This is a genomic window from Paenibacillus gyeongsangnamensis, assembly GCF_027533625.1.
In the GTDB taxonomy this organism is placed as follows: domain Bacteria; phylum Bacillota; class Bacilli; order Paenibacillales; family NBRC-103111; genus Paenibacillus_G; species Paenibacillus_G gyeongsangnamensis.
In genome coordinates this window covers 57672-115342 of the sequence record NZ_JAQAGZ010000011.1, presented here as the reverse complement: position 1 = coordinate 115342, position 57671 = coordinate 57672, and the positions used below count along the sequence as shown (strand labels likewise).

Annotated in this window: 50 protein-coding genes and 2 pseudogenes (1 of these 52 only partly in view); 33 read left to right on the top strand and 19 right to left on the bottom strand. The window is 52.2% G+C overall.

What is annotated here, in order from left to right; genetic code table 11:
- The 4 genes from O9H85_RS17840 to O9H85_RS17825 form a co-directional block, all read left to right on the top strand.
- Positions 1-1113: the 3' end of a helix-turn-helix domain-containing protein gene (locus tag O9H85_RS17840; protein ID WP_269882779.1), read on the top strand. 1128 nt of this gene lie to the left of the window's left edge; 1113 of the gene's 2241 nt are visible here — the last part of the coding sequence; the start codon falls outside the window, past its left edge; the stop codon is at positions 1111-1113.
- Between the two features lie 220 nt (positions 1114-1333).
- Positions 1334-2314, top strand: a complete 981-nt coding sequence (locus O9H85_RS17835) for an ABC transporter permease (protein WP_269882778.1) — start codon at positions 1334-1336, stop codon at positions 2312-2314.
- Positions 2315-2326: 12 nt separating this feature from the next.
- Entirely contained in the window at positions 2327-3211 is an 885-nt protein-coding gene (locus tag O9H85_RS17830) for a carbohydrate ABC transporter permease (RefSeq protein WP_269882777.1), read from the top strand.
- A 95-nt stretch (positions 3212-3306) separates the two neighbouring features.
- The gene (locus O9H85_RS17825; RefSeq protein ID WP_269882776.1) at positions 3307-4899 is read left to right on the top strand and encodes a type 2 periplasmic-binding domain-containing protein; all 1593 of its coding nucleotides are present in this window, start codon (positions 3307-3309) and stop codon (positions 4897-4899) included.
- A gap of 86 nt (positions 4900-4985) precedes the next feature.
- Here the strand turns inward: O9H85_RS17825 and O9H85_RS17820 are convergent, their stop codons facing one another.
- The gene (locus O9H85_RS17820; protein WP_269882775.1) at positions 4986-5672 is read right to left on the bottom strand and encodes a response regulator transcription factor; all 687 of its coding nucleotides are present in this window, start codon (positions 5670-5672) and stop codon (positions 4986-4988) included.
- Positions 5673-5923: 251 nt separating this feature from the next.
- Here O9H85_RS17820 and O9H85_RS17815 point away from each other — a divergent pair, with 251 nt between their 5' ends.
- From O9H85_RS17815 to O9H85_RS17760, 12 genes are all read left to right on the top strand, one after another.
- Entirely contained in the window at positions 5924-6163 is a 240-nt protein-coding gene (locus O9H85_RS17815) for a hypothetical protein (RefSeq protein WP_269882774.1), read from the top strand.
- 94 nt (positions 6164-6257) lie between these two features.
- Positions 6258-7577: an ABC transporter substrate-binding protein gene (locus O9H85_RS17810; protein WP_269882773.1), complete on the top strand. Its 1320-nt coding sequence runs from the start codon at positions 6258-6260 to the stop codon at positions 7575-7577.
- A gap of 78 nt (positions 7578-7655) precedes the next feature.
- Positions 7656-8546, top strand: coding sequence for a carbohydrate ABC transporter permease (locus O9H85_RS17805; RefSeq protein WP_269882772.1), 891 nt, complete (start codon positions 7656-7658; stop codon positions 8544-8546).
- A 34-nt stretch (positions 8547-8580) separates the two neighbouring features.
- Complete coding sequence (locus tag O9H85_RS17800; protein WP_269882904.1) at positions 8581-9447, top strand: carbohydrate ABC transporter permease; 867 nt, start codon at positions 8581-8583, stop codon at positions 9445-9447.
- A gap of 31 nt (positions 9448-9478) precedes the next feature.
- On the top strand, positions 9479-10888 hold the full coding sequence (locus tag O9H85_RS17795) for a sulfatase family protein (RefSeq protein ID WP_269882771.1): 1410 nt from the start codon (positions 9479-9481) through the stop codon (positions 10886-10888).
- A gap of 41 nt (positions 10889-10929) precedes the next feature.
- Positions 10930-12057 carry a glycoside hydrolase family 88 protein gene (locus O9H85_RS17790; RefSeq protein WP_269882770.1) on the top strand — a complete coding sequence of 376 codons (1128 nt, stop codon included), beginning with the start codon at positions 10930-10932 and terminating at the stop codon, positions 12055-12057.
- A gap of 506 nt (positions 12058-12563) precedes the next feature.
- Positions 12564-13538 (top strand): formylglycine-generating enzyme family protein, encoded by a 975-nt coding sequence (locus tag O9H85_RS17785; protein WP_269882769.1) that lies wholly within the window; start codon positions 12564-12566, stop codon positions 13536-13538.
- 309 nt (positions 13539-13847) lie between these two features.
- Positions 13848-16082 carry a helix-turn-helix domain-containing protein gene (locus tag O9H85_RS17780; protein WP_269882768.1) on the top strand — a complete coding sequence of 745 codons (2235 nt, stop codon included), beginning with the start codon at positions 13848-13850 and terminating at the stop codon, positions 16080-16082.
- 478 nt (positions 16083-16560) lie between these two features.
- Positions 16561-17469: an ABC transporter permease gene (locus O9H85_RS17775; protein ID WP_409348157.1), complete on the top strand. Its 909-nt coding sequence runs from the start codon at positions 16561-16563 to the stop codon at positions 17467-17469.
- A gap of 46 nt (positions 17470-17515) precedes the next feature.
- Positions 17516-18448 carry a carbohydrate ABC transporter permease gene (locus O9H85_RS17770; protein WP_269882903.1) on the top strand — a complete coding sequence of 311 codons (933 nt, stop codon included), beginning with the start codon at positions 17516-17518 and terminating at the stop codon, positions 18446-18448.
- 32 nt (positions 18449-18480) lie between these two features.
- Positions 18481-20112, top strand: coding sequence for an ABC transporter substrate-binding protein (locus O9H85_RS17765; protein WP_269882766.1), 1632 nt, complete (start codon positions 18481-18483; stop codon positions 20110-20112).
- 24 nt (positions 20113-20136) lie between these two features.
- Positions 20137-21447 carry an alpha-L-fucosidase gene (locus O9H85_RS17760; RefSeq protein ID WP_269882765.1) on the top strand — a complete coding sequence of 437 codons (1311 nt, stop codon included), beginning with the start codon at positions 20137-20139 and terminating at the stop codon, positions 21445-21447.
- A 45-nt stretch (positions 21448-21492) separates the two neighbouring features.
- On the opposite strand, the gene O9H85_RS17755 is transcribed toward O9H85_RS17760, so the two are convergent.
- The 4 genes from O9H85_RS17755 to O9H85_RS17740 all read right to left on the bottom strand — a co-directional run bounded on the left by O9H85_RS17755 (position 21493) and on the right by O9H85_RS17740 (position 25118).
- Entirely contained in the window at positions 21493-22266 is a 774-nt protein-coding gene (locus O9H85_RS17755; protein ID WP_269882764.1) for an ABC transporter permease, read from the bottom strand.
- A 27-nt stretch (positions 22267-22293) separates the two neighbouring features.
- The gene (locus O9H85_RS17750) at positions 22294-23100 is read right to left on the bottom strand and encodes an ABC transporter permease (protein ID WP_269882763.1); all 807 of its coding nucleotides are present in this window, start codon (positions 23098-23100) and stop codon (positions 22294-22296) included.
- Entirely contained in the window at positions 23097-24122 is a 1026-nt protein-coding gene (locus O9H85_RS17745) for an ABC transporter ATP-binding protein (protein WP_269882762.1), read from the bottom strand. Before O9H85_RS17745 ends, O9H85_RS17750 begins: the two co-directional genes overlap by 4 nt.
- A 288-nt stretch (positions 24123-24410) precedes the next feature.
- Positions 24411-25118 (bottom strand): glycosyltransferase family 2 protein, encoded by a 708-nt coding sequence (locus O9H85_RS17740; RefSeq protein ID WP_269882761.1) that lies wholly within the window; start codon positions 25116-25118, stop codon positions 24411-24413.
- Positions 25119-25268: 150 nt separating this feature from the next.
- On the opposite strand from O9H85_RS17740, the gene O9H85_RS17735 reads away from it, so the two are divergent.
- From O9H85_RS17735 to O9H85_RS17725, 3 genes are all read left to right on the top strand, one after another.
- Positions 25269-25442 carry a hypothetical protein gene (locus tag O9H85_RS17735; RefSeq protein ID WP_269882760.1) on the top strand — a complete coding sequence of 58 codons (174 nt, stop codon included), beginning with the start codon at positions 25269-25271 and terminating at the stop codon, positions 25440-25442.
- 92 nt (positions 25443-25534) lie between these two features.
- The gene (gene spoVB / locus O9H85_RS17730; RefSeq protein ID WP_269882759.1) at positions 25535-27088 is read left to right on the top strand and encodes a stage V sporulation protein B; all 1554 of its coding nucleotides are present in this window, start codon (positions 25535-25537) and stop codon (positions 27086-27088) included.
- Positions 27089-27193: 105 nt separating this feature from the next.
- Positions 27194-28468 (top strand): ATP-binding protein, encoded by a 1275-nt coding sequence (locus O9H85_RS17725; protein ID WP_269882758.1) that lies wholly within the window; start codon positions 27194-27196, stop codon positions 28466-28468.
- Positions 28469-28482: 14 nt separating this feature from the next.
- On the opposite strand, the pseudogene O9H85_RS17720 reads toward O9H85_RS17725, so the two are convergent.
- Positions 28483-28716 (bottom strand): annotated as a pseudogene (locus O9H85_RS17720) (VOC family protein); the annotation flags it as partial.
- A gap of 205 nt (positions 28717-28921) precedes the next feature.
- On the opposite strand from O9H85_RS17720, the gene O9H85_RS17715 reads away from it, so the two are divergent.
- Entirely contained in the window at positions 28922-30232 is a 1311-nt protein-coding gene (locus tag O9H85_RS17715) for an ABC transporter substrate-binding protein (RefSeq protein WP_269882757.1), read from the top strand.
- A gap of 10 nt (positions 30233-30242) precedes the next feature.
- On the opposite strand, the gene O9H85_RS17710 is transcribed toward O9H85_RS17715, so the two are convergent.
- A complete protein-coding gene (locus tag O9H85_RS17710; protein WP_409348163.1) occupies positions 30243-30992 on the bottom strand; it encodes an AraC family transcriptional regulator in 750 nt (249 codons plus the stop codon).
- A gap of 45 nt (positions 30993-31037) precedes the next feature.
- Between O9H85_RS17710 and O9H85_RS17705 the strand changes: the two are divergent.
- The 3 genes and pseudogenes from O9H85_RS17705 to O9H85_RS17695 form a co-directional block, all read left to right on the top strand.
- Positions 31038-32505 (top strand): annotated as a pseudogene (locus O9H85_RS17705) (rhamnogalacturonan lyase); the annotation flags it as partial.
- A complete protein-coding gene (locus O9H85_RS17700; protein ID WP_269882902.1) occupies positions 32506-33174 on the top strand; it encodes a rhamnogalacturonan acetylesterase in 669 nt (222 codons plus the stop codon).
- A gap of 89 nt (positions 33175-33263) precedes the next feature.
- The gene (locus O9H85_RS17695; RefSeq protein WP_269882755.1) at positions 33264-33998 is read left to right on the top strand and encodes a M50 family metallopeptidase; all 735 of its coding nucleotides are present in this window, start codon (positions 33264-33266) and stop codon (positions 33996-33998) included.
- Positions 33999-34029: 31 nt separating this feature from the next.
- Here the strand turns inward: O9H85_RS17695 and O9H85_RS17690 are convergent, their stop codons facing one another.
- Both O9H85_RS17690 and O9H85_RS17685 read right to left on the bottom strand, forming a co-directional pair.
- The gene (locus O9H85_RS17690; protein ID WP_269882754.1) at positions 34030-34506 is read right to left on the bottom strand and encodes a GtrA family protein; all 477 of its coding nucleotides are present in this window, start codon (positions 34504-34506) and stop codon (positions 34030-34032) included.
- A 3-nt stretch (positions 34507-34509) separates the two neighbouring features.
- On the bottom strand, positions 34510-35523 hold the full coding sequence (locus tag O9H85_RS17685; protein ID WP_269882753.1) for a glycosyltransferase family 2 protein: 1014 nt from the start codon (positions 35521-35523) through the stop codon (positions 34510-34512).
- Positions 35524-35695: 172 nt separating this feature from the next.
- Between O9H85_RS17685 and O9H85_RS17680 the strand changes: the two genes are divergently transcribed.
- A complete protein-coding gene (locus O9H85_RS17680; protein WP_269882752.1) occupies positions 35696-36949 on the top strand; it encodes a mannosyltransferase family protein in 1254 nt (417 codons plus the stop codon).
- 81 nt (positions 36950-37030) lie between these two features.
- Here O9H85_RS17680 and O9H85_RS17675 read toward each other — a convergent pair whose 3' ends face one another.
- The 3 genes from O9H85_RS17675 to O9H85_RS17665 all read right to left on the bottom strand — a co-directional run bounded on the left by O9H85_RS17675 (position 37031) and on the right by O9H85_RS17665 (position 39036).
- Positions 37031-38227, bottom strand: a complete 1197-nt coding sequence (locus tag O9H85_RS17675; protein WP_269882751.1) for an MFS transporter — start codon at positions 38225-38227, stop codon at positions 37031-37033.
- 81 nt (positions 38228-38308) lie between these two features.
- Complete coding sequence (locus tag O9H85_RS17670) at positions 38309-38590, bottom strand: ArsR/SmtB family transcription factor (RefSeq protein WP_269882750.1); 282 nt, start codon at positions 38588-38590, stop codon at positions 38309-38311.
- Between the two features lie 185 nt (positions 38591-38775).
- Positions 38776-39036: a YkgJ family cysteine cluster protein gene (locus O9H85_RS17665; RefSeq protein ID WP_269882749.1), complete on the bottom strand. Its 261-nt coding sequence runs from the start codon at positions 39034-39036 to the stop codon at positions 38776-38778.
- A 149-nt stretch (positions 39037-39185) separates the two neighbouring features.
- Here O9H85_RS17665 and O9H85_RS17660 point away from each other — a divergent pair, with 149 nt between their 5' ends.
- On the top strand, positions 39186-41486 hold the full coding sequence (locus O9H85_RS17660) for an ATP-dependent DNA helicase (RefSeq protein ID WP_269882748.1): 2301 nt from the start codon (positions 39186-39188) through the stop codon (positions 41484-41486).
- A 55-nt stretch (positions 41487-41541) separates the two neighbouring features.
- On the opposite strand, the gene O9H85_RS17655 is transcribed toward O9H85_RS17660, so the two are convergent.
- On the bottom strand, positions 41542-42468 hold the full coding sequence (locus O9H85_RS17655) for a hypothetical protein (RefSeq protein ID WP_269882747.1): 927 nt from the start codon (positions 42466-42468) through the stop codon (positions 41542-41544).
- Between the two features lie 187 nt (positions 42469-42655).
- Here O9H85_RS17655 and O9H85_RS17650 point away from each other — a divergent pair, with 187 nt between their 5' ends.
- Complete coding sequence (locus tag O9H85_RS17650) at positions 42656-44683, top strand: hypothetical protein (protein ID WP_269882746.1); 2028 nt, start codon at positions 42656-42658, stop codon at positions 44681-44683.
- A 230-nt stretch (positions 44684-44913) separates the two neighbouring features.
- Positions 44914-45135, top strand: coding sequence for a hypothetical protein (locus O9H85_RS17645; protein ID WP_269882745.1), 222 nt, complete (start codon positions 44914-44916; stop codon positions 45133-45135).
- Between the two features lie 310 nt (positions 45136-45445).
- On the opposite strand, the gene O9H85_RS17640 is transcribed toward O9H85_RS17645, so the two are convergent.
- Both O9H85_RS17640 and O9H85_RS17635 read right to left on the bottom strand, forming a co-directional pair.
- Positions 45446-46042 (bottom strand): AAA family ATPase, encoded by a 597-nt coding sequence (locus O9H85_RS17640; RefSeq protein ID WP_269882744.1) that lies wholly within the window; start codon positions 46040-46042, stop codon positions 45446-45448.
- Positions 46043-46116: 74 nt separating this feature from the next.
- Positions 46117-47265, bottom strand: a complete 1149-nt coding sequence (locus tag O9H85_RS17635; protein WP_269882743.1) for a glycoside hydrolase family 36 protein — start codon at positions 47263-47265, stop codon at positions 46117-46119.
- A gap of 32 nt (positions 47266-47297) precedes the next feature.
- On the opposite strand from O9H85_RS17635, the gene O9H85_RS17630 reads away from it, so the two are divergent.
- The 3 genes from O9H85_RS17630 (at position 47298) to clpP (ending at position 49229) form a co-directional block, all read left to right on the top strand.
- Positions 47298-47492: a hypothetical protein gene (locus tag O9H85_RS17630; protein WP_269882742.1), complete on the top strand. Its 195-nt coding sequence runs from the start codon at positions 47298-47300 to the stop codon at positions 47490-47492.
- Positions 47493-47687: 195 nt separating this feature from the next.
- Complete coding sequence (locus tag O9H85_RS17625) at positions 47688-48596, top strand: RNA polymerase sigma factor (RefSeq protein WP_269882741.1); 909 nt, start codon at positions 47688-47690, stop codon at positions 48594-48596.
- A 36-nt stretch (positions 48597-48632) separates the two neighbouring features.
- The gene (gene clpP / locus O9H85_RS17620) at positions 48633-49229 is read left to right on the top strand and encodes an ATP-dependent Clp endopeptidase proteolytic subunit ClpP (protein WP_269882740.1); all 597 of its coding nucleotides are present in this window, start codon (positions 48633-48635) and stop codon (positions 49227-49229) included.
- Positions 49230-49371: 142 nt separating this feature from the next.
- On the opposite strand, the gene O9H85_RS17615 is transcribed toward clpP, so the two are convergent.
- Positions 49372-51198, bottom strand: a complete 1827-nt coding sequence (locus O9H85_RS17615; RefSeq protein WP_269882739.1) for an ABC transporter ATP-binding protein — start codon at positions 51196-51198, stop codon at positions 49372-49374.
- Positions 51182-52939 carry an ABC transporter ATP-binding protein gene (locus O9H85_RS17610; protein ID WP_269882738.1) on the bottom strand — a complete coding sequence of 586 codons (1758 nt, stop codon included), beginning with the start codon at positions 52937-52939 and terminating at the stop codon, positions 51182-51184. The genes O9H85_RS17615 and O9H85_RS17610 overlap by 17 nt, the downstream gene beginning before the upstream one ends.
- Before the next feature lie 311 nt (positions 52940-53250).
- Here O9H85_RS17610 and O9H85_RS17605 point away from each other — a divergent pair, with 311 nt between their 5' ends.
- Together O9H85_RS17605 and O9H85_RS17600 are read left to right on the top strand one after the other, a co-directional pair.
- Positions 53251-53520, top strand: a complete 270-nt coding sequence (locus O9H85_RS17605) for a pectinesterase family protein (protein WP_269882737.1) — start codon at positions 53251-53253, stop codon at positions 53518-53520.
- Positions 53521-53522: 2 nt separating this feature from the next.
- A complete protein-coding gene (locus O9H85_RS17600; protein WP_269882736.1) occupies positions 53523-54170 on the top strand; it encodes a pectinesterase family protein in 648 nt (215 codons plus the stop codon).
- Here O9H85_RS17600 and O9H85_RS17595 read toward each other — a convergent pair.
- Together O9H85_RS17595 and O9H85_RS17590 are read right to left on the bottom strand one after the other, a co-directional pair.
- Positions 54142-55860, bottom strand: a complete 1719-nt coding sequence (locus tag O9H85_RS17595; RefSeq protein ID WP_269882735.1) for an ATP-binding cassette domain-containing protein — start codon at positions 55858-55860, stop codon at positions 54142-54144. The two genes, O9H85_RS17600 and O9H85_RS17595, sit on opposite strands and share 29 nt — an antisense overlap.
- Positions 55857-56687, bottom strand: a complete 831-nt coding sequence (locus O9H85_RS17590) for an energy-coupling factor ABC transporter ATP-binding protein (protein ID WP_269882734.1) — start codon at positions 56685-56687, stop codon at positions 55857-55859. The genes O9H85_RS17595 and O9H85_RS17590 overlap by 4 nt, the downstream gene beginning before the upstream one ends.
- Positions 56688-56807: 120 nt before the next feature.
- On the opposite strand from O9H85_RS17590, the gene O9H85_RS17585 reads away from it, so the two are divergent.
- Positions 56808-57368, top strand: a complete 561-nt coding sequence (locus O9H85_RS17585) for a biotin transporter BioY (protein ID WP_269882733.1) — start codon at positions 56808-56810, stop codon at positions 57366-57368.
- The last annotated feature ends 303 nt before the right edge of the window (positions 57369-57671 follow it).

Sequence of the window (57671 nt, the reverse complement as noted above, 5' to 3'; positions counted from 1 at the left end):
CTCGGCAGCCTGCTGAAGGGCGAGTTTGAATCGATAGACGCTTTCAATGAACGGGGGAAAGAGGTAGGCCTCTTCCTGCCTTTTGAGGAAACCGCCGTGCTGATTCTGGAGTTTCCCGCTTCCCTCGCACAGCTTAAACATAATCTGATCGAGGAAACGGAGCGGCAGCTCGGGGATGACGTGTCCGGGTATTGCAAAGATAATCTGGAAGAGCGGGGGACGATATTCATCCTGTCGGTCGGTTGTTCGCCGGACGTTTGGAGATGTTGGCTGGATCGGCTGCACGAGCATTTGACCGCAGCCTTCCAGGCGCGAATCGCAATGGGCGTCGGCAACCGCTATGCGAAACTTGCGCAAGTGGGCCGTTCCTATCTGGAAGCGTCTACAGCGATTGATTACAAGCTGATCAAAGGCAATCAGCGGCCGATTTTTTTCGACGAACAGATGGCGCACGACCATGCGGATATTCTGAACCCGCGGAGGGTACTGGAGGATCTGGATATCGTGCTGCAGCACGGGAACGCCGGGCGCATCGCCGACACTGTCCATCAAATCGCGATGCGAATAAAGCAGAGCGGGCTAACGCTTTTTATCGCACGGGAGCTGAGCTACGACATGATCCGGAAGTTCACCGCTTTCATGGAGAAACGGAGCCCCGGCAGCGCAAACGGCAGCTTCCCCGACGTGCTCTCGCTCACCGAATCTACGACACTGGATGAAATCGCTGATCTGCTGACAACCGCCTGTGCAACGTTATGCGATTCACTGGGAGCGCGGAAGCCTGATTCGTCCTCCGCTTCGATCGAACTTATTATGCAATACATTTCGCAGCATTACGGCGAATACGATTTCTCCGTGCAGAAGATCGCCGATCATTTCTCGCTGTCTCTATCTTATTTGAGCCGGTATTTCAAGGAGCAGACAGGCCGAACGGTAATGGACTATATGAATGAGATCCGGATCGATCAAGCCAAGAGGCTGCTGCGAATGAACGATGGCTCAGTGAAAGACATCGTCCAGCAGATCGGCTACTATGACGTATCCAGCTTTATCCGCAAGTTCAAGCAGTCGGTCGGTGTCACGCCCGGCGAATACCGCAAGCAGCACCGGTAATATGCGCTCCTCCTCGGGGGGAGCGCATTATTGCGCAAAATCGGCATATCCGGCATGTCAATTTTGACCGATTCCTCGCCAGACGGAGGAGAATAATCATTTTCGCATATCCAGAGTGGCGATTTCGCTTATATACGCTGCAGTCCGCGAGGTGCTACAACATAATTATGAATGCGATTGCAACACGAGGCTGACATCTTACGGAGGTGAACAAAAGAACATGTCGCAACAAATCAATACGGCCGGAGCCGGACTTGCGGCGGGACAAGGCAGACGGCAAGCGGCTAAAACAGGATTTGCGAAACAGATCAAGCGAATCGTCCGCAACTACGATCTATACTTGCTATTTTTGCCGACGCTTGCCTACTTTATTATTTTCCACTACGTCCCGATGTACGGTTTGCAAATTGCGTTTAAAAATTTCAATCCGATCAAAGGCATTTCGGGAAGTCCGTGGGTCGGCTTCGCCAACTTCGAACGCTTTTTCGAATCGTATCAGCTCTTCACGATTATTCGAAACACGCTCGGCATCAGTCTGTATGAGCTTCTCGTGGCGTTCCCGGCGCCGATTATTCTTGCGCTCATGATCAACCAATTGACAAGCGAGCGTTTCAAGCGATTCGTGCAAACGGTTACGTATGCGCCGCACTTCATCTCGACCGTTGTCGTTGTCGGGATCGTCTACCTGCTGCTTTCTCCAAAAACGGGCGCGGTGAATAGCTTTCTCGGACTGTTCGGCATCAAGCCGATCTTCTTTATGGGAAGCGCAGATTGGTTCAAAACGGTGTTCGTTTTTTCCGGCGTCTGGCAGAGCATCGGCTGGGGAACGATCATTTATTTGGCCGCTCTGACCGCAGTCAATCCGGATCTGCACGAAGCGGCGACAGTCGACGGGGCATCGAAGCTGCAGCGCGTCATTCACATCGACATTCCGTCGATCATGCCTACCGTCATCATTATGCTGATCATGAACATGGGCCATATGATGAGCGTCGGCTTCGAGAAAGTGTACCTGATGCAAAACCAGCTGAATGTCGATTCGTCCGAAACGATTCAAACATACGTCTACAAAGCGGGACTTGTTCAGGCGCAGTACAGTTACGCTGCGGCGATCGGGCTGTTCAACACCATCATCAACTTCATTTTGTTAATCAGCGTAAACAAACTCGCGAAATCGTTAAAACAGACTAGCTTGTGGTAAAGGGGAGAGACGATGAAACTGGCGAAAACAAGGGCGGATCTCCTGTTCGACATTTGCAACTATACGCTCATTTCCATTTTGGTAATACTCGTGCTATATCCGCTTTATTTTGTCGTGACCGCTTCCATAACGGATCCGAACCTGGTCTATTCCGGAAAGCTGTTATTCTTTCCCGAGAAGATTACTTGGGACGGGTACAAAAGACTGTTCGCCGAACCATCCATTTGGCTTGGCTTCAAAAACTCCTTATGGTACACGGTGACGGGAACGACGATCAACGTCGCACTCACGATAACAGCAGGCTACGTGCTGTCTCGGTCGGATCTGGTCGGAAGAAACGTGTTCATGTTTTTGCTCGTGTTTACAATGTTTTTCGGCGGCGGGCTCATTCCTAGCTATTTGCTCATCAAAGACCTAGGCATGCTCAATACGACATGGGCGATGATCATTCCGAATGCGGTTTCTGTCTTTAACGTCATCATCGTGCGGACGTTTTTCCAGTCCAACGTGCCGGGCGAGCTGCTCGAATCGGCGCAAATGGACGGATGCTCGAACATGAAATTCTTTTTCAAAATCGCCATTCCGCTGGCGATGCCGATCGTGGCGGTTATGGTGCTGTTCTATGCGGTAGGCCACTGGAACTCCTATTTCCAGGCGCTCATTTATTTGAAAAGCAACAGCATGCAGCCGCTGCAGACCATTTTGCGGAATATCCTGATCATGAACGAAGGCTCTGACCTTCAGGACATGCTCGACGGCTCGCAGGAGCAGCAAAAAAAGATGGAGCTGATGAAATACGGCATCATTATCGTATCCAGCTTGCCGGTGCTCATCTTGTACCCGTTCCTGCAGCGCTTCTTCGTTAGAGGTGTGTTGGTCGGCTCGCTCAAAGGGTAAATGCGGCGGTCGCCGCTTGCCATAGGAAACAGGTTTTATAAACAAGCGTCGAACAGAGAGAGGGGAAAAGTGCAATGCACAAGAAGTGGCCAATAATGACAATGGGATTGACCCTTACGATGGCAATCGGACTTGCAGGCTGCGGCGGGGGAAAAGACGCTGCGACGGGGAACGGTAAACCAGCTTCGGCAGGGAAGGGGAATGTGAACGAGACCGGCTTCCCGATCGCCAAAGAAAAGCTGACCTTGAATTTTGCCGGGTTTAAGCCGCCCTCAGGCAAAGATTTGAACGACTATAAAATTTTTCAGGATATCGAAGCCAAAACGAACATCCATATCAACTGGGATCTGACGCCGGGAAGCAGCTGGCAGGAAAAGAAAAACCTGCTGTTCGCCGGCGGCGAGCTGCCCGACGCGTTCTATGCGCACGGCATACTGAACGAAGATACGGATATCGTGAAGTACGGCTCCCAAGGCATCCTCATTCCGCTAGAGGGCTTGATCGACAAATATGCACCCAACCTTAAGAAGCTGCTGCAGGACAATCCGACTTACAAAAAGCAGCTGACCGCGCCGGACGGGCACATTTATTCGCTTCCGACGATCGACGAAGGCTACTCGCGGACGAAATCCACGATGTTCATCAACAAAAAATGGCTCGACGAGCTGAAAATGCCGATGCCGACAACGACGGACGAGCTGTATAAAACGTTGAAAGCGTTTAAAGAAAACGATCTCGGCGGCAACAATAAGAAGGATCAAATCCCGCTTTCGTTCATGCAAAACTGGAACAGCGACGTCAATTCCCTGTTCGGCGCTTTCGGCCGTATGGACCGCGATGTGCACAAGGCAGCCAACAACCACCTTTCCGTCGAGAACGGCAAAGTGATCTACACGGCCGTACAGCCGGAGTACAAGGAAGCGATCCAATATTTCAACAAGCTGTTCGCCGAAGGGCTGGCCGATCCGGAAAGCTTTACGCAAGACAACAAAGTGCTTACCGCCAAAGAGAGCAAAGGAGTTGTCGGCGTCGCGTTCGATTGGAACCCGGCCAATCAGGACTATGTGTCGCTGCCGCCGCTTAAAGGGCCTAACGGCAAGGAGCCGGTTTGGGCGGATTATGCGAATGGCATTTTGCTTAGGGGTTCGTTCGCCATTACGAGCAACAACAAAAATCCGGAAGCGACGATCCGCTGGATCGACTATATGTACGATCTGAAAATTTCGCTTCAGTTTAGCAGAGGAGTCATCGGCGGCGATAGCCTGAAGGAGCGCAGCGACGGCAAATACGACGCCATTCCGACTCCACAGGGCGTAAATGATGAAGATTTCAAGAAGGTGCCTCCTACCGCGTATTCGGTGTGGGCGACGACGAAGGCCGTGAATGATATGGTTGTGCCGACGCCATCCAAAATGCGCACAAAGATCGACGTTGATAACGTATACGGAAAGTATCTTGTCGACAACGCGTTCCCGAAAACGTATTTTACGGCTGAAGAAAGCGACCAAATTGCCCGTTACTTGACCGACATCGATTCGTACGTGAGCAAAATGTATGCAAAATGGATGTTGTCCGGCGGCATCGAGAAAGATTGGGACGACTATGTGAGGAAGCTGAACGACATGGGCCTCGAAAAAATGTTGAAAATTTACCAGCAGGTGTACGATCGGTATAAGGCGACGAAATAAGCCGGAAGCCGTTCGCCTAGTCGAGGCCGCCGGGAGCTGAAACGGGAAAGGCCACTCCGTATGAATATGAAGGAGTGGCCTTTTTCTTAAAGCTTCTTCAGCACCTCGAAAATGCGTAGTTCATTTACGGATTGGACGACATCGGCGATACTTGACATTTTGAACTTTTTAATGATGCTGTTGATTTGCTTTTTGATCGTCTCGTATTCCACGCAACGTTCTGTGGCAATGACCTTACGGGATTTTCCATCGCAAAGCTGCCTTAGCACCTGCAGCTCGCTAGGGGTCAGTTCCGATATGATTCCGATCACAAAAAGCAAGCTCGATTCCGTTCGCTTGACACGCGCGAATTCTTCTCTTATTTTTTCCGCAATCATGGGCCGGATCGGCGAACGATTAAGGTATGCAGATAAGATGGCGTCTATAATTTCTTCATTTGTTGCATTCTTTAAGAGATAGTCAATAATGCCCGTCTGAAAGGCTGAGAATATAAAGTTATCGTCCTTATGAACAGTCAGTACAATGATTTTAATATGGGGCAGTTTTTCGTTGATTTCTTTGGCTGCATGAATGCCGGCGTACTGGCTCTCCATCTCGATGTCCATTAAGATCACATCGGGCTGATGAGTGACTGCATACATCATCGTTTCATAGCCGGAAGATGCCATGGCTACACACTCGATCTGGCTGTTAAGGGAAATCGCACGCTCCAGCCTTCGGCGATGGGCTTCCATATCGTCTGCAATCAGGATGCGAATTTTTTGTTCTGTCATGATCGTGCCCCTTTCTATCTGTCCCGCATTCCCGGTAAAGCGTATTCAAATCTTAACAAATCAATAAGGCGATGTAAAATGAAAAATGATTGGGGTATAAAATATTCCCCTTTTTTTCTGGAACGGACTGGCGTTTCGCAGGCAGCCCAAGCCGGAAGCGCCAAAACAGCGCAGGCGAGCAGCATGTACCAATTTACGCTTCCCATGCCATGGACGGGCAGGAACGGAAAGTATCCTCCTTCTAGCAGCCTATGACTATCACAATGCCTTACCGCGATGGAGCAAATGAAAATTTGCTGGGCGTGTATTATTATAACGAAGCGAGCGGAAACTGGGACTACGTTGGCGGAAGAGTAAATAAGCAAGCGAAGAAAATTCAAGCGGAGCCGGTTCATTTCAGCACCAATGCCGTGTGTTCGCTCAAGCGGTTGCCGCCGCCGTACCGTAACCAGGACAGCGTGTGGCGGTTCTTGGCCGCCGCAGGGGAATAAATCTTTCATCTACACGTTTCGACAACCGCTAAGTATAATGAAGTCACGGTAAAAGCGTATTCAATTCATAACAACCAAAAAGGGTGATTGCAGAATGAAAAAAATCATAAGCCTTTCCTTGGCAGGCACGCTGCTGGTAGGTCTGTCCACTGGATGCGCCACGACGAAGGATGCAGTCAAAGGAGGAAGCGGCGCCGCCTCATCGGGAGACAATAAGCCTGTGACTTTGAAAATGACGGTCCTTCCGGACGATCAGGATACGTTCAAATTGGTATTGGATGAATTCAAGAAAGAGAACCCGAACATCAATGTTCAAATCGATACCATTCCGCAGCAGCAGTACTATGACAAGCTGCGCCTTCAATTATCTTCGGGCGAGGATATCGACCTTATCGGCGGGAATATGGATGTGTTTTTGGATACCGGCATTTTGGAGCCGCTCGACGATTATATTAAGAAAAGCAATATGGACGTTTCCGGCTTCGGACCGCTATATGACAACCTGAAGGTCAATGACAAAACGTACGGATTACCTTACCGCAAATCCAACTGGATGCTGTATTACAACAAAACGCTGTTCGATCAAATGAACGTTCCTTATCCGAAAGCCGATATGACCTGGGATGAATTCCGCGAGCAGGCGAAAAAAATGACTAAAGGCGAGGGCGCAAATAAAATTTACGGGGCCTTCCTCCATCCGTGGGCGCAAACCTGGTATATGCAAGCCGTACAGACGGGAGCATCCATTATCGATAAAGATTTAACACCGTTCAAGAAAGCGCTTCAGTTCCGGATGGACATGGAAAACGACGGCTCCATTATGTCTTGGGCGGAGCAAATAACTACCTCGGCTCATTACAATTCCGCGTTCCAAAAAGGAAACGTCGCGATGAACCTGATCGGCGACTGGCACGTGGCTCAGCTGAGACAAGCGGAGCAAGAGAAGAAAATCAGCTTTGACTGGGACGTCGTTCCGGTTCCGCATCCGCCCGGGGTCCCTGCAAATACAAGCCTTGCTACCCCGGTATCTCTCATGCTGAATAAAAACTCCAAGCATAAGGACGAGGCGTTTAAGGTCTTGCAGTTCATGACGGGGGCGAAGGGCGCAAAAATATTCGCTTCCAAAGGGTTTTTGACCGGTTATACGAACGATGAAATTCGTAAAGCGTATATCGGCGACGGCAGCATGAAGCCGAAAAACATTCATTACTTTGTAGAGCAAAAGGAATATCCGGAGTATCCGCTGCTTCCCGGTGTGAAAAATATCCTGGTCAACAATGTCTATAAGCAAGAAGGTGAGATGGCCTTGACCAAGGCCGAAACGGTAGACCAAGCGATCCAAAAGATCGGCGAACGCGTGCAAAAGGAATGGGCGGACAAATACGCCAAAGATTTCAAAGCGTCGAAGAAATAAGTCATCTCGGAGTCTAACGGGCGCCCCTTGGGTTAAAACGTGCCCAAAGGGTGCCCCTTTGTATAGGAGTGAGACATGATGAGAAAGCCCCCAACGTTTTTTACCCGCAGCCGAATGGTAGGGTATACCTTTTTGCTTCCGAATATTCTTGGTTTCCTTCTGTTCATTTGCTTCCCTGTGCTCGCCTCGTTCTGTATGAGCTTCACGGATTGGAACGGATTCGGACAAATGGAGTTTGCCGGATTATCCAATTACATCCGGTTATGGAGCGATGAAACATTCCGCATTTCGCTCTTTAACAGCCTGATTATGACAGTCGTATCCGTTCCGCTGACGCTGCTTTTGGCCATTTTGGCGGCGGTTGCGCTGAACAAGGGAATCAGGGGCGTCAAGATTTTCCGCACGGCGATCTTCATGCCGCATATTACGGCAACCATTGCGGTAGCGGTTGTATGGCAGCTCTTGTACAATCCGACGATGGGACCGATTAACGGATTGCTGCGGAGCCTTGGCATCGAGCATCCACCGGCGTGGCTTGCGTCCTCGGAATGGGCGCTTCCATCCGTTATCATCGTAAGCATTTGGCATTCGGTCGGCTATTACATGGTTCTGTATTTAACCGGACTGCAGGGCATTCCGAGTGACTTGTATGAAGCGTCGGAGATCGACGGGGCGGGAAAATTATCCCAATTCAAAAATGTTACGCTGCCGATGCTTTCGCCCGTGATCTTCTTCACGATTATTATCGGGATTATCAACTCGTTTAAAGTGTTCGATTTGGTGTACGTCATGACCAAGGGAGGTCCCGGACGGTCTACCCATATGCTGGTGTACGACATCTATTACACAGCCTTTCAGCGCTATGAATACGGCTATGCGTCAGCCATGGCCTATGTGCTGTTCGCGATCATTTTGATTATTACGCTGATTCAATTCAAAGGACAAAAACGATGGGTGAATTACTCATAATCATGTGGAGAAAGGAGGACATCAGGTGAATAATATGGTTCATGCATCGCAGTCCCAAGTTGCTCCAAAGCCGTTTCGCATGCCGTTCTCGCTTCGCAAAGCGCTCTTATATGTTCTGATTATCTTCGTATCGCTGTCCATGGTTGTTCCTTTTATTTGGATGATCTCGGCCTCGTTAAAATCGGAGGCGGAGGTGTTCGGTTTTCCTATTCGCTGGATTCCGAGTACGTTCTATTGGTCTAACTATGTGAAGGTATGGGTCAAGCTTCCATTCTTCAGTTATTATATGAATACGATCAAGATCGCGGTATCGACGACGCTTCTTCAAATTATAACTTGTTCGATGGCGGCGTACGCTTTTTCCAAGGTTCGTTTTCCCGAACGGGACAACTTGTTTTTCCTTTATGTTGCCACCATGATGATCCCGTATCAGGTGATGATGATCCCGCAGTTTTTGCTGATGAAGCAGCTGGGCATGATTAACTCGCACTGGGCTTTAATTCTGCTCGGGGCATTCAGCCCTTTCGGCGTGTTTTTGTTCCGGCAATTTTTCATGTCGATTCCGGAAGAGCTGTCGGAAGCGGCAAGAATTGACGGACTGAGCGAATTTGGAATTTACTTTCGCATCATGCTGCCTTTAACACGACCGGCGATTGCCAGTTTGACGATCTTTACGTTCATGCATGCGTGGAACGATTTCTTAGGGCCGCTGATTTATTTGAATTCCGACAATTTATTTACCCTTCAGCTGGGGATGCAGCATTTTCAATCGGAGCACGCCACAGAGTACGGGCCGCTCATGGCGGCAGCCGTTTCCGCCGTCATTCCTACGATCATCATTTACTTCTTGGCTCAGGATCATTTCGTAGAAGGCATCTCTGCCGGAGCGGTTAAGGGATAACATCTCGAGAGTAGGAGAGGAGGAATTCAGCTTGGATAACAAGCCGAATATCATTTATATATTTGCCGACCAATGGCGGAGGCAGGCGCTAGGCTTCCGAAATGAGGATCCCGTGATGACTCCTCACATTGACCGGTTTGCACAGGAAAGCCTGGTGTTCGATCAGGCGTTAAGCTGCACCCCGTTATGTTCTCCGCATCGGGCGGCGCTGCTAACAGGAAAATACCCTCAATCGAACGGAGTATATACGAATTGCAAGATCGGCGCAGATGTCATGCTGCAGCCTGATGAAATCTGCGTCTCGGATGTGCTTAAGCAAGCAGGTTATGAGACGGGATATATCGGAAAATGGCACTTGGATCTGCCGGAGCAAAATACATGCGAAGCGCCGGTTTCCGGAGCGAGAGACTGGGATGCCTATACACCGCCGGGACTGAAACGGCACGGCTTTGATTACTGGTATTCGTATGGCGCTTACGACCATCATTTGGAGCCGCATTATTGGCAAGATACCCCCGAGATGATCAAAGTAAAACAGTGGTCGCTGGAGCATGAAACCGATCTGGCGCTCGAATATATCCGCTCCCGCAGTCAAGGAAGCCGTCCGTTCGCGTTGTTCGTCTCATGGAATCCGCCGCATAGCCCCTTTGAATTAGTTCCGGAACAATACAAATCATTGTACGATCAAGCCGCTTTGAACATGCGGCCCAACGTTCATGCGGACGAGCTCAAGGCCCATACCGGGGAACCTTTTGCAAGCGGCATGGATAACCTGCAGCGGTATATGCGCGATTACTATGCAGCTGTCACAGGACTTGATGAACAGTTCGGAAGGATATGGAGCTTGGTTCGGGAGCTCGGCATCGAGAAGAATACATTGATTGTTCTTTCATCCGACCACGGGGAATTAATGGGCTCGCACGGTCTGATGGCGAAGCATTCCTGGCATGAGGAATCGATCGGTATCCCTTGCCTGATGCACTGGCCCGGGCGACTCGAGGCCGGACGAACCGATCTTTTATTCAACAGCGTGGATATTATGCCCACATTGCTTGGGATCGCAGGGCTCGGAATTCCCGGTACCGTTGAAGGTACCGATTACTCCAGCGATATTCTCGGGGAGGGCGAGACGAAGGTTAGCTCCGCATTTATTTGCGCCTTCCCCGGCAGGAAGGATGCGATTGAGCAATTTGCCCGGCATGGGCTGGATAACCGCAAGTATGGCTGGAGAGGCGTACGCACGCTTCGTCATACGTATGTGGTTCATAAAGGGTATGAACCGGGAGTCGCGTCAACCCGGCTTCTCTATGACCTGCAAGAAGATCCGTACCAAATGAATCCGCAGGTAATCGAAGCACCTGAGCTGCATGAAGCGGCAGCTCGTCTGGAAGATGAGCTGAGAAATTGGCTTATCCGAACGAACGATCCGTTTGAAATGTAAAACCAAAGCCATTCATCAACCAACGAAGGGAGCCCTTGGGCATGTGGAAGCAAGCGATAGATGATGCAGTCGGGAAAATACGTAATAATATTGAAACGTTCGGGGACGGTTACCCGCATGTCGGCGTTCAAGGCCGATACAGCGCGGAGCTGAATGCGAACAAGGAGTGGACCTCCGGCTTTTGGTCAGGGCTGTTATGGCTTGCTTACGAGTATACGAACGATCCGGTCTTCCGCGAAGCGGCGGTACGTACGGTAGAGAGCTTCAGGGAAAGACTTCATCAGAACGATTCGATTGAGCATCACGATATCGGTTTCTTATATTCGCTCTCAGCCAAAGCCCAGTGGATCATTGAGAAGGATGAAGCCGCCAAAGCGCTTACGATCGAAGCGGCCAATAAATTGATGACCCGCTGGAGAGAGGAAGGCCGATACATTCAGGCATGGGGACCTTTGGGAGATCCCAAGGAGGGCGGAAGAATTATTATTGATTGCTTGATGAACCTGCCCTTGCTGTATTGGGCGTCCAAAACGACCGGTGATCCTCTCTATGGCGAGATCGCGGCAACGCATGCGGAGCTCAGCAGACGTTATTTGGTGCGGGGGGATGATTCGAGCTACCATACCTTCTACTTCGATCAATTCACCGGGGAACCGGTTGGAGGCTCCACCGCACAAGGCTACCGCAACGGTTCGACCTGGACACGCGGACAAGCCTGGGGTGTCTACGGGTTTGCGCTTTCTTACCGATATACCGGTAATCCGCTGTTTTTAGACACTTCCAAACGATTGGCCAAGTACTTTTTAAGCCATTTGCCAAGCGATCACGTCGCATATTGGGATTTTGACGTTCCGGTAGAGCCATCGACTTTCCGCGATAGTTCAGCTTCAGCGATCGTATGCGCCGGATTGCAGGAGCTATTGGAGCATTTGCCTGCAGAGGATCAGGACAGAACGGCACTTTCTGCCGGACTCGAGCAATCGATGAAATCGCTGGTGACGAATTATGCGACCATCGGTCAGGAAGCAGAAGGTCTGCTGAGGCACGGGTCTTATAGCGTGAGAGGCGGCAATGCGCCGGACGATTTCATGATTTGGGGCGATTATTATTATCTGGAGGCCCTGCTTCGCTTGGAACTTGGCTTGAAGGGCTACTGGTACGAGTCATAAGAGATGTAAGCAGGATATTCCGGCATGACGGCGGTTCAGGGATGGTAAGGATCAGATTTACCTTGCCCCTGTACCGCTTATTTTTAAGTTGATAAGAATTTATAAGTTTTCGCGGGCTTATAGCTTCGCATCAACCTTGATAAACGCGCTGGTCCTTGTAAGACAAGGACGGCGTAACCGTTCAGACTGACGAGAAACCTGGAAATGCAGGAAAAATGCGAAGGTATAGGTGGGGTATCCCCTGTAGGAGCGATAGCGTCCGCCTTTGTTATCGGAAAATTACCGCTGCAAAAGCGAATAAATTGAAAATTTTCCGATAACAACAGAGGCTGGAAGGGGATACCCCACCGGGGTACCAAAGCAGATTTCTCTACTTCATGGGTTTCTCTACAGCCTGGACGGCGTAGCCGTTTATCCTGGTTGATTAGACTCCGTTCTTTCACCTTTTCCGGCATCGTGATAAGATGGAAACAAGGTAGGCAATAGTTTGAAAGCGAGGCGATCCTATGACGGATTCGATCCATAAGTCATCCTGCTGCTCCATTTCCAGAAATCTGACTTCCTTACCGATCGTTTCATCCAATGATCAAGCGACGGGCGACAATCAGGCTTTCAAGGAGACGATTCCTTCCAAACAGGATATGATCCGTTTGCCTGGAGGACAATTCCTTATGGGTACAAACGACCGGGAAGGCTTTCCGGCAGATGGGGAAGGCCCGGTTCGAACAGTGACTGTTAATCCTTTTTACATGGATCCATGTACGGTAACAAATTTGGAATTCCAACAGTTTGTGAATGCTACCGGGTATGTTACGGAAGCCGAGAAGTTCGGATGGTCGTATGTTTTTCACCTATTTTTGTCCGGGTCTGAAAAGATCATAGGCTCCCCCCAGCAAACGCCCTGGTGGCTAGCTGTTGAAGGAGCCTTCTGGAAATCTCCGGAAGGTCCTGATAGCGACATCATGGAGAGGTTAAATCATCCGGTAATTCATATTTCCTGGAATGATGCAGAGGCCTACTGCCGATGGGCGGGCAAACGGTTGCCTACGGAAGCGGAATGGGAATTTGCGGCCCGGGGAGGACTTGTTCAGAAACGGTACCCTTGGGGGGATGAACTCAAACCGAACGGGAAGCATATGTGCAATATATGGCAGGGGAAGTTTCCGGAAAAGAACAACATGAGTGACGGATATGCCGGTACAGCTCCCGTGACCGCATTTGAGCCGAATGGATACGGCCTCTATCAAATGTCCGGAAATGTATGGGAATGGTGCTCCGATTGGTTCAGCCCGACATTTCATGTGAACGGTCCACGGATTAACCCTGTAGGTCCCTCAAGAGGGACAAGCCGTGTACTGCGCGGCGGGTCTTATTTATGCCACAAATCCTACTGTAACCGTTATCGTGTAGCTGCCCGGAGCCAGAATACGCCGGACAGCTCTACAGGTAACATTGGATTTCGATGCGCCGCTGATGCTTGAGTTATGGGTCCAACGTCAAGTCGTAGAATAGGGAGAGAGGTCAAAGCTTCGGCTGGCCGACTCTCCCTATCGTCCGTTACACCGAGTACGTCTTAAGCTTCCTTACAACTGAATTTCAAGTCTAAATTAAGGTTTACATGGAGTCGGGTTTTGAGTTACCATCGAATCATACTCGATCGACTTACAGACAAAAAATAAAAAGAAGATGATCCTGCACTTAGCCGAAATTCCAAACGATATTCATACAAATACAAGGGCAGGATCACTTGTCCGCCCGGAGGTTTATCCTGTGAAGATGGGGTAGGTGCGATGAAAAAAGTTTGGTTTAACCGGATGATCTGGTCGTATATTCCGATTTTTTTAAGTATCGGCTGCTTCTTGTTTTTTATTTTTTTTCAGATACTGATAGAGCAGAATAAAAAAGACGCTATGAAAGCGAACCAAGTATTTACCGAGCAGGTGCAGTATTTCATCGACGGTGCGCTGCAATCCATTGATCATACCTTTATTATGGAGATGACCAATAATGAATGGATACGCGCATTCTTCGATTCTACTCAGGATAAAGACGTTTATCTTCTATACCGGGTAGCCGACCGGCTTAAAAAAGTTCAGCAAATGAACAACTTGATCGATTCGGTTTACTTGGTTCGGTTTGAGGACGGCCTTGTTTTTAACGGAAATTTGCTGAATCAACGGGAGCGGTTTCCCGATAATGAGTTTATTACTGAAATGAAGAAGGAAAATACCCCTGTTCCTTGGTCGAATCTCCGTTCCTTTCATGAATTTACACAAACACCGCCATATGATGTGATAACGCTGGTGCGCAAATCCACCGACAACACAGAAAAAGGGATGGTAGTGATCAATGTCAGCACGTCGGCCCTGAAGCGGAAAATTGGAGAAATGTACAACGATAAGTTTCGTTTTGTCGGACTGTATGACCGTGGCGGCAAATCGCTGTTCGGCACGGAGGATAATAAAACAGATAAAAAAGGAGTTATTACCGCTTCTGTTGTATCCGCTTACACAGGTTGGGAGATTCGAAGCGGCTTGCTTGACGGCTCGTTAATTGGAAAGGCCTCGATTTTGTCCAGTGTTTGGACGCTTCTGGGTATTATCGCTTTCACGTTAGGCATAGCCTCGATTATTTATGTTACAAGGAGAAATTATAAGCCGATCGACGATTTGTTAATCCGGGTTCGTTCCTTCTCCACATTAAAAACAAGTACTTCAGCGCATTTCCTGGATGAGTTTGCATTTATAGGAAGCACGTTGGATCAGATGAAGGAACAATCGGAGAAATTGCGGCAGCAATATGACGATGATTTACGGGTGCGGATCAAGTTTTTTTTCCATCAGCAGTTAAACGGGTTTCAAAGCTTATCGTTAAGCGGCTGGTCGGAGACGATGGAAGGCTTCGGGATGCCAAAGGATTTTCACCGCCGACGGGTATGCATCGCGGAAATCGATCAATTCAAGCGGTTCCAGATAAGCTACGAGCGCAAGGACCGGGACTTGATTAAATTTGTAATTTCCAAGGCCTTGCAGGAAGTGATGCTTTCGCAGCAGCTCGAAGTGTGGTCGGACTGGACCTCTGAGCATCAGCTGAGTGGTATAGTCATATGCAGCGGCGAAGACGACGAACGGAGATTTATTCAAGGCTGCGAACAGCTGCAAGCCTGGGTGTGCGACAACCTGAACAATACGCTCACGATCGGAATCGGTTTAGCGGCGGAAGAGCCTTCACAATTAAGCGTATCCTACAGAGAAGCGAAAAAAGCGCTGCAATATAAAGCGGTGACCGGGTTCAATTCGATTCTCAGCTGTGAAGCGTTTGAACGCCGGCATGGAGCGAAGGGGGAAATGCTCAAATATACCCCGATGCTGAAGCGGACGATCGAATTGTTCGGGATCGATGCCAGCTCCTGGGAGGCGTCGGTAAAACAACTATTCACCCATATGAAGCAGGACCAGTTGCCTCGGGAATATATCGACATCTTACTGCATGACTGGCTTCATCATTTGGATTTGGAGCTGACCCATCTGACCAGAACCGATACCGATCCATGGAAAACGGAGGAGCTTCCGAGACTGCGGGAGTGCTCGGAACAACTGGAAACCTTGGATGAAATCGAGCCGGCGTGCATGGAAATTCTAAGCGGCGTTTTCGAGCGGGTTAAGGCTGTACAAGAAGGGAATAAAACGAGGGAAGTCGCACGGCAAGTTAAGGAGTATATCGAAACGAACTACAGCAATCCCGATTTGTCCCTCGAGCATCTCGGACAAACCTTTCATATGAATCCGAAGTATCTAAGCCAATTGTTCAAAAATGAATGCGGATATGGTTTTATCGATTTCCTGATCGACATTCGGATCCGGCAAGCTCAAACCTATTTGATCGAAACGGATTGGGCCGTACAGGATATCGCAGAGCAGGTAGGGTATGTCAATCCGATTTCGTTCCGCCGGGCTTTTAAGAAAACCGTCGGCCTCAGTCCCGGGGATTACCGAAAATGCAAGGGGGCCACAGCCTATTCCTGATTCGTAACCTATTTAACCCGGAAGATCTGGTGTCCCACGGATGCCGGATCTTTTATGTTTCGGGCGGGCGTGTGCGCAGTAACTTGCTGAAAAAAGTTCGCTTTCAGAATAAGGTTTGCTTTGCGGAAATCTGCCAAAAGGTTTCGGACACCGGAATGATGTTTGTTGCCGCTGCAGCGTCCCGAGCTATAAAGTAAAGGTGAGATAAGCCTAGTATTCATTCAATCCGCGGAGGGAGGAAAGTAGGGGAAACATCATTTTGCAAGATAAACGGCTTCGCCGTCCTTGTCATATAAGGACCAGCGCGCTTATCAAGGTTGATGCGAAGCTATAAGTTGCGAAAACTTATAAATTCTTATCAACCCAGGATAAACGGCTTCGCCGTCCTTGACATACAAGGACCAGCGTGCTTATCAAGGTTGATGCGAAGCTATAAGTTGCGAAAACTTATAAATTCTTATCAACTAAAGAAGGAGGCATGTGCTCCATGGTACTTAAGAACATGCAGCGTCATTGGCAGCTCTATCTGCTTGTTGTTCTTCCTTTGCTTTACTTATTGGTTTTCAAATACATCCCGATGTTCGGAGCCCAGATCGCATTTAAGGATTACAATGTGGTTAAAGGCATGCTTGGCAGCCCATGGGTCGGACTCAAATACTTCCAGCAGTTTTTTAATTCGCCCAATTTCGGTACTCTGATTAAAAATACGTTGTTTCTTAATTTATTTGCCCTGTTAATTGGGTTCCCGGCACCCATTATTCTAGCGCTCGCTCTCAATGAAATCCGTCAGGGCTTCTTTAAACGGGCGGTCCAAATGGTCACCTACGCGCCCTACTTCATTTCAACGGTAGTCATGGTTTCGATGATCATTATTTTCTTGTCGCCCCGTGTCGGCATTGCCGGAACCGTTTTGAAAGCGTTTCACATGGAGGATGTGAATCTGCTCGGCATACCGGAATATTTCCGCAGCATCTATGTATGGTCCGACGTATGGCAGAACACAGGCTACGGTGCCATCATTTATATGGCGGCGCTCGCCGGCATCAACCCGCAGCTTTATGAAGCGGCGAAAGTGGACGGCGCGTCCCGCTTGCAGAAGATGATTCATATTGATATCCCGGGACTCATGCCGACGGCTGTCATTTTGCTGATTTTAAATGTGGGGCAGCTGATGAACGTAGGCTTCGAGAAGGTGTTTCTGATGCAAAACCCGTTAAATGTCAGCACCTCGGAAGTCATTTCCACTTATGTTTACAAAATAGGGCTGCTGGGGGCCAATTTCAGTTTTTCGTCCGCTATCGGATTGTTTAACTCCGTCATCAATCTTGCCTTGCTCTTGATCGTTAATTTTGCCGCACGTAAAATTTCGTCAAACAGCCTATGGTAGAAAGGGGACTTTAGGCATGTTGGAAGAGAAAACGGTATCCAAACCTATGGCCAAGCCTTTAACGGAAAAAAGGGCGACTGCAGGTTCCCGGGCTGTTCGCGAGTCGCTCGGCGACCGGATCTTTCTTGCCGCGGTGTATTTATTTCTGGGTGTCATTCTGATCTGCGTTCTATATCCGCTTCTGTATATTGTCAGTTCTTCGTTCAGTTCGGCCCAGGCCGTAGTGGCAGGAAAAGTATGGCTGCTTCCGGTTGATTTCAGCTTGGCCGGGTACGAGGCTGTATTTAAAAATCCGCAGATCATGATCGGTTACCGCAATTCCGCGTTATATACGATTTGCGGCGTGCTGATTAACGTATCTCTTACCATTATGCTGGCGTATCCACTTGCCAGAAAGGATTTTTTAGGCCGTCACTTCATTATGGTGCTGCTGGTTATCACGATGCTCTTTAATGGCGGTCTGATTCCGTATTATTTAACCGTAAAGGGTGCAGGTATCTTAAACACGCCTTGGGCTATGCTTCTGCCGCAGGCGATGGCCGTATGGCAGGTGATCGTGGCCCGAACCTTTTTTCAGAATACGATTCCCGAAGAGCTTCAGGACGCCGCAGAGCTGGACGGCTGCAGTGATTTCAAGTTTCTCACCGCCGTCGTACTTCCCCTGTCGAAGCCGATCCTTGCGGTGCTGGTGCTGATGTATGCCGTCGGGCACTGGAATGCTTACTTTGATGCGCTCATTTTTCTTAAATCGCCGAATTTGTTCCCGCTGCAAATCATCCTGCGCAACATCCTCGTATTAAGCGAGATCAACGCTTCCTCGGGCATGGTGGACGCTCAGGAAATGGCGCGAAGGGAAGGACTGAAGGATTTGCTGAAGTTCTCGCTGATCGTCGTCTCCAGCTTGCCTGTGCTTGTTCTGTATCCGTTTATTCAGAAGCATTTCGTGAAGGGCATCATGATCGGTTCTTTAAAGGGGTAGAAGTAAATATACGTTTGTGGGGAGGCTATTTAATGAAGATCAGGTGGAAAGCGCTTAGCTTAGTGCTGCTTTGTTCGTCCCTCTTACTTTCAGCCTGCAGCAGCGGGGACGGCAATGGCGGGGAAACGGCCAAGGATCCCGGCGGTGCGGTTACGCTGTCCGTATTCGGAGGCCAACGGGCCGACGTGCAGGATTTGACTACCAATACGTTCACCAAGACGGTGGAGAGCAAGCTGAACATCAAGTTCAAATGGGAGGTCGTTCCGACGACCGGCCAAAACGACAAAAAACAGCTGCTTCTCGCGAGCGGTGACTATCCCGAGGTTTTTTTGGACGGGGGACTAACGCAGGCCGAGCAGCTGAAGTACGGGCAGCAGGGCGTGTTCATCCCGCTCAATGATTTGATCGATCAATACGCGCCGAATATTAAAAAAGCGTTTACGGATATCCCTTATTTAAAAAACGGCATCACGGCGCCGGACGGAAAAATTTACGCCATTCCGCAAATCAATGAATGCTATCACTGCTGGTATTCCCAAAAGATGTGGATCAATAAAGCGTGGCTGGATAAGCTCGGTCTCAAAATGCCGGAGACAACCGAGGAATTTTATCAGGTGCTGAAGGCCTTCAAGGAGAAGGATCCGAACGGCAACGGGAAGCAGGACGAAATCCCGCTTAGCGGCGCGCCCGCGCCCCAGACCTGGCACGGAAATATCGACGGCTTCCTGATGAACGCATTTATTTATAACAACTCAACCGACTACTTCATCATGAAGGACGGGAAGGTCGATTTTGCGGCGAACAAGCCTGAATGGAAAAAAGGGCTGGAATACATGAACCGGCTGTATAAAGAGGGACTCATCGATCAGGCATCGTTCACTCAAAACCAGGACGGTCTGAAGCAGCTGGGGAACAATCCGAATACGGCTATCCTTGGTGCCTTTACTGCAGGTCACATAGGTATGGTGGTCGATGTATCGCCCAGTCAGACGCGGCATAAGGATTACGACGTCGTGCCTCCGCTTAAAGGACCGGACGGCGTGCAGCTGAGCGGCTATTTTGCCGACGTAGGAAACGGGGTTTTCGCCATCACGAATAAGGCCTCCAAGGAAAAGCAAATCGCCGCCATCAAGCTGGCAGATTACATGTATACCGAAGAAGCGGCGCTGCTCTCGATCTTCGGACCGGAAGGCAAATGGTGGTCCAAGGCCAAGCCGGGAGAGAAGGACGTGCGCGGCCGTCAAGCGAAATATATCACCGCCCCGGAGTTCGATTCGATCCAGCAGCAGAACGAGCATTGGAGCCAAATGGGACCGACGCTGCGTACACGCGACTACCGCGAATCGTTCGCCGTACCGCAGGATCCGCTCGGCGACGGCGGATATGAATACCGTCTGTTCCTTGCGACGCAGAAATACGAGAAGTATAAGCCGAAGGAAACGTATCCTCTCAGCATTTTCATGGATCCGAAGGACACGGACGCCGCCAATCAGCTGCGCACGACCATCAACGACTATGTGAAAGCTTCCATGGTGGAATTCATCATCGGCCGGAAAAATCTCACTACCGACTGGGATGCCTACGTCAAAGGACTGGACGGCATGAATTTGAAGCAGTACTTGCAAATTTATCAAAAGGCGTATGATTCCATTTATAAAAAGTAACAAATCGTTGGAGGTGCTTGATCTATGAGTTCCATTATTGAAGAAAGAACGAAACGGACGCGCTGGTTTCTTCATGACCGGTTCGGTATGTTTATCCACTGGGGATTGTATGCGATTCCCGCAAGAGGGGAATGGGTTCGAAGTGTTGAGAAAATCCCGGTGGAACAATATCAAACGTATTTCGAGGAGTTTAACCCGACGAACTATGATCCGCGGGCTTGGGCCAAGATCGCTAAGCAGGCGGGCATGAAGTACGCCGTGTTAACCGCCAAGCACCATGACGGCTTTTGTCTCTTTGACAGCAAGCTGACCGACTATAAATCGACGAATACCAAGTCGGGGTGCGATCTCGTCCGGGAGTTTCTGGACGCATTTCGCGAAGAAGGGCTGAAAGTCGGCTTATATTACTCCCTGATTGATTGGCTCCATGAAGATTATCCAGCTTACGGGGATCGAATCCACCCCATGCGGGAAGATGACCGTTATCGGCGGGACGAGAGCCGGTTTTCAAATTACCTGGAATATATGCACGGGCAGGTCCGTGAGCTGCTTACGGGCTACGGGAAATTGGACATCATGTGGTTTGATTTCTCCTATGGCGAGATGAAAGGTGAAAAATGGAGAGCCGCTGAACTGATGTCCATGATCCGCGGCCTCCAGCCACATATTATCGTAGATAACCGGTTTGAAGCAAGCGGGGAAGAGGGAGGGAGTATTTTTTCGAAGAATCCGACGCCTTACTCGGGAGATTTCGCATCTCCGGAGCAAATCATTCCGCCCGGCGGTGTTATGGATGAAGACGGGAACTCCATTCCTTGGGAAGCCTGCATTACACTAAACAATAATTGGGGGTATTCGAGCTCGGACCGGGTTTATAAATCGGCAAAAACGGTGATTCGGAAATTGGTGGAATGCGTCAGCAAGAACGGCAACCTTCTTCTCAACGTCGGGCCGAATGCGAAAGGGGAAATTCCACAGGAGTCCGTTCGGATTCTGGAGGAGGTTGGAGCATGGTTAGACCGCAACGGCGACAGCATTTACGGATGCGGTCAAGCCGATCTGCCGAAGCCCGAATGGGGAAGATATACCCAGCAGGGGAGTCGCCTCTTCGCGCATCTATTCGAAGAGTGCGTAGGCCCTGTTAATTTGCAGGGGCTGGCCGGAAAAGTGAAGAAAGCGAGACTCGTATCCGACGGGTCCGAGCTGTTCCTCAGCCGCCCCTGGAATACGGCGCAATACCCGAATGACGCTTTCTTTAATTTTGCCAAGCCGGAACACGCTACTTATCTTCTTCCTGACGAGAGAGACACGGTGGTTGAGCTTGGATTGGTGTAGCTAATCGACATATAGGGGCTTCGTCACATGCGAAGCCCCATTTGGTTACCCGAGGTATATCGCTTCAGTCCCCATTGAAATATTGCTGCTCCAATCAAGACACAGCACCGTCGTCATCCCAAGCGCTTCAGCTAAAAATACGGCTTCAGTCTGTCTCAATAGCCCGATAGGAAGATAGCTGATGAAGCCCGCGGGTATGACGGTGAAGAGCACCAATCGGCCCCATCCTTTGAAGATATCCGTAGGGTAAGTCGAGAAAGCCAGAATCGCGCTGAACATTTGCTGGCCGATCCCTTCGGCGTTCCCTATAAAAAATGCAAGCGATTGGCCCGTTAAAGTAAAAAACATGAAGATCAGCATGGTAATCAGCATAGCTAGAACAAATTTTAAAATTCCTGCTCCGCTCAGGTCGCCGTACATTGCATAGATTCCCACAGCAAACAATACATCTCCGATGGCGGATAAAGACATTCGGCTGATTAACATATGCAGCAGAACCGGCTTCGGTTGGGATAAATAAAGGTCAAGCTGCCCTCCGGCAACCAGTGAGGCGATTCGATACGTGTTGCCGAATAGGACGGCCGATAATCCGAACCCTCCGGCGCTAACCGCCCACAACATGATCACGTCACGCATCTCCCAGCCGTTAACGACCTGAAACCGCGTGAAATAGATTCCCCAGAACAAGATCCATACGATGTTATTGATAATCATCATGCCGGCCGTCATCAAGAAGCTCAAGCGAAACTCCATCGCTCCGGCCAAGTTCAGCTTCCAGCACGTCCCTACAAATTTGATTAGGTTTATGATCGGACTCATGGTACGCGCTCCTCTCCCATCATTCCTTTATCCGCCGTTCAAGTGCAGTTTTTTAACGCCAAGCCGGTATATCAAGCCTACAGCAAGGGTCAGGACGGCTCCCCATATCAGCTGCACTCCTGCCATTTGCAAGATATGCACGTCATCCCACCGTACCCCGGCCTTGGATGGGAAGTAGAGCACAGCTTGAAACGGCAGCCATCGGCACAGACGCGCCAGCCATTCCGGAAACAGCTCGAGCGGCATCAGCATGCCGCCGATCGTGAAGAGCAGCTTATGGTAGACGAACTCAAGTCCCCGGGTTTCCTCCACCCAAAAGGCGCATAACGACAGCCCCATATTCAGCAGGAAATTCACGGTTACGCTGCCGAAGCTCAGCAAAAGGAACCCTAACCAGCCCCAGCCTGAGGGCGCGTAGCCGAGAGCTAGCCAACCCAGAAGAAATCCTACCGTCAAATTGACCCCAAGTCTTACATACACCTCGCTTAAGTATGCCATATAGTGATAACCGATATAGCTAAGCGGCCTCGTGAGCTTATATCCGACATCGCCGCTCTTGACCTCCTCTTCGATGCGGGTTGAGAGGCTGGGAAAAGCCATAGTAAGCGCCTCGGCAAGCAGAATGTACCAGATCAGCTGGCGGTACGAGTAGCCTGCAATGGAGTCCTTGCCTTCGCCAAGGTAGGTGGTTTGCCACAGCTGCATAAAAATGTACATCACGATGATCAGAAACGCCGACCGGATCAGAAAATCGTAGACGTACGCCAGATGGCTTCTGAGACTAATACGGCCTACGGCGGCATATTTTAAAGGCTTCAGCGTCCATGATTTCATCCTTTACGCTCCTTCCCCGCCGCAGCCTGGCCCGGCCACTCCTCCGCTTCCTTCGCGTAAATATAAGTGATGATTTGCTCCATCGGCGCATCCTCGATCGTAATATCGGACACCCGGTAACGTGCCACAAGATGGGAAAGCGCCTGCTCCATCGATATCGCAGACGTATCGACGCTGAGCTTCAGCTCCCGGTCATTCTGCACCAGTACCTCGATTCCCTCCAGGTGGAACGGGGCGCCGCGCTCGAGAAGCTGCAGCCGGATCGTTTTGTCCGTTAGCAGGTCGCGTTTCATCGATTCCACCCGATCGTCAAAAATGACCCGTCCATGATTAATGACCACCGCCCGCCGGCAGAGCCGTTCGATGTCTCCGGCATCGTGCGAAGTCAGGAATACCGTGGTTCCTTCCTCGCGGTTCATCTCCATGATCAGCTCGCGGATTCGATGCTTCACAACCACGTCAAGACCGATGGTCGGCTCGTCAAGGAATAAGATTTGAGGGCGGTGAAGCATGGCCGCAGCGATCTCGCAGCGCATCCGCTCCCCAAGCGAGAGCTTGCGAACCGGAGTTTGCAAATAAGGCTCCAATTCAAATCGGCGAACCAGGTAGTCTCTCCGGGAACGAAATTCCTCTCGCTTCAGCTCATAAATCCGGCTCATCAGCTCGAAGGAATCCAGCGGCGGCAGATGGTACCAGAGCTGTGATTTTTGTCCGAACACCGTGCCGATTTTGTAAGCTAGCCGGCCTCGCTCCTTCCAAGGGCAATGTCCGAGCACCTCCGCCCGGCCTCCGGTCGGATGAAGTATGCCTGTAAGCATTTTGATCGTCGTCGATTTTCCCGCGCCGTTCGGTCCGAGAAAAGCCAATGTTTCCCCGGGCTCAACCTGGAGGTCGATGCCATGAACCGCCTTTTTCTCTACATAGGTTGGACGCACCAATGAACGAAGGCTGGATAGCAGACCTTCCTCCTTCTTCTTTACAGCAAAGCTTTTGCATAGTCCTTCCACCTGAATTCCCTTCATGCTCAAGCCTCCTTTCTCCCGGTAAAGCAAAAAAGACCTCCGGCAAGCCGCCCGTAAAGGAGGAACTTGCCCGAGGTCTTTTATCCCTACGGTGTGACGCTATCGTCTCCGACTCGCGCCTGACTTCGCTTGGTTCGCCCGTCCGCCGATCTGCAGCCGTCGGATCCCTAGAAGCCCTTCCACTAATTGCTACATATTACCACATAATGTAAGTTTGATCAACCGCTAATCCTTATTTTTTTGATTGAATTCGTTGCGGACAATGTTGGAAGATACGATCTGCTAGATTTAGAATGCTCGAGTGGCGATTTTGCGGTACCGATTCGTTTTTGCGACAATCGAGCTTCCGGATAGAAGATAGTTGTCGCTGACTTTCCAAGTGTGGCTTGTTTTGTTTTTTCGGCGGACCATGACATAATTGTAAGGACTTGAGGAGTACACTTTAAAACCTTTCGCACTGCACCGTTTTCCAAAAACCAAGTCTTCATTTAACGAAGCGTTGGGGAATCGAACGGTATGAAAGACTCGCTTTTTTACTAAGAGGGTTCCGCCGGTCACCCATTTCACGAATTTATTTTGTTTTTTGGCCAAAAACAGGACAAGCAGCCGTTTCCTGCTGAGATAAACATGAAAAGCCCTTTTTCCTACGACATCCGCTTTCGATCGAAGCATGGCCTTCTTCTGTTCGGATAAATAATGTCTCGAGTAGTAGTCGTCATCATCGAACTTTGCTATATAAGGGTATTTCGTCTGTTTTACCGTGTAATTCAGACATGCTCCCAGAGAGACGTTTTCTGGCATCTTGTATACCGAAACGTGGGGGGACTTGCTTGCTTTTTTACGGTAATCGGACAAGTTCATGCCGTTTTTATTCAATACGATAATTAACTCTTTGATCGGATAAAGCTGCCTTTTATAATTTTCGAGGATATTATCGAAAAATTTCGGCCTATTCGTACAGGTGATGATCGATATTCCCCGGTTTCGCCGGCTCACGGGATCCCCTCCGTTGTATACAATCTTTGCATGTACGATAAGCATATGAATAAACGGATCATGAGGTGTCGGCGGGTACCTTTGCATTGCTCTATTAGCCCCGGTGCAATTATGTTAGAATACTTTTGGTAGGAAAGAGGAGGGTTTACGTTGAAAAAAACGTATTTAATCATCAGCTTCATCAATTGGATTACGGCTGTATGTTTCTTGGCAGCAGGAGTATTATCGACTTCTAAGATTCAGCTTTATGGATTTATATTCGTCTCGCTCCTGTTCATCGTTACGGGAATACTCAATTTCAAGAAATACAAGTCGCAGCAATAACTGTTGATTCCGTTCTCAAGGCATGTTCGCATACATCGACCCGTTGTCGAATAGAAATGTCTATAAGCTTATAGATATGGAGATGTGCGCGCATGCTCAAACACCAATCCTCTTTTGTCCGGGGTACCTTTATCTTAACGGCCGCAGCTTTTATCACGAGAATGATCGGATTTCTTAGCAGCATTATATTGGCCCGGGTGCTGGGACCGGAAGGCATCGGGCTGCTTATGATGGCGCACCCGCTGGTTCCCATGATGATTACGCTGACGAGCTTGGGTTTGCCTGTCGCGATTTCCAAGCTGGTGGCCGAAGCGGAAGCTCAGAACGACAAGGCGAAGGTCAAACGCATTTTACAAGTATCCTTAACGGTGACGGTCACGATCAGTATATTTCTGACATCCGGTACGCTGCTCGCGTCCAAGCCGATTGCAGACATGATCCTGGTGGATCAAAGAGCTTATTATGCGCTGCTGGCCATTACGCCGATCGTTCCCCTCGTGGCCGTTTCCTCCGTCATTAAGGGATATTTCCGCGGTCTGCAAAACATGAAACCGATCGCCCTCTCCGATGTGATTGAGAATATTGTCCATATGGCGCTGCTCGTGGCACTGGTCCAGATGCTGCTGCCTTACGGGATCGAGTATGCGGCGGCGGGGGCCATTCTGTGCACCGTCATTGGCGAAGGCGCGGGTCTCCTTTATTTAATGGTCATGTACGCTCTGCATCAAAAGAAAAACCAAGGACAACCGGCGGAGGCTGAGCCTAAGCGGCTTCCAGGTAAAAAACAAACCTTGTATGAGCTGCTGCATATCGGATTGCCCTCCACCGGTCAGGGCTTCATTCAATCGATTTATAGAGCGGTAAAGCCTGCGCTGGTCATCAAGAGTCTGGCCGTGGCCGGAATCGGAACGGCCGTGGCGACCAAGCAGTACGGTTTGCTCGTCGGCTGCGCATTCCCCTTGCTCGTGTTCCCGACCTTCATTATGCATTCCTTATCCACTGCACTGATTCCATCCATCAGTGAGGCAAGTGCAACCGGCAATCCCAGATTGATTCATCAGCGGATCGATCAAGCCATCCGGCTGGCCTATGTGATCGGAGCTCCCTGCACTATGATACTCTATATGTGGGCTATTCCTTTAACGACCGTGTTGTATCATGCTCCGGAAGCCGGCAATCTGCTCAAGCTCCTGGCTCCATTCTATCTGCTGCATTATTTTGAAGAACCGCTTCATGCCGTATTGCTCGGAATCGGCAGAATCAAAACCGTCATGTGGAACTTTATTATAAGTACGGTGCTTCAGGCGGCGGCTATCTTTTTCCTCGGTTCGTTGTGGGGGATGAAGGGTGTAATTACGGGGATCAACTTCGGGATTTGCATTATCACGGTGCTCAACTTTCTGTCGATCTCGACCTATGTCGGTTTCTCTCTGGATGCCCGCCATTACTTAAAAACGATTCTTTGTTTAGCGGCTATGGCGGTGTGCGGCCATGCCGCTTATGTATTCATGACGCATGCCGGCTTCGCCGTACCGTGGGTCATGGCAGGCTCTATCGCCATATCGCTGCTCATCTATCTTCTTTCCCTTAGGGCTGTAAACAAGGGCCTCCGCGGAAGCGGTTTTGTTAATAAATTTTTCATGTAAAGTGGTGATTCCATTGACGATTAAGGAAGGTTTTTTGAGATTAGCTGTCGAAATGAGAGGCAAAGCGTTTTACCAAGACCAAACCGAGCTGCTCCGGGGGCCCTTATGCTTAGTATTTTTAAAGACTTCCTACTAAACATTTTTTTTATTTTTTCTCCGTTGGTACTGTATCAATTTATTTATAAAACGAAGAGCAATGTTACACTTTACCGGTTTCTATTGTACATCCTGTTTTCGTTTGCCCTCATCGTTACCATGTCGCTTCCGTTCAATTTAGACGGATTAATTTATGATTTCCGTTCCATTCCCTTCGTGGTCGGTTCTCTATACGGCGGAACGCTCGTTTCCATATTATTGTATGCCGCATTGGTGTTGTACCGTTATACCATGGGAAGTCCTTACCCTGTGATTTACGCCGTCTCGTTCTTGCCCAGTCTGGCTCTCATTCTTCTCTCTCTCAAGCGTTATCAAGACTTAACCACGGCTAAAAAGATTGCGTTAACGATCGCGCTATGTACGGCTGTCAAATTATTAACCTTCTTCATCTATCTATCCTGGATCGGCGACCTGGGGCGTCTGTTGAATAAACCGATAGAAACGATTGAAACTTATGTATTGCAAAGCATCATTGCGGCATTCTGCATCTACATTATAGAATCACTCAATACCTATTTTTCCTTGCAGGACGAAATCATCAAAAGCGAGAAAATTAGGATCGTCAGCGATTTGGCTGCCTCTGTGGCACATGAGATTAGAAATCCGCTGACTTCCGTCAGAGGGTTTATCCAATTGCTGGGGGATGGCGGTTTGACCGAGGAGCGGAGAGTGTTTTATCAACAAATCAGCTTGGCCGAATTAGACCGGGCTCAGCTTATCATTTCGGAGTATTTGTCGCTGGCTAAGCCCGACCTCGAAAAAATCGAAAGCATCGACATGAACGTGGAAACGGATTATGTGTCCAAGGTGCTGCAAACATATGCCAATTTCAACAATATTGAGTTGGAAGTAGCCTTGGATCAGAATCCGATCGTCATTATCGGAGATAAATCCAAGCTCCATCAAGCGTTGGTGAATTTGGGGAAGAATGCCGTAGAAGCTATGCCGGACGGAGGAAAATTGCAATTCAAAGTAAGCCGCGATCAAGACCTGTGCCTGCTGAACATTACCGATACGGGGACAGGCATGACCAAAGAGCAGCTCAATCGGCTTGGAACCCCGTACTATTCAACCAAAGAAAAAGGAACGGGACTCGGGACGATGGTATCTTTCGGGATTATCAAGAAAATGAACGGGACGATCGATATCAAAAGCGAGCCAGGGACGGGAACGGAATATACGATTTCGTTCCCGATGTCCGGCCAATTCACGAATGAAGCTTGAAGCTCAGCGGGAAATCAGCTTTTGTCAAGGTTCAGCTGCCAGGAAACCCCGTATTTATCTTCAACCCAGCCAAATTTCTCACTAACCGGAGAAGCGTCCAGCGGCATTAAGATTTTGCCGCCTTGCGACAGCTGTTCAAAGATGCGATGGATTTCTTCTTCCGAATCGCATGTTACGAACAGGGAAAGAGCGGGAGTGAAGGGATGCTCGTACTGGGTGCTGTTATCGATGGCCATCAGTGTTAGTCCGCAATGCTTCTCCAGTTCTGCTACCGGCCAGCCGATTCACCTCCGGTCCAACCTCGCGTTCCTTTCGCGAGGTTTTTTATCGTTTGAAGCGGGAGAGCGAGCAGCATAGCAGTTTAAGATACTGATATTTAGACAATATGTTAATGTTGAAGCGTTTACAAAAATGGAATACCATGGACTACATATCAAACGAAAGGGGGTCCTCATGTTGTTTAGAAAAGCAATATCCCTAGCGGCATTTTGGATGACGGCATCCGTCCTTGTAACAGCCTGTGCCGGTTCAAGTGTCGTCGAGACATCTGTGAAAAGCAATGATCCGGTGACCTTGTCCGTGTTCTCGATGGATGGCATTCCGGAGGACAGCTTTAATCAACAGTACGGAGACTTGATTCGGAAAAAGTTCCCCAATTACACGATTAAATACATTCAAGCCTCCAAAACGTACGGAGTTAAAGAATTAATAGCGGCCGGCAAACCAATCGACCTCTTTTTCGCGCCCGTCGGGCTTGTGATCAATGGTTTAATGGACTACAATTTGCAGTTCGATATGACCGATTTAATCAAGAAACACGGCGTGGATCTGGGTTTGCTGGAAAAAACCTCAGTCGATGCCATGAGAGACATTTCCGGCGGTAAAATGTACGGGGTACCCGTAAGCAATACCAGTATGGTTCTCTTTTACAACAAAGATATTTTTGATAAATTCGGAGTGCCTTACCCAAAGGACGGCATGACCTGGGATGAAGCGACTGAGCTGGCCAAGCAAGTGACGAAGCATGACGGAGTGAAGCAGTACGTGGGACTATCTACGTCGCCAACCCACCTTCTGAGAATGAATCAGCTGTCGCTGCCCTATGTCGATCCCAAGACGGAAAAGGTCACCATAAACAGCAGTCCGGAATGGAAGAACCTGTACGAAACTCTCTTCGTAGCTCCCGGGCAAGTATCGGGCTACAAGGAGTACATGAGGGCTCATAAGGACGGGATGCTCTACAGGGAGGAATTCTATAAGGATAAAGAATTGGCCATGTTTGCGTGGCTTACCCAATACCTTTTCTATTTCCCGAATGAATTTCAGGCTATGAATTGGGATATGGTGTCTTTGCCGACCTTTAAAGAGAAGCCGGGAATCGGAGCTCAAGCCTATCCGGCTTATTTCAGCGTCACTTCAACCAGTAAGCATAAGGATGAAGCGATGGAGGTCATTAAATATTTGATAACGGAGGAAGTACAAGCCCATTTGTCCAAAACAGGAACAATGCCAATACTAAATAACGATGCGGTCAAGAAAGTATTTGGTCAGGAAAGCATATTTAAAGGTAAAAACTTTAATGCCGCATTCTACAACAAGTTTGCGCCGATCTCGCCAAAAACCGGATACGATAATGTGGCCGAATCGCCTTATGTACGTGCGGCATCGGACATTATTTTAGGTAAAATGGATATCAATTCGTCCTTCCGAAGCGTTGAAGAGCAGTCAAACAAGAAGATTCAAGATTCAAAAGCCGCTAAATAAATGCATTCGCTTAGCGGTGGGATTTTCGGAATTCGAGAGGCGTAATGCCTTCATGCTGTCTAAATACGGAGCAGAAATAACTGGAGGTATGGAAACCGACGTTCCTCCCAATCTCGGATACGGAAATATCGCCATTCTCGAGCAAAAGCTCTTTTGCCTTCTGCAAACGAAGCCGGATTAAGTAACCGACCGGGCTCATTTGGATGGACTGTTTGAACATGCGGCACAGATATTGAGGGGAAGAGCCGATCACCGCAGCCAACTCTTCCAACGACAGGTCCTCGCCGAGATGCTGCTCCATGTAAGCGAGGACCGGCTGCACTCGATGGTAGGCGGATTCACCCGACTGCTGCCGTTCCCTGTTAATGCATTGAATCCATTCGACCAAAAAACTGTACAGCTTGCCTGAGCTGATAAGTCCGTTCTCGGGATGATTTGTCAATGCGGACAGAAAGATCTCATGGATGTGATGGTCAAGCCGCCCAAGATTTTGAAAGGTAAATACTTTTGAATCCGAAATAGCATTTTGAATGAGGAAGGGGTGAACCGCGAAGCCTTGAAAGGCCACCCAGTGCGTTTCCCAAGGCTCCTCGACGGAAGCATATTCATAAGAACTGCCGGGAAATAGAACAACACCGGTATTCGGAGCAAGCAGGTGTTTTTTTCCGTCCAGAATCAGCTTCCCTTGTCCCCGGATCGTATGCAGCCAGACATAATGGAGGTAACCGTTCGGACGGCTTACCGGGGTTTGATTTTCCATACCGCCTACCGTATACACATAAAAAGGAAGATGGACGGCATCGGTTATCATAGCGTCCCTCTGCAAATACCGGAAGGCGGAGTGACTCCTGACGGTACAGCCTATACCTACAGCGCCAACGACGCCAGCGCCGGAGATGTGGACGGGGAGGGGCAGTATGAGATTATTTTAAAATGGGATCCCTCCAATTCCAAAGATAATGCGCATAAAGGGTATACGGGGAATGTTTACTTGGATGCCTATAAGCTGGACGGCACTCTGCTCTGGCGAATCGATCTCGGCAGGAACATCCGTGCCGGGGGCCCATTATACCCAGTTCATGGTCTATGATCTGGATGGCGACGGAAAAGCCGAAGTGGCCTGTAAAACGGCGGACGGAACCATTGACGGAACGGGAAAGGTCATCGGCGAGCCTGCCGCGGATTATCGAAACGAGAACGGATACATTTTAGACGGCCCGGAGTTTTTGACCGTGTTTGACGGATTGACGGGAGCAGCCTTGGCTACTATGGAGTACGATCCTCCCAGAGGCAGCGTGACTGACTGGGGGGATGCTTACGGAAACAGGGTAGACCGGTTTCTTGCCTGCGTTGCCTATCTGGACGGAGTAAGGCCAAGTCTGGTTATGTGCCGCGGTTATTACACGAGAACGGTGCTGGCTGCCTATAACTGGAGAGACGGGCAGCTGACCAAGGTGTGGACCTTTGACAGTAACAATGCCGGTTATGCGGGTCAGGGCAATCATAATTTGAGCGTCGCCGATGTCGATGGGGACGGAAAAGATGAAATTGTGTTCGGCTCCTGCGTGATCGATCACAACGGGCAGGGACTTTACACGACGGAGCTTGGACACGGGGATGCGATGCATGTCGGGAATCTGGATCCAAAGAGACCCGGATTGGAGGTTTTTCAGGTTCATGAAAAGCCTCAAGAAGCAGGAGTTGAGCTGCATGATGCCGCAACGGGCGAGCTGCTGTGGGGTATGCCCATTACCCGCGATGCCGGCAGAGGCACTTCGGCCGATATTGATCCGAGATATGAAGGGGAGGAGTTCTGGCCGGCCGCAGCAGGCGGAATTTATAACTGTGCCGGGGAAAACAGCGACATTCTGCCTTCTTCAACAAACTTTGCCATTTGGTGGGACGGTGACCTGCTTAGGGAGCTCTTGGATCAGAATCGGATCGACAAATGGGATTATGTGAATTCCAGAACCGTTAATCTTCTGACGGCCGAAGAATGTGTTTCCAATAACGGAACGAAAGCGACTCCCTGCCTGCAGGCGGATCTGTTCGGAGACTGGAGGGAGGAGGTCGTCTGGCGAACGGCGGACAGCCGTGCGCTTCATATCTATTCGACAACGGTTCCGACCGAGCACCGGATCCATACGCTGATGCATGACCCGGTTTACCGTCTGGGCATTGCTTGGCAGAACACGGTTTATAATCAGCCGCCGCATACCGGATTTTATTTGGGTGAAGGCATGAAGAATCCGCCTCCTCCGAATATTTTCACGATGCCGGAACAGCAAACCTTGACCGTTTATATCGCCGGTGATTCCACCGTTCAGACGTATAAAGCCGAATCCGCGCCGCAAGCGGGATGGGGGCAGTTTATCAGTCGATACTTCACCGGAAATGTCCGTTTCATCAACAAAGCCATCGGCGGAAGAAGCTCGAAAACGTTCGTAGAAGAAGGGCGGCTTGAGGAGATTCTGAACGTTCTTCAAGAGAACGACTATTTGTTCATTCAAATGGGCCATAACGATTCGACCGCAAGCAAGCCGGAGAGGTATACCGAGCCCTTTGGCAGCTATAAAACTTACTTGAAAATGTATACGGCCGGAGCAAAGGAATGGGGCGCCATCCCGATCCTGTTAACCCCTGTGGGAAGATTGCATTATCATGAGGGGACGTTCCTTAACGATTTCTCCGATTATTGCGCTGCAATGAAACAGGTGGCCGAGGAGGAACAGGTGCAGCTCATTGACTTAATGGATCGAAGCTTGGCATTATACCGTTCTTTGGGATACGATGAAGCAGCGGAGTTATTCATGATCTCGTCTAACGGCACGGATTGCACCCATTTTACCGAAAAGGGCGCCGACCATATTGCGAGGCTTGTTATGCAAGGAGTTAAGGAGTTGCAGATCCCGATCTCCATCTATGTTAATGAGACCCCATAGACTCGTACAATGTACGACCTGCCTTTTGCCTTCTCCTACATGGATGTAATAGTATATATAGATGAGCGCATTCATGAAGGAGAAAGCATATGATTTACGTATTAGTTGCAATTTCTATCGTCATTACTCAAATCCCCTTCCTAAACAAATATTTGTCTTTAATAAATACCATTGTCCATGAATGGGGGCATGCTAGTTTTGCGCTGTTAACGGGCGGAAAGGTATATAAGATTAAGTTAAATACGGATACAAGCGGTTTTGCGCTCACGGGCACTAGAGGCTGGATAGGCCGATTTTTCACCGTTATATCCGGATATCCGTTCTCCGCTTTGTTTCCATGCTTTATGATTTATCTTATTCTAAATAACGAGTATGCTGCTTGCTATTGGATTCTGGCAATGATGTTAGCCGTAACTATTATTTTGTGGCTGAGAGATTTGTTTAGTTTAATTTGGGCAGGGTCCGTTTTGCTTATTTTATCGTTATTAATCAAATACGATATGGACGTAAAATGGTTGATTTTTGTGGTAATGAGCATATCGCTGGTGAATTCTATTAAGAGCTCGTGTGTTGTGTTCACGTTAAGCTTTAAAGATTACAGAAACGCAGGCGATGCATCATCGCTTTCTCAAATGACTTTGATTCCTTCGTTAGTCTGGGGGGGATTATTCCTTGTCTCCACTATTGCTATTGTCGGTTACAGTATTTTGATTTACGCAGGTATGGCCGACGATTATTATTTAAAATTCATTGAGCTCATAAGAGCTATTAAATCGGATGCAGTTCATTTGATCAGTTGGATGGCCATCAATTATTCCAGCTAGCTATGAAGTACAAGCGCTTATTGTGGTTCCATTACATCGTTGACCGTTCCGTCACGCCGGCTTCGCCGTTCATAGGGTTGCCGGCTTTTTTACTTATTGATGACCGGAAAGTGAAGTGTTTATGACCCAAATAATTGCTGATCGTATACAATACGTTGCCCATGAAGATAGCGCCGTTGTGGAGCCATCCGGCAGGTACCTGCGGGAAGTACCGGATGCACGCTTGCGCCAATCCGATGCTTGCCCCGTAAGAAACGCCGTAACAGCTTAAGATAACGAGCACAAACCTCCACCAGCTGCTGCGTATGCTGATCTGCGATCGAAAGGTAAATTTTTTGTTCAAAACATAGCTTACAACGGCTCCGGTCGTATTCCCCAAGAACGTTGACGCCCAGTAATTGAATTGCAGCAGATTGAACGAGAAAAAGCTGATCCCGAGGCCCACCAGCGTGTTCAGCAAGCCGACGATGAGAAACCGGATGAAGCTGTGCCGAAGCAGCGCGGACACGGATTACACCTGCCTCTTGGCTGGCTGTACCGCCGCGGCGGCTTGGCGATATGCCGTACTTGCCGGGGTCAGAAGCATTTCTTTTTCAACCACGTACAGCGGCCTCCGTTTGACTTCCTTGTACACTTTGCCGATATATTCCCCGATCAGTCCAAGAGCTAACAGCTGCACGCCGCCGATGAACCAGATAGAGAGAATAAGGGAGGTCCAACCGGATACGGTCGTTCCCCACAGCTTGCCTGCAATAGCGTACACAAAGGCGAGCAGGCTTAATGCAAAAATGGCGAAGCCTGTAAGCGTTACGAAACGGATCGGCGTTACGCTGAAGGAGGTAATGCCCTCGAAGGCAAACGCCAGCATTTTCTTTAACGGGTACTTGGATTCTCCGGCAAACCGTTCATGACGGTTGTAATAAACCTCTGTGGAAGGAAATCCGATTAGCGGGACGATGCCTCTCAGGAATAGATTCACTTCCTGGAAGCGGCCGAGCGCCTCCAAAGCGCGCTTGCTCATCAACCGGTAATCCGCATGGTTATAACGGATATTCACGCCCATAGCGTGCATAAGCCTGTAAAAGCCTTGGGCGGTCGTCCGCTTGAGCCAGGTATCGGCGGATCTGCTTTGCCGGACTCCGTATACGACATCGTAGCCCGCAAGAAATTGAATGACGAACTCGCGCATGACGTCCACATCGTCCTGAAGATCGGCATCAATGGAAATGACGCAATCCGACACCGTCTTTGCAGCCGTCAGACCGGCAAGAAGCGCGTTCTGATGTCCCGCATTTTTGGCGAGCTTCAGACCGGTCACGTAAGGATTGGTTTGATGGAATTGCTCAATGAGCTCCCAAGTACGGTCCCGGCTTCCGTCATCGACGAACAGCATTCTGCTTTCAGCGGAAATCAACTGTTCCTTCATAAGCCCGGACAAAACTTGACTTAACCGCCGTACGGTCTCCGGAAGCACATCCTCCTCGTTGTAACAGGGCACCACAATGGTTAACAGCTGAGGCTTCACCGCTTCTCGACTCCCATCCTCGATAACTATAACGAACAATGCCCATGATTTGGGTCTATCAACACCATTATATCGAAATAAGGAATTAAATCTTATATTTACAAAATTTTAACATTAAACTTTGTTTGATTTGATCTATTATGTAGAATTAGAGAGAGGATAGGTGGAGAGGTTGAGCTCAGAGCTGCGTCTAAACCATAAAATCATGATTTCGATTGCCTTGCTGCTGATTCTTAGCCGCGTGCTTACGCTGTTCACCGGTTATGTCGGAATGAATCTGTTCAACGATTACAACGTGATGCCGGTCTATGAGAATAACCCGTCAGACAGCTTCCATTCAAGGCAGCTCAAGCTGCCGGAGCCGCTGGCGGAGACGAAGAAGCCGACGATTAGCGATTTGCTGAAGTTCGATACTTATTCTTACCTGAGAATCGCAACGGAAGGCTATGACCGGGTGAACATCGATGAACCGCATACGGCTGCCAACTGGGTGTTTTTTCCTTTGTACCCTTTGCTTATTTCTCTAGCCGGGAAGGCAGTGCCGTTCTTCGAGCCACTCACCATAGGGCTGATTTTATCCAACTTGTTCTTGTACGTTGCCCTGTTGTTCTTTTATTTGATCTGCAGGCAGAGGGGACTGACGGAACCGCAAGCGGGAACGGCGGTATTTCTCTTGCTATTATATCCATCTTCGCTTTACTTTTCCGTCGTTTATACGGAGAGCCTGTTCCTCTTGCTGTCTTCCATATCCGTTTACTATGCGACCAATAAACGGTATGCCTTGGCTTTTCTTGCGGCAGGGCTGTCGACGGTAACGAGGGTTCCCGGGGTCGTTAATCTGCTGTTTGTGGCAGGCAGCTTTTGCCTGGACGAGGGGTTTCGCTTCACGAGAAGATATGTCAAGCTTGTGCTGCTCGGGGGACTATCCATTGTGCCGATGGGGTTGTATTTGCTTCATATGAAATCCGTTTCCGGGGATTATTTGGCGCCGTTTCACGAGCAGAGCTTGCATTGGTTCCGCTACAAGACATGGCCCTTTAAAAATTATTACGAGTATCTCAAGTATCCGTATTTCTCCACGCCGGACGGCTGGGATAACGGATGGATCGCCTTCGTGGTATCGACGGCGGTTTTTGCGATTTATCTGCTTTACTTCATTGTCCATTTCAAGGTGCTGATCCGGGATATGAGGCAGCTTCTGTTTTATGTGTACGGTGCGATGCTGATCGTCATCCCATTTTCAAGCCAGCCTTATTATATGGTTAGCGTGGTGCGCTACATGATGGTATGTATCCCGCTGTACCTCTACTTGGTAAGCTTAACGGCCCAGCGGGAGAATGGACTCCGGTTCTTTCAAATGCTGTTCATGATCCTGAACGTGATCATTACCGTCGGATACTTCAACGGCTATTACTTCGTAATATAAACGGCTGGAACAAACGAAGATCTGCTTTGCAATGCTCCAGCATGGTGTCTATACTGCAGCTTCGCCGCTTAAAGCTTTGCTTCAGGCTCCCGCTTCCTGCAGGGTGCGTTCCTTGGCGCTCAGACGGGAGCGGGAACGGGATAGCCTGAAGGAGGCGATGGCCGTACCGGCCGCAACCGCGACGCCTGCGGCGCCGATCCAGCTGATGGAGGTCAGAGAGGCTTTCTCCACAATTAGGCCTCCTGCGCCGGCGCCAGCAGCCATCGCGAATTGGAGAACCGAGCTGTTCAAGCTAAGCATAATCCCCGATGCTCCCGGAGACAGGGTGATTAAATAATACTGCTGGGTAGGTCCCGACGACCACGCCGAGAACGCCCACAGCATAAGGATCGGGAGCATGAGGAGCTGCGAATGGGCTGCAAGCGACAGCAGAAGCAGCGCGAATGCATGAAGCGCCATTCCTCCGATCAGTGTACGGGGAACTCCCCATTTGTCCGTGCTGAAGCCGCCGACTTTGGATCCGATCAGGCTCGCGATGCCGAAGGCGAACAACCCGGCGCTCACACCTTGCTCGCTCATGCCGGTAACTGTGATAAGAAACGGCGAAATGTACGTGTAGGCGATGGAATAGCCGGCAATCCAGAAGAAGGTGATCAGCAGAGCGACGGCGATTCTCGGGTTCTTGAGCAGCGCCAGCTGGCGGCCGAGCGGTACGGGCTCTTCGCCTTCCGTGTGCGGAATCGTGAAGGAGATGAGGAGCATCGCCAGCAGCCCCAGCAGGCCGATGCCCGCGAATATCGTCTTCCAATGATAGACCGAAGCGACCAGACGGCCGAGAGGAACGCCGATAATCAAGGCGGTGCTGAATCCCATGACCAGCGTGGCGATCGCGCTGCCTTGTTTTTCAGGTGCGCTCATCTTCGAGGCTACGCTCAAGGCGGTTACTACGAATACGCCGGTGCTCAGCGCAAGGATAATCCGCGAGGCGATAAGGAATCCGAAGCCGGGCAGCACGACGGCGATACCGTTGCCGACTGCGAATACGCCAAGCGAGTAGAGCAGCAGCTTCCTACGTTCCAAGCGGGCCGTAGCGGCCATTAGAAAAGGAGTGCCGAAAGCATAGGCGAGTGAAAATACCGTAATGAGCTGCCCCGCCGAGGAAACAGGTACTCCGGTATCTGCCGCCACCTTATCCAGAATCCCCGCGATAATAAACTCCGACGTTCCGACGAGAAAACTGACGGCGGCCAGCATGTAAATTTTCCAAGCGTTGGACATGGTTTCTTGCTCCTCTCAGCTTCACAATATTTTTATATTTCTAAAAATATAGAAATTAAAGGCGGAAAAAGCCACCTTCAATCATTTCAACAAATAAGGTGCATACTTCTGAGCCATTTCACGGTTTACGCTGTAATAGATGTACGTTCCGTCCTTGCGCAGATTCAAGAGGCCGCTATCCGTCAGCTGCTTCAAATGATGGGAGAGCGTCGAGCCTGCGACCGATTCCAGCTTGCTGCCGATATCGGAGCAGCACAAATTTTTCTCCTCGATCAGGAGCAGTGCGATTTTGAGACGAGTCGGTTCTCCCAGCGCTTTATAGATCTTGACGGCTTGGCGTAGTTCAACGTTTTCTTCGACCATCAGTTATTCACCTTCATTGTCTCTATATTTCTAAATGTATTGAAATAAAGTTATCACACGCATCAAATAAAGTAAAGAGGGAATTTGGATAGCTTGTCCAAGCCAATCATAGAAAATGGAGAGGGGAAGATTACCATAACCCAGAGTCGAAAAATAGTGCAATTCGTAAAGGATATTGCGCCGCATCAGGTCGAAGGGCGCGTAGCCCGCTCCAACGCTTCCAAGTAAGCAAAAGCCTCTTCATTCGTGCTGCCGCACATCTCTTCGGAGGCCGACAGGCTCGCGCATACATCAGGCCGCTCGGGCTTGCCGAACAACAGGCAGCGCCGGTCCGCCGTAAGCTGGACGCAGGGGACGCCCGCGGGCTTGCCTAGAGGCATTCCCGGAATCGGGGAAGAAATCGAGACGGCTATACAGCAGGCGGCGCATCCGATCCGGCATTCCACCTTCCATCGCCTCCATTCCGTAACGTTCTCCGAATTATATCACAGCCCGGGTCGGCCGTCATGGCAAGCCCGGACTTTTCTTGTTTCTTAAGCTATGAGATAATAGACCGAAGCAGAAAAAGCGAACAAGTGATCCGATGGGGGAACCGATGGAAGAAGCCATTCGAATATCCGTAAGAACTTTGGTCGAATATGTATACCGGTGCGGCAGCATCGAATCGGGATTTCATCGCGCAAGCACGCTGACCGACGGAACGGAAGCCCACCAGAAGCTGCAGAAAACCTACAAAGATACCGATCAGAAAGAGGTTTATCTGCAAACCGAGGCTGAATTGGACGGACTTCGTTACATCATCGAGGGGCGCTGCGACGGGCTGCTGCGCACGAATGAAGGTGACGTTCTGATTGACGAGATCAAATCGACCTCACGGGACCTCGCCGAACTCACGGAGGACGCACATCCCGTCCACTGGGCTCAAGCCCGTTGTTATGCTTATATGGCGGCAGAGCGGCAAGGCTTGAAGCGGATTCAGGTGCAGCTGACCTATGTCCGGGTCGGAACGGATGAGCTGCGGCAGTTCCGGAGAACGGAAACCGCGGAGGGGCTGGCAACGTTTATGATGGAGCTGCTCAAGGCCTATGCCCCGTTCGCCTCCCTGAAGCGGAGGCTGGAGGAGGCCAGGAACGAGAGTATCCGGCAGCTTCCGTTTCCGTTCGATTCTTACCGGGAAGGACAGCGTAAGCTGGCCGGTGCGGTGTATAAGACGATTACGGACGGCAAAAGCTTGTTCGCCAAGGCGCCGACGGGGATCGGCAAGACCGTGTCGACGATTTTTCCTGCGGTGAAGGCGATCGGAGAAGGCAGGCTGCAGCGTATATTTTATGTTACGGCCAAAACGATCGCTCGTACAGCCGCCGAAGCGACATTCCGCCTTCTTGAGGAGAAAGGGCTCAGACTGAGAACCGTCGCCATCACGGCGAAGGAGAAGATATGCTTCAAAGAGGAGATGCGCTGCTCCAAGGAACACTGCGAATACGCGGACGGTTTTTATGACCGGATCAACGCAGCGATACTGGATTTGCTGGCGCATGAAACGACGATAACCCGGCAAGTGATCGAGCCGTATGCACGCAAGCACCGGGTATGTCCGTTCGAGTTCGCGCTGGAGGCGGCCTACGCGGCCGATGCGGTCATTTGCGATTACAATTATGTGTATGATCCGCGCGTCTCATTGAAGAGGTTGTTTGAGGAACAGCGGAAGCAAACGGCGCTGCTCGTCGATGAGGCGCATAATTTGCCCGACCGGGCAAGAGAGATGTATTCGGCGGAGCTGCGGAAGTCGGATTTTCTTGCGCTGCAGCGGGAGTTCAAGGACGTTCGGAAGCCGTTAAGCCAAGCGGCCCGCTTGGTGAACGATTATTTTATCGGGCTGCGGAAGCGGTTGGACGGGGAAAAATCGGTGACGGCAAAAGAGCTGCCGCACGAGCTTGCGGACCTGCTCGGGCCGTTCGCCGCGGAGGCGGAGCTGGCGCTGTTGTCAGGTCCGGCGGAAGCGTCCGGCTCTCTGCTGCTCGACACCTACTTCGCCGCGCAGGCCTTCCTCCGGACGGCTAAGCTTTACGACGAGCGTTATGTAACGTATGCGGAGCGGGAGCGGGGCGATGTCCGGCTGAAGCTGTTCTGCCTCGATCCGTCACAGCAGCTGAGGCAGATGTCCAAAGGATACCGAGCCAAAATTTTCTTCTCCGCGACCTTGTCTCCCCTGCCTTATTACCAGGATGTGCTCGGAGGCAGCGACGACGATTATGCCGTATCCGTTCCGAGCCCATTCTCGCGCGACCAGCTGGAGGTGCGTATTCAGCCGTTGTCGACCCGGTTTAAGGACAGAGAAGCGACCAGAGAGCCGCTTGCCGCGCTGCTGAGGAAGCTGGTGCAGGAACGGCAGGGCAACTATTTGATCTTCTTCCCGTCCTTTGAATACATGAACTCGGTCTTGGAGTCGATCGACTTGGGAACGCTAAATGCGGAGGTGCTGGTGCAGCAGCCGGGTATGACGGAAGAGGAAAGGGAACGATTCCTGGCCGCGTTCCAGGAATCGAATGGAGAGACCCTCGCGGGGTTCACGGTTATGGGGGGCCTTTTCTCGGAAGGCATCGATTTGGTAGGGGACCGGTTAACGGGCGTTGCAGTGGTCGGCGTAGGCTTGCCTCAGATCGGCCCCGAGCGTGACTTGATCAAGAACCATTTCGACGAGTCGGGAAAAGACGGCTTCGACTACGCCTATGTGTACCCCGGCATGAACAAGGTGCTGCAGGCCGGAGGACGTTTGATTCGATCCGAGACGGACCGAGGCGTACTGATGCTCGTGGACGACCGGTTCCTTCAGCCGAAATACCGGCAGCTGCTGCCTTATGAATGGCGGCATTACGAGGTCGTTCGTTTCCGTTAACAAACAAAGCTCAGCCCTGATGCGGCCTGCACCGCCTTGGGCTGAGCTTTGCTTGTTATTGGCTCAGCTTCCGCCAGTTGTCCCATGCATGCACGCTATACCCCCGGAAGGAAGAGTGACTGCTAAGCGAAGCAACGGCTGCATTCAATTCACGGTTCATGGCAGTCGTGCCTTTGCCGTAGAAGGTGCCGTCCTCCCCGCTGTCCACCGTATCGACCGCCACCTGCGCCTTAACGCCGGCCCGGTCTGCCTCCGCCATTTCAATCTTTACGGAATCTTCGATGTCCTTGGCATTGTCCGAGTAAGACATCAGTGTAACTTGATCGAGCCAGCGGATCATCCAATTGGAGAGCGTCGTTCTTCCCCCCGCTCCGTCCCGGACTTGGAAGAGATGGGCCCAGACCGGCATATCCATAGCGACCGTCAGTCCGGTTTCGGCCTTCACTTCCTGTGCGAAGCCGCTGACCGTGTCCATCCATAGGCCCATGACCTTATCGGAATCCTGCCTCCACTGTGCCAGCACATAGGGCTCGACGTCAAGGTGGATGCCGGTGAATCGCTCTTCCGGCTGGACCTTGGCATTATACTGCTTCACCCAATAAATAAATGCATACATCTTCTTGTTATGCTCCGGCAGCACCCAATTCGGCGCTCCGTCGAGCGCTTGCACCTCGATGCCATGCAAGCCCGCTTCACGGATGAAACGGCTGTAATATTCAGCAGGGTATTCAGGGTCAATGAACAGAAAAACCTGGTTAACTTTATGGTCGATCAGCTGTTGAAGCGTAGCTTCCCGTTCATTGCCGATTACGTACGGATTCCACATCCATGTACTCACCTTCGCGGGTGCGGCCGCCTCGGCCTTTGCCGTCTCTCCCGGCAGCAAGCCTCCGGCCGTCAGCATCTGACTTGCGATCAGACAGGAGAGCAAGGCACCTCCCGTTCGACCGATTCCCTTCATCCACCAAGAATTCTTTTTCAATGATTCGGCTCCTTATCCCTTTATATTGGACGCAAACGCCCGTCTATACAATTCGGACGAGTTCCAGAGATTGGAAGGGACTTCATAAAATCTTCAAATTTAAAAAGGAAATGCATCATCCTTAATAGATGAGAATCGGACAAAAAAACATGACTTTCGGATATGACCTGAAGCCCGGAGTCAAGGTATGATGCATAAGGAACCGCACAAAGTTGAAACGAAGGGAAGAGAACGAATGGGGTACGAAACGCATTTCGCCGGCATCCGAGAGGAAACGGTCATTGCCATGCATCATCCCGAGATGGAATGCCGAATCGGGTATCCGGCCTGGATCGGCCATGGGCGCCGCATGCCAGAAATTCGGATTGTGGCGCCTGCCGGGAGTAAAGCCGTTCTTCGCTGGTTACGCAGCGGGAGAGAAGAGGAGCTCATCGAAGTGTCCGCTCATGCAATGTCCGGCGAGCCGTTAACAGTAATCCCTTTGGAAGCGGATGCAGCCGTGTGCGGAAGCTTCAAGGTCGAGGTTGAAGTCGTAAGCAGGGATGGATGGAACCTGGAAGACAGCCATTTTTATTTCACTGTTCTTGGCACGGATGAAATTCCGGCCGGTAACAGCCGAGCTGCCTTTACGGATAGGGGCGGTCGCCTGGCCTATGTGCCGGATTACCGCGGCAACCGCCTTCCCGACTTCTCGGGGGCAGGCTACCGCGGCGGCGGCATCGGGCTTCCGGAGGTACCGGTCCGGGTAACGATCGATCCGGTATGCGGCGACAATACGAGTCATATCCAGGAAGCCATCGACCGGATTTCCCGGCTTCCGGCGGACGAGCGGGGAATTCGCGGAGCCGTCCTGCTCAAGAAAGGGGTGTACGAGATTGCCGGACAGCTTGAAATCCGTACAGGCGGCATCGTGCTCCGCGGCGAAGGCCAAGGCGACCCCTGCCGTCTCTGGTACGACCCGGACCGGCGCCAGACGCTGGAGGAATTGAAGAAGGAGCTCGCTGCGCAGAAAACGACCGTGCTGGTGGCAACCGGAAGCGAGAGAAGAAGGCTGCTCAAGCTGCATGGGGATGAACGGAGGGTTAGGCTGAAGCAGGCGGAAACGGAAATCCGCATAGCGGATTCCTATGTACCCGTGGGGGTGAACACGTTTCGGCTCGAGGAGCCGTTCGCATTCCGGGAAGGCGATCAGGTCATCTTGACCCGGACCGGGAACGCAGAGTGGATCGGCGAGATCGGCATGGACCGGATTCCACCGCGGGAGGACGGAGGGAGCATTACCCAATGGACTCCGTTTGACCTGGAATTCGAGCTTGTCGTAATCAGGGTCGAGGGTCATCAAGTTACCCTTGATTCCTCCTTGGTGAACGCGGTAGAGAACCGTTACGGCGGCGGGACGCTTCAGAAGTTCGATGACCCCGGACGGATCGGCGAAGTCGGGGTCGAGCACCTGCGGGCCATTGCCTACTGGCAGCCGAATGCGGATGGAGTGGACGATACCCGCCATGCGGACGGGTTCGTCGATCTCGACTATCTCAAGAACGCCTGGGTACGGAATGTGACCGCCGAGCATTTTAACGGCACGAACGGCGCGTTCCGTACCGGGCGCGGCTCCAAGTGGGTGACGATCCAGGATTGCTCCAGCCTCGTGGCGGACAGGAAATATTATAATGGCCCGGGCTATGACCCGACCGGACGGACGTTTTACGAGACGAAGGTGTACGTCGGACGCTACGGCTTTTATTTAATCGGTCAATCGGCCCTCGTTCAGCGCTGCTTTGCGCTCAATAACCGCCACGGCTTTACGCTCGGCTCCCGGGTGACAGGACCCAATGTATTTCTGGACTGTATCGGCGAGCAACCGCTTACCTGGAGTGAACCCCACCACCGCTGGTCGATAGGCGGCTTGTACGACAACGTGCATGATCTAATCTCGCTGATGAACCGGCTCAATATGGGGTCGGGCCATGGCTGGGCCGGAGCCAACTACGTGGCTTGGAATACGGAGGGCACTCTGGTGGCGCATCAGCCTCCGACCGCACAGAACTGGGCGATCGGGCATATCGGGAAGAAGGACCCGGGCGGCAACCGGGGCCCGGATGCCTATTGGGAATCGCACGGCCGCCATGTGGAGCCGAGAAGCTTGTATTTGCAGCAGCTGAAGGATAGGCTCGGGGTGGACGCGCCAAGAAGCATAGGAGCCCATGAGACATAAGTAAACGTAGCGCCGGAGCCGCGAACGGCTTCGGCGTTATACTTGCGTCTTGACTTTCTCCCGCAGCTCGGAGGGGTAGCAGCCGAAATATTCCGTACGCTGCTTCACATGACGGAATGGTGGATGGCGCCGTGAAGTGGTAAGCACTACCGGCCATTATGGATCCGGCGCTTCTGAAACCGTGCGAGCGCGAATAGGAATATAGAGACTTTGGGACAGGAGGTCTCCACATGAAACCGCGAACCGCCCGAGCTTTAGGTACAGGATTGTTTATGCTGATGATACTGACGATTGGGAGCACCGTCTATTTCCTGATGATGCAATCCTTTTTCATCGTCCTGATCCATGTCCTGACGATGTTCGTCCTGGGCATGACCATGCTGTTCGTTTCCGAGAAGGAAGACGGGCAGGAGGAGCGAAGCAATCCGAAGCTTCGTTCGTACGGACGTTAGACCTCTAGGCTGTAGAGAAACCCATGAAACAGAAAAATCTGCCTTTGGTACCCGGTGGGGTATCTCCTTCCGGCCGCTGTTGTTACCCGTAAACTTTCAATTAATCCGTTAAACAGCGGTCATTTTCCGATAACAAAGGCGGTCGCTATCGCTCCTACAGGGGATACCCCACCTCACCTTTGGCATTTTCAGTATATCAGGGTTTCTCGTCAATCTGGAGGCCTGCCGCCGGCAGGCCTCTTCTCTTTAAGGTACGAGGCAAGACCGTTCGAGCAGGAGCGGTAAGAGAAAACGGGCGACGACAGCATCATCAGGCTTGACAAGGCTGGCCGTAAATAAAAGCATCGAGCTCATTCAGCCGGTCTTCGGACAGCGGCGGCGAGTTGTCCCAATACCGGATCGAATCGCAAGGCAGGCTCCAGCGGATGTCGCGCCGTTCCAGTGAACGGCTAAACTCCGCCCAGTGCTCCAGCTTCCAGACGTCCAGTACGGAGCCTCTCTCCTGAATCCGGCGGCGGTACAGCTCCTGATCCGGCAAGTAGACGAACAGAGCTTTCACCTCGACGAATGCGGGGCTTCCGATGCGGGCGAGCTCACGATCAAGCCAATCCGGCTCTCCGCTTTCTCTTGTGAACGGTCCGACGACATAGGCGTCCGTACCGAGATGAGCATTCTCGAGCGCCGCGTCCATCGTGATGCGGTAGCCGAGGTCCCTGCAGCGCAGCTTGTATACGGCCGAGTCGCGGTCGTTCGGATCCAGCCCCGACATCGTCATTATCGTCTCGGCGGCCGGCCTCAGCAGCGTATCCATATCGAAAAAGGCCGCCTTACGCCGCCTGGCGAGCGCTTTGGCCAGCGTCGTTTTGCCTGCGCCGGCCGGCCCGATGAAGAACACCAATTTTCCCATGGCTGATCTGACCTCCAATGTGCAGTTCCTAGCTCTGATCATATACAAAGGAGGGAGTGGTGAGCAAATGAATGTTAAGCGCTGCCGATGTGCTCGGAGTTCTGCCGATAGTAGACGACCTTGCCTTCATGCGGGGCAAAATCGAGCTTCAGCGTCCCCTCGAACGTTCCGAGAGCCTCATCCGTCCAATAATCGTACACCTGGAAGCTCCCGCCGAGCGGCGCACTGATGGACTTCGTTTCGTTCTCCCAGTTGAAAAGGCACAGCACCTGTCTGTCCCCGAGATCGATCCGGCCGACCTTAAATTCCGTATCGTCAAACCGGGCCGCCTTGCCTATCGGAGGAAGCAGCTTCTTGAGCACCTTCAAATTGCTCTCCGTCAAGCCGTAGATCAAATCCCCGCTTAGAATCATGCCGCCCGATGCCATGATAAAGGCTTTATGGAAATCGAATTCGGCTGCGGTCAAGGACGATTTCTTCTCCACGATGTCGCCGTTTGCATTCCGACTCGTGAAGTTGAGCGGCTCCAGTATGATGACATCCGCGTCGTTGTACCATAGCTTTTCGTTCTGCCAGTTGCGCCAGAAGAGCTCGCGTGCGTTGCCCTCGACATGCTTCCAATCCCGGTAGGCGTCATTGGTCACCCGATTGCCATGCACCAGTCCGAGGATCGCCCAGAAAGGCGCATTGCAGCCCAGAATAAAGCTGTCGTGCCCGACCTCGTCCACAATGGCTTGAATGCCTCTGCGGAAGGCTTCGATTCTTGTGGCGTTCCGGTCGTACCGGACGCTTCCTGGCAGTGCGCCGTAGGCGAGGAAGTCCAGCTTGAAGTAGCGCCAGCCCCATTCGTCGTGCATGACCCGGACGGCTTGGCGCAAGTATTCCTGTGCTCCGGGATGCGTACCGTCCAGCATATACCATTCGCGCTTTCTTCCGATTTCGTTGAAGGGACGCCCTTCCTCGTCATGGACGAGCCATTCCGGATGCTCCCGGAACAGCTTGGAATTGTGATCCACAATGAACGGGGAGAGGTAGCCTGCGGCTTCTACACCGGCCTCGCGGATGCCGTCGCTGATCGTCTTCAGATCGGCGCCGAGGGAAGGTCTTGGGAGCAGAAAATCGCCGTTGGCGATGGAATAGCCTCCGTCGATCTGCACCCGCTGAAGCTCGGGAATGCGTTCTTTCATCGCGCGGGCATTCTCGTAGAACCCTTCGTCCGTCATCGGACGAATTGATTCGCAGCGGCTGATCCGAAGTGTTGGTCACGGCCGTATTCATCCGTTCATCCGCCCAGCGCTTGTCAACCGCAACCGCTGCGGGCGGAGCGATGCTGTCATCGGCCAGCCTTACGCCGGCAGCCATCTTGTTCAAGAAATCGATACCCATCATGGAAATCCCCACCTTCGCTATGGCTAGCGATCCGTATAAGCATCTTACAGTCCAAGTATAGCGCTGCATCGCAGTGGTGTGTTGTCGTATAGTCAGTTGTTTTTGTCCGATACAGCTTAATTATAGGGGCTTCAGCATCAAGGCAGGGCTGTTTGCCGCAGAGAAAAAAATCGGCCCGCACCGTATCTTTACGCGGCCGCCAATCGTATATATAGTGAATTCACAAGCTGATGCAGAACCGGTGAGGAGGGAGAACGTGCCGACGATAATCGACGCTGAGCGCAAATCTGCGAAAGCGGGGCGCCGGGATGGGAAAAGAGGAGGCGGTCCGGAGAAAACGGCGTTCCGCTTGGATACGGCGGACCCGGCTGCCGTTCCGGCGATGACGGACCGTATGAAGAAACCGGCAGCGAATGAATCGAAGCTGCAGCCGGGTCCGGAGGAGTCCGTGCGATTCGCTGCGCTGATCGAGCCTTACCGCTCCGCGCTGGAGACGTACTGCCGGTTTCTCGCGCGAAGTCCGTGGGAAGCGGACGATTTGGCGCAAGATACGTGGCTGAAGGCGTACGGGATGTTTCTGCGCGACCCGTCCCGCGAAGACATGTCCAAAGCCTATCTGTGCCGGATCGCCCGGAATACATGGATTGACCGCTGCCGCAGGAAGCGCCGCGCAGCGGATCTGATCAGCGGTGAAGCCGGGCTCTGCGAGCCTGCGCAGGAGAGCGAAGACCCGTTCAAGGTGCGAACCGCCATCGAAGCGTTGGTCGAGCATTTGCCGCCGCGTCAACGGGTGATTCTCCTGCTTATCGATACGCTCGGTTTCACCGCAGCGGAGACGGCGATGCTGATCCGGTCGACGGAAGGCGCCGTCAAAGCGGGTCTGCACCGGGCGCGAGAGAAGCTAAGGACGATCCGCGGCAGGGGAGCCGAGACCCCGGACAGGCGTCTTCAACCGACCTCCAAGGACCGCCCTCAAGTTGACGAGCAGGTTGTCTATGCTTATTTGCAGGCGTTCCGTCAGCATAATTTCTCCGCTCTGATCCGGCTGCTCAACGATGAGACGTCGCCGGCCGACCTTCTGCCGGCGGTTACCGGCTCGGCTGCCGTCAATAAGCCGGGCACTTCAAGCGGGATGTCCCCGCGCAGTCTTCTGATGGCCGCCTAAAACTACAGCGGCACATCATCAAAGGAGGTTACAACGATGAGCACTTACGTTCCTTACGTGATCGAACAAACGGGCAGGGGAGAGCGATCGTACGATATTTATTCGCGGCTGCTCAAGGACCGCATTATTTTTCTCGGCTCGGCGATTGACGATAACGTGGCGAATTCCGTCATTGCGCAGCTCTTGTTCCTGACGGCGGAGGATCTGGAGAAGGATATCCATCTGTACATCAACAGCCCTGGGGGATCCACATCCGCAGGCTTTGCCATCTACGATACGATGCAGTTCGTGAAGCCCGACATTTCCACGATCGTGACCGGCATGGCGGCTTCCTTCGCAGCGATTCTGCTGCTGGCCGGAGCCAAAGGAAAACGGCTCGCGCTGCCGAACAGCGAGATTATGATCCATCAGCCTCACGGCGGGGTACAAGGACAGGCAAGCGATATCGCGATCAGCGCAAGGCGCATTATCCGCATCCGCGAGACGCTAAACAAGCTTACTTCGGAGCGGACCGGCCAGCCGATCGAGAAGGTCGATAAAGATATGGACCGCGATTATTACATGTCCGCGGAAGAGGCTGTGGAGTACGGCATCGTGGACAAAGTGGTTCAGTCCGTTCCCGGCGTGTCCTGACCTATGCCCCACATAGATTGCTGAATTAGCAGAGCAAGAAGCTTCCATCCCCACCTTGACAGTGGCTTTGGAAGCTTCTTTGTTAGAATTTTGGGTCTAGTTGATTCCGCTAGACCCTTTTGAGACAGCCCCGCTTCCGGCTTTAGCCGGCTCCAAGCGCAGGCTTGCCTTGCGAATGCTTATACAGCTGCTCGTAGTAGCCCTGCTTCTCGAGCAGCTGCTGGTGATTGCCCTCCTCCACGATGCGGCCCTGGCGCATGACGATGATCCGGTCGGCCTGCATGATGGTAGAGAGGCGATGAGCGATAACCAGCGTCGTACGGCCGGCGGAAACGATCTGCAGCGCGGATTGAACCAGCTGCTCCGTATGCGAGTCCAGATTCGCCGTCGCCTCGTCGAGAATAAGAATTCTCGGCTCGAACACGACGATCCGCGCGAACGAGATTAGCTGGCGTTCGCCTGCCGACAGGCCGCTGCCGCGTTCCGACAGCTTCGTATCGTACCCGTCCTTCATCCGCATGATGAGTGCATCCGCGCCGACGAACGTACAGGCCTGAATGACCTTTTCGTGGGAGATGCTCTCGTCGAAGAGACGCACGTTGTCGATAATGCTGCCGGAGTACAGGAACGGCTCCTGCTGCACGAGGCCGATCATCCGGTGAAGCGTAGCCTGGGGGATTTCGCGCACGTCCGTACCGTCGATGCGGATACTGCCCTTCTGCACATCGTAGAACCGGCACAGGAGACTCATCAGCGAGCTCTTGCCGGCGCCGGTCGTCCCGACGATGCCGATCATCTCGCCCGGACGGATGTGCAAATCCAGATCGTGTATGACGGGAATCCCTTCGGCGTAGCCGAACTGCACATGGTTATAGTCGATGCGGCCCTTCACTTCGGGAAGCGGAATCGACTTCGGCTGCCCGGCGTCCCGAATCTCCGGCTGCATGGAGAATAGACGCCACAGGCGGTCCATGGACACCGTTGTTGATTGAAGCGTGTTCCACTGCTGAGTAATCGAGTTGATCGGTTGAAAAAACTGCCGGATATACGTGATGAACGCATACAGCACGCCGAACTCGATTTCGTGATGGAACACCGCTCTCCCCCCGATCCAGGTCAAGAAAGCGACCGACAGGTTGCCGAGCAGGTCGAAGGAGCGGTTGAAGAACACGTTCGTGCGGATTTCCCGCAGGTTCGCCTCCAGGTAGCTGGTGTTCCGGTCGGTGAAATACTGCTCCTGCCGCTTCTCCTGATGAAACGCTTGAATCAGGTTCATGCCCGCAAGATTCTCTGCTGTGAAAGCGATCAGGCGCGAAAGCCGGGTCCGCGTCAGCTGGTACGTCTTGCGCATGTAGGAACGGAAGCCGATGGCAATGGCCGCGATAATCGGAAGCAGCAGCATGCTGTACCAGGCCAGCGTCGGATCGAGATGGAACATCAGCACAATGATGAAAACAAGCGTCATGCCGTCCCGTATCAAGCTGAGAAACACTTGGGTGAAAAACTGGTTGAGCGTCTCCGTATCGCTGGATACGTGAGTGACCAGACTGCCGTTCGGGAAACGGTCGAAGAACGACATCGACAGCTTGCTGATATGCTCGAACAGTTCCTTGCGGATCCGGCCGACGATGTTTTGACCGGCGAATTGCAGCAGATTGTTCTGAAAATAAGTAAACGTCAGTCCGATAACCGATAATCCGAAATAAATGCCGCAAATGACCAGAAGCTCGCCGAAATCGTTCTTGCCGATCAACAGGTTGTTGTCGATCGCAATCTTTACGAGATACGGCTGCAGCAGGTCCGCCGAGATGGCCAGCGCGGTGCAGATGAACACCGTAAGGAACGTGAAGCGGTGCGGCCGGGCGTAAACCAGCATGGCGCGGAACGCGGCGCGCCGGTTCTCGCTGCTGATCTGATAGGAGCTGCTGATTTCCTCCTCCGGCCGACGTTCGTTATTTTCCTTCGGCATAGCGCGTCCCCTCCTCTTGGATAGCGTATAACGCAGCATAAATTCCTTCTTTGTCCGAGAGAAGCTGACGATGGGTGCCCCGCTGGACGATGCGTCCTTCATCCAGCACGATAATCTCGTCGGCGTGCTTCAGGGCGCTGATCCGGTGCGCGATAATGATCGTCGTTTTATCCTTGCGGCCGAGCCGGAGATTCTCGATGATTTTCGTTTCCGTCACCGCATCGACGGCACTGACGCTGTCGTCCAGGATCAGGAGCGGTGCGTTCTTGATGAAGCCGCGGGCGAGGCTGGTGCGCTGCCGCTGTCCGCCGGAGAGCGTGATGCCGCGTTCGCCGAGCTTCGTCTCGAACCGGTCCGGGAATCCAAGGATATTCTCGTAGATTTGCGCCTGCTTCGCCGCCTTCTCTACCGGCGCAAGCTCCAAATCACGGTTGGAAAAAGCGATGTTGTCGCGGATCGTCGTGCTGAACAGGAAGCCGTCCTGCGGCACGTATGCGATATGATTGCGCAGGCTTTCCAGACTGACCTCCCGGATGTCTTCGCCGCCGACCCACACGGTGCCTGCCGGCGGATCGTAAATCCGGAGAAGCAGCTTGACGAGCGTCGTTTTGCCGCTGCCGGTCTTGCCGATGATGCCCAGCGTCTTGCCGGGAGCTACGTTCAGCGATATATCCTGCAGCGCCGGCTTCGAAGAATCCGGGTATGCAAACGTTAAACCTTCGATGCGGATACCGCCCTCCGGCCGGTGAAGAGGCCCCGCTTGTTCCGCTTCGACGATGTCGGGCCGGACGCAAAGCAGGCTGTTGACCCGCTCAAGCGAGGCTCTGGAGCGCTGCATCGTATTGATGACGTTGCCGATCTGTTGAAGCGGGTTGACGATCATCCGGAGGTACAGCGTGAGCGAGACGAAATTGCCGAGCGTGATGGAGCCCCTGATCGTCAAATATCCGCCGAAGGCGATCGTAATGATCAAAGAAAGCGCACCCATAAAAGGCAAAATGGCTTGGAACAAGGATGACAGCCTTACAAGCCGCAGCTGATTATCACGGATGCGGTCGACCGTTTCGCCGAAGCGGGCGCGCATAATGGGCTCCACGGCGAATTTTTTCGTCACGCGGATGCCTCCGAATTGCTCCTCCGCCGACTCGGTCATTTTGGCCAGCGATTCCTGCACTTTTCGGGAGCGGCTACGAATCTTCGGTCCGAAGATGACGACGATCCATGGTATCGTGAGCAGCGGCAATATACAGATGCCGATCAAGTACAAAGGAATGGAACTGAGGGACATCATTACGATCGCGGATAAAATGAGGATCACAGCGTTCGTCGTTTGGTTGATCCCCTGGGAGATCGATTCCCGGACGGAGGTGACGTCGTTCATGACGTAGCTGAGCAGCTCACCGATGCCGTGCTTGGAATAATAGCTTTCACTGAGGGCCGTAAAATGCCGGAACAGTTTCCGTCGAGTAGAGAATTCGAATTTCCGCCCCAGCCGCATGACCGTATACTGCCCAAGCCCGCCCAGAATGCCGTAAGCTACGCCGATGCTAAGCAGAATGAAAGCATAATCCGCAATAACCGCCTCGGTTATCCGTCCCCCCTGAAGCGTATCCGTAAAGCTGCCGAGCACCTTGGGATAATACGATTGGACGATGTTGGCAACGGTAGTGGAAAGAATCGCGAATACGTAAAAAATCCAGTTGGAGCGCAAATAATCCGCAAGCAAGCGCTGTTCCTTCATGTCGTTTACCACATCCTGTAAGTTTAATTGATCCTAACTTTATATTATACTTAGGGATCCTAAATATTTCACCCGAGTTCAGGCAACCAGAAGTGCCGAATTTTCCGAGAATGCCTCAAAATCGGTTGAAAGAATAGCGTTTATCTTCCATTCGCTTATTATTACTTGATTTTATAAACGGAATACGGGAGCGGATAAGCTTAAGATCACATCTTTGCCGTCCGTGCCCGCCCGTCTATGGGAGTGTCCGCCGGGATGTGCTACGATGAACGCGGACGAATGATTTTCAGGGATAAAAGGAGACGGGACCTATGCCAAAATGGACGGTTGCCGCGGACGGCAGCGGGGAATTCAGGACGATTCAAGCGGCGGTCGACGCCGTGCGCGTACATCAGGAGGAGCCTCATCTTCTGTTCATCAAGAAAGGCGTTTACCGGGAGCGGGTGACGATTCCGGACAACAAGCCGAATATCCGGCTCGTCGGGGAAAGCCCGGAGGAGACGATTCTGGTTTCGGGAGCCTATGCCAGAACGGCCGGTCCGGACGGCAAAGCCATCGGGACGTTCGCCACGCCGACCTGACGGTGGCGGGGAACGATTTCCGAGCGGAACGGCTGACCATTGCGAATGACGCCGGATGGGGGGAGCCGATCGGACAAGCGCTTGCGGTGTATGCTTCCGGCGAGCGGACGGTGCTCGAGCATTGCCGTCTTCTGGGAAATCAGGATACGCTCTATACCGCCAAAGGACGGCAGTATTACAAGCATTGCCTTATCGAAGGGCATGTCGATTTCATCTTCGGCGCCGCTACGGCGGTGTTCGACCGGTGTGAAATCCGTTCATTAAGACAAGGATATATCGCCGCGCCTTCTACGGAAGAACGAACCTTATTCGGTTATGTGTTCCTGGATTGCAGACTGGCGGGGACGGCGGCGGAGGAAACCGTGTATCTCGCCAGACCATGGCGGCGGTTCGGACAGACGCTGTTCGTCCGTACCTGGATGGGGGCGCATATCCGAAGAGAGGGTTGGGATAACTGGAGGGATCCGGGCAACGAGCGGACGGCCCGCTTCGGGGAATACGGGAGCAGCGGGGCCGGTGCGCACCTTGGGCTGCGGGCTCCGTGGGCCAGGCTCCTCAGCGCGGAGGAGGCGGCCGACCTGACGCCGGAGCGGATCTTCTCCGGTCCTGACGGCTGGGTGCCTACAGCTGGAGAAGATCGATCAGGATGAAGAGGAGAAGCAGCGCAACTGCCGCGAAGCGCACCTTCCGGTCGGCGGACGTCAACGGGGCGGAAGCTTCGGCGCTGCCGGCGTTCCCCGCTTGCAGCCTGTAGCCTCTCGCCTCCAATACCATCGCCAGCTCCTCCGCATGCTTCATCATCGACAGCAGGAGCGGGATCATGAACGCCGGCATGTCGCGCAGGCGGATCGAGCCCGGCTTCACATGAACTTTCCCTCGTGCACGGATGATAAGCGACATCCGTTCGATCTCCCGGTGCAGCAGAGGGATAAACCGGAGCAGCAGCGCGGTATATAAGGTGACGGCCCCTACAGGTACGCGAAACCGGCGCAGCCGCGATAAGCCCTGCTCCATCCCGGTCCGCATCTCCCTGGGACCGGTGACCTTGGCGAACAGGATGCCCATCAGCATGACCAGCAGCAGGACGGTCAGCTGGACGAGCGTTCTGCTGCTGTCGGCCCAGGAGAATCCGTACCTTTGCCAGAGTGGGGAGCCTCCCCCAAAGTTCAGCTGAAGCCCGGAGAGAAAGCACGATAAAAGCATGAACATGGCAAAAGGCTTCAGCGGCTTGATCAGCGTACGGGCATGTACGCCCGACAGCCGGACGCAGGCGAAGGCGACGGCGGCTGCAGCGGCCAGCCCGATGACGTGGCTCTGGATGAGCATGCCGGTCGACGCAAGCAAATAAAACCACCACTTCGTGAGCGGATTCAATCCGGCAAGCCGTGCCGGAGTGGGGGCATCCTGCTGCGGCACGGCACCGGACAAGTTTTCCGGCTCCAGGGCGGCGGCCGAATAGAGCTCCATGTCAGGCGCATCCGGTACGAATGCGCCTTGCTGCCGTTCCAGCAGCGCGAGGTGGATCGCCTCGGCAGCGTCCCCGGGAAGCAGGGGCGCCCCGCGTAGGCAGACGCCCAGCTTGCGGAGCTCTCGTTCAATCCGGGAGGAGGCGGGCAATCCGACCCGGGCCTGCAGCAAGGGCTGCGGATCGCTCATCAGCTCGTCCGGACGTCGTACGGCCACAATCCGTCCCTCGTACAAAACGATCACCCGATCCGCCACAGGAAAGAACGTATCGAGGTCATGGCTGGCGATGACGGCCCCTCCTCCGCGGCGTACATGCTCCTTGACCGCGTTCAATAAAGGCGGCACAGCCGACGGATCGATGCCGGCGGTCGGCTCGTCAAGGAGCAGCCACTCTGGCTGCTCCGCCAACGTCACGGCGAAGGCCGCTCTTCGCTTCTGTCCTTCCGAGAGGGTAAGCACCGACCGTTCGATCAGGGAAGCAGGCAGTTTCATTTGCTCCAGTCCCGTCGCCGCCCGCCGCTCGATTTCGTCCTTGGACAGCCGGAAGGGCCGCAGCGAGTAGCGGAATTCCTTCCGCAGCGTCTCGGCGAACAGCTGGCGCTCCGGATATTGAAAGGCCAGACTGACCTTATGCTTGACCGCATCGTTCATGCGGCCGTTCTTCCATAAGGGCTCCGTCCCGTAACGGAGGCTTCCGCCGGCCGGCGGAACGATGCCTGCGAGGGCATGCAGCAGCGTCGTCTTGCCGGAGCCGGTCCGGCCGACGAGGAGCGTGACGGTCCCCGGCTCGAAGCGGCAATCGATGCCGTCCAATATGGCCGCATTCGTTTCCGGGCCTTCCGGACGGACGATGATTTGTTCTGCTAGGATCATTGCGCCGAGCTCACCGCCTTCGCCAAGTCTTCCGGCGTGAGCGGGAGCGGCTCTAGCCGCAGTCCGCGCAGAAGCAAGCCGCGGGCGACGGCTACGGTAAACGGAGGCTGAAAGCCGAGCCGCTCGCACATGCTGGCATCCGGACCTTCATAGAAGAAACGCTCCGGACTGCCTTCGTACACCTGCGCTCCATTCTCCAGAGCGATCGCGCGGTCCGCATAGGCGAGCTCCTCCAGCAGCTGCGTAATCCATACGATCGTCATGCCCGATTGTTGCAATCTACGGGCCGTATGGAGCAGACAATCGCGGGAGAGCGGATCGAGCATCGACGTGGCTTCGTCGAACAGCAGGACATCGGGCCGGACGGCAAGGCAGCCGGCGGCGGCCAGAAGCTGCTTCTGGCCGCCGGACAAGGAAGCGACGGCCGCGTCCGCTTTGTGCTCCAGACCGACCTCCCTCAGAGCCGCCATCGCCCGCTCGCGGATCTGTTCTCCAGGGATGCCCCTATTTTCAAGCCCGAAGCAAACCTCGTCATAAACGGTCTCGCCGAACAGGTGAGTGTCCGGATTTTGAAATATCATTTGGACGAAAGCGGATTCCCGGCCTTGCACATCCGTCATGACGGTTCCCTCCGTCGGGGGGCACAGCCCAGCGATGACTTTGGCTAGGGTGCTCTTGCCCGAGCCGTTAGGACCGACGATAGCCAGCCACTCTCCTTGATGGAGGTCGAGAGTGATGTCCTCGAGCAAAAGGACGGGACCTTCCATGGCGGAAAGCCGGACGGTTACGCCGTCCAAACGGAGAAGCGGGGAGATCGTATTTTTCATAAAAAGACTCTTTTCTATCGGAATAGGGTGTGATAAAATGGCAATTGTTAACCGACGACTATAATAATAGGTTAACAAATAAAAGGAGAATTTTCAATGACATCAAAAGGAGAAATTTCAATGGCATCATCCATTAGTATTCGCGGTCTTGTGTTCAGTACCTTGTTCGGGGCGCTGCTCGTCGCCTCCAGCTTTCTGAACATTCACCTGGGCTTCACGCCGGTGCCCATTTCGTTTCAGAATTTGATCGTTATGCTGGCCGGCGCCATTCTCGGTCCCCTGTACGGCTTCATCAGCATGGCTCTGGTGGTGCTGCTCACCGCCGCAGGGCTTCCTCTGCTGCATGGAAGCGGCGGGATCGGGCTCATCCTAGGGGCGACCGGCGGGTTTGTATGGATGTATCCATTCGCGGCGCTGTTCATCGGATTGCTTGCCGGCAAGATCAAGGGGAGAGGTCCGCTCGCGATCGTTCTGATGTTCTTCGTCATGGAAGCGTTCGGTTCCCTGCTGCTCTATATGACCGGCGTACCTTGGCTTGCGCACGTCACCCACATGCCGCTGCAAAAGGCGATGATCGCCGGTTGTTATCCTTATTTGCCCGGGGATGCGATCAAAGCGGCCGTCGCAGCGTTCGTCGTCATGCCGGTGCGGCAAGTATTCCCTCCTTCACGGCTCCGTTAAATCCATGCTTATCCCATGCTCAATCGCATAGCATTACAGAAATCCCGGCGATCCATTCGGTCGCTGGTTTTTTTAATTGAAAAGAATTTATAAGTTTTCGTAGCTTATAGCTTCGCATCAACCTTGATAAACGCGCTGGTCCTTGTAAGACAAGGGCGGCGCAGCCGTTTATCCTGGTGCGGTCCGAACGGGGCACATGCTGAACTACGGCAACCTGATCATTTTTGCAAAATCGTAAATTAAGACATATGGATGAGTAATTCACCCATATGCCCGCCTCTCCGACTTGATCTATAATGGGAT

Bases quoted from the DNA above. Each gene is read 5' to 3' on its own strand.
- O9H85_RS17835 (WP_269882778.1), top strand. From the start codon at position 1,334: ATGTCGCAACAAATCAATACGGCCGGAGCCGGACTTGCGGCGGGACAA.
- O9H85_RS17830 (WP_269882777.1), top strand. From the start codon at position 2,327: ATGAAACTGGCGAAAACAAGGGCGGATCTCCTGTTCGACATTTGCAAC.
- O9H85_RS17825 (WP_269882776.1), top strand. From the start codon at position 3,307: ATGACAATGGGATTGACCCTTACGATGGCAATCGGACTTGCAGGCTGC.
- O9H85_RS17820 (WP_269882775.1), bottom strand. From the start codon at position 5,672: ATGACAGAACAAAAAATTCGCATCCTGATTGCAGACGATATGGAAGCC.
- O9H85_RS17815 (WP_269882774.1), top strand. From the start codon at position 5,924: ATGACTATCACAATGCCTTACCGCGATGGAGCAAATGAAAATTTGCTG.
- O9H85_RS17810 (WP_269882773.1), top strand. From the start codon at position 6,258: ATGAAAAAAATCATAAGCCTTTCCTTGGCAGGCACGCTGCTGGTAGGT.
- O9H85_RS17805 (WP_269882772.1), top strand. From the start codon at position 7,656: ATGAGAAAGCCCCCAACGTTTTTTACCCGCAGCCGAATGGTAGGGTAT.
- O9H85_RS17800 (WP_269882904.1), top strand. From the start codon at position 8,581: ATGGTTCATGCATCGCAGTCCCAAGTTGCTCCAAAGCCGTTTCGCATG.
- O9H85_RS17790 (WP_269882770.1), top strand. From the start codon at position 10,930: ATGTGGAAGCAAGCGATAGATGATGCAGTCGGGAAAATACGTAATAAT.
- O9H85_RS17785 (WP_269882769.1), top strand. From the start codon at position 12,564: ATGACGGATTCGATCCATAAGTCATCCTGCTGCTCCATTTCCAGAAAT.
- O9H85_RS17780 (WP_269882768.1), top strand. From the start codon at position 13,848: ATGAAAAAAGTTTGGTTTAACCGGATGATCTGGTCGTATATTCCGATT.
- O9H85_RS17775 (WP_409348157.1), top strand. From the start codon at position 16,561: ATGTGCTCCATGGTACTTAAGAACATGCAGCGTCATTGGCAGCTCTAT.
- O9H85_RS17770 (WP_269882903.1), top strand. From the start codon at position 17,516: ATGGCCAAGCCTTTAACGGAAAAAAGGGCGACTGCAGGTTCCCGGGCT.
- O9H85_RS17765 (WP_269882766.1), top strand. From the start codon at position 18,481: ATGAAGATCAGGTGGAAAGCGCTTAGCTTAGTGCTGCTTTGTTCGTCC.
- O9H85_RS17760 (WP_269882765.1), top strand. From the start codon at position 20,137: ATGAGTTCCATTATTGAAGAAAGAACGAAACGGACGCGCTGGTTTCTT.
- O9H85_RS17755 (WP_269882764.1), bottom strand. From the start codon at position 22,266: ATGAGTCCGATCATAAACCTAATCAAATTTGTAGGGACGTGCTGGAAG.
- O9H85_RS17750 (WP_269882763.1), bottom strand. From the start codon at position 23,100: ATGAAATCATGGACGCTGAAGCCTTTAAAATATGCCGCCGTAGGCCGT.
- O9H85_RS17745 (WP_269882762.1), bottom strand. From the start codon at position 24,122: ATGAAGGGAATTCAGGTGGAAGGACTATGCAAAAGCTTTGCTGTAAAG.
- spoVB (WP_269882759.1), top strand. From the start codon at position 25,535: ATGCTCAAACACCAATCCTCTTTTGTCCGGGGTACCTTTATCTTAACG.
- O9H85_RS17725 (WP_269882758.1), top strand. From the start codon at position 27,194: ATGCTTAGTATTTTTAAAGACTTCCTACTAAACATTTTTTTTATTTTT.
- O9H85_RS17715 (WP_269882757.1), top strand. From the start codon at position 28,922: ATGTTGTTTAGAAAAGCAATATCCCTAGCGGCATTTTGGATGACGGCA.
- O9H85_RS17710 (WP_409348163.1), bottom strand. From the start codon at position 30,992: ATGGAAAATCAAACCCCGGTAAGCCGTCCGAACGGTTACCTCCATTAT.
- O9H85_RS17700 (WP_269882902.1), top strand. From the start codon at position 32,506: ATGCCGGAACAGCAAACCTTGACCGTTTATATCGCCGGTGATTCCACC.
- O9H85_RS17695 (WP_269882755.1), top strand. From the start codon at position 33,264: ATGATTTACGTATTAGTTGCAATTTCTATCGTCATTACTCAAATCCCC.
- O9H85_RS17675 (WP_269882751.1), bottom strand. From the start codon at position 38,227: ATGTCCAACGCTTGGAAAATTTACATGCTGGCCGCCGTCAGTTTTCTC.
- O9H85_RS17670 (WP_269882750.1), bottom strand. From the start codon at position 38,590: ATGGTCGAAGAAAACGTTGAACTACGCCAAGCCGTCAAGATCTATAAA.
- O9H85_RS17660 (WP_269882748.1), top strand. From the start codon at position 39,186: ATGGAAGAAGCCATTCGAATATCCGTAAGAACTTTGGTCGAATATGTA.
- O9H85_RS17650 (WP_269882746.1), top strand. From the start codon at position 42,656: ATGATGCATAAGGAACCGCACAAAGTTGAAACGAAGGGAAGAGAACGA.
- O9H85_RS17645 (WP_269882745.1), top strand. From the start codon at position 44,914: ATGAAACCGCGAACCGCCCGAGCTTTAGGTACAGGATTGTTTATGCTG.
- O9H85_RS17640 (WP_269882744.1), bottom strand. From the start codon at position 46,042: ATGGGAAAATTGGTGTTCTTCATCGGGCCGGCCGGCGCAGGCAAAACG.
- O9H85_RS17635 (WP_269882743.1), bottom strand. From the start codon at position 47,265: ATGACGGACGAAGGGTTCTACGAGAATGCCCGCGCGATGAAAGAACGC.
- clpP (WP_269882740.1), top strand. From the start codon at position 48,633: ATGAGCACTTACGTTCCTTACGTGATCGAACAAACGGGCAGGGGAGAG.
- O9H85_RS17615 (WP_269882739.1), bottom strand. From the start codon at position 51,198: ATGCCGAAGGAAAATAACGAACGTCGGCCGGAGGAGGAAATCAGCAGC.
- O9H85_RS17610 (WP_269882738.1), bottom strand. From the start codon at position 52,939: ATGAAGGAACAGCGCTTGCTTGCGGATTATTTGCGCTCCAACTGGATT.
- O9H85_RS17605 (WP_269882737.1), top strand. From the start codon at position 53,251: ATGCCAAAATGGACGGTTGCCGCGGACGGCAGCGGGGAATTCAGGACG.
- O9H85_RS17595 (WP_269882735.1), bottom strand. From the start codon at position 55,860: ATGATCCTAGCAGAACAAATCATCGTCCGTCCGGAAGGCCCGGAAACG.
- O9H85_RS17590 (WP_269882734.1), bottom strand. From the start codon at position 56,687: ATGAAAAATACGATCTCCCCGCTTCTCCGTTTGGACGGCGTAACCGTC.
- O9H85_RS17585 (WP_269882733.1), top strand. From the start codon at position 56,808: ATGGCATCATCCATTAGTATTCGCGGTCTTGTGTTCAGTACCTTGTTC.